A 57,671-nucleotide genomic window follows, 5' to 3' on the forward strand; every position below is an offset into this window, starting at 1 on the left:
TGGCCTACTGATGGGCGCGGTAATGAACCAAGCGCCTGAACTGTATTTAGGAGTTGGTTGCCATGTGCCATTTTTAGATGTACTAACGACTATGTTGGATGAATCGATTCCTTTAACAACTAATGAGTATGATGAGTGGGGCAATCCAAACAATTTAGCAGATTATGAGAGTATTTTGTCCTACTCGCCTTATGACAATCTAGCGGCTAAGCACTATCCTAATACACTAGTGACAACAGGTTTGCACGATTCACAAGTACAATATTGGGAGCCTATGAAGTGGGTTGCTAAGCTCAGAGCACTTAAAACGGATGATAACGTATTGGTGTTTAAAACAGACATGGACTCCGGACATGGTGGTGCGTCTGGCAGGTTTAAGAGCTTGCATGAAAAAGCGCTGGAAATGGCCTTTTTTATCTCTTTGTTACCGCAACAGGCTGACTAATTGACTCGGCGATTGATATCGCTCATTGGATTTTAGGAGGGCAGTATGTTTTCAGTACACGGACAGTGGCACATAGATATTGCGCCACCAACGGTTTTTGTAAACTTAGTGGGGGCATTTAACAGTGAGGGAGTCACGGCCTTGGTGCAAGAGGCACGCCTGCGATGGCAAGACTATCAGCCAGGCGAACTGCACTGTGCGGTGGTCAATCTCAGTGAGTTTGAAATGACCACTGCTGATAGCATTGCAGCACTCAAAGCATATTGTAAAGACATGGAGCTGCGTGGTTATCGCCAGATTGACTACATTGGCATTGATGCCCTAACCCGTAAATTTATATGCGAGCTATGGACTGACAGTGACATCAAGGTACAGTTGTACCTTGATGTGGCAGCGTATCTCAGCCAACATCCGAGCTATCGAGGTGCTGCTCCATGGTTGGTTTAACCTAAATAAGCCTTTAGCATCCAGACTAACTTTTCTTGCTCAGTGATATAATCACCCATTAAAGATGCGGTGCCCTCGTCTTCGGCATCGGCAGCTTGTGCCAATATGGCACGTTGTGACTTGATCAGCTGAGTGAAGCCTGCAAGCAGGGTTGCGACTGCTTCTGGACCATTTTGAATATCTTTTGCTTCGGCGATTTCACTGGCGTTTAGATAATCGCTAAATGCATGCAGTGGGATGCCTTCAATGGTTAAGATGCGCTCTGCTAGCTCGTCCACTTTGAGTAATAACTGGTTGTAAATCTCTTCAAACTTAACATGTAGTTCAAAAAACTCTCTCCCTTTGATATTCCAGTGAAAGCTGCGCGCATTCATATATTGGATCTGGTAGCTACTTAAAAGCACGTTTAATGCTGCAACCAGTTGTTCACTTTTTTGTTTGTCTAACCCTATGCTATTTGTCATTGTTTGCTACCTTATGATGTTTGCTCGCAGTGGATGCGGCGTATTTAAATGCTTGTCATTGTTTGACTTTGTATGCTTTACAGTTTGGCGGATAAGCACGGTAAAGGCCAACGACTAAAAGCGATTATAGTCATCGAAAAAGTCGTTAACACCTGCTTAAAGCTTGCCACTTTGACTACAAAATCAGCGCTTTGTTGATCCATCGCAAATGCAATCAGGTGTGCATCAAATGCGGTTTTTTAGCTTGATGCAGGTCAATTTTTATACTGAAGGTGAAGCCATAATGAAAAGGCAAAGCGCCCTGTTTTTATTTTAGGCCATTTCTCGGGCGCTAATTATTTAAGGAGAGCTCTATGAAAGGTAAAACAGAATCACAGCACAAAGGTGAAATTACCGTTGTTGTCATTGCGCTGGTGGCTTTTGTGGTTGGGTTAGTGGGACATTTAGCAGGTGCTAGCTATGCCAACTCAGACAGCTTTGGTTATTTGGCAGCGCCGGTGCCTTTGATCACTGGGATCATTGCTTTAGTTGCGTATAAAGTTGCGCAAAAGGCTGATAAATAAATTACGTATCGCGACTGATCACATCAATGATATAGTCCATCACGCTACGAGAATAAATTAAGGTGGTATGGCTGCGGTGAAACACTTTATGCTCCGCCATCCCCTTTAATTTTGTCTCATCGAGTAACACAGTGCCATCTGAGCGGCTGCCTTTTTGTAATAATGGCATTAACCCAATCGGTAAATCCCCTGCAATACTGTATAAACGCGCATTAAAAGGCCATGTATTGGTTTCGCTTAGTAAATATTCCACACTATTTTTTAATAAGCCATCAAACCCTTTGTCATGCATGTGCTTTGCAATGGCACTGCCTTTGTGTGGGGTACCAAGTGTGATGACTTTTTCAACATGCTGGCTCTGTACTGAGGCATGGGTGAGGTAGTCTCTGGCCACCAGTCCCCCCATGGAATGACACACGAAAGCGGTTGGCTTTTCGGCGATAAAGGTATCTATTTGATTGAAGATAGATTGCCTATCTGGGGCCAGGGTGTTGTAGCTTAAATTGAGGATTTCACACCCGGTTTTTTCTAATCGCGTACAAAGCGGCTGCATCACAAACCCTGACATATATAGTCCATGAAGGACGACAATCCGCTTTATATTCATACAATTCCTTATTTAAGCTGAGTTGGTACAATTTGCACGCTATGGCTTGAATCACTGAGCCATATTTCGCCATCTTGAATGGTTGCTGTCAAATCCATTGAACGTGCGAATAGTTCTACCATTTGTGAAGTCGCTGAATAAGGCAGGCTGTAAACGCGCAAATTATCATATTGATTGGCTGCTGATTGATTTTTTTTCCACCAAATTTCTTGGGTGTTTTCGCCATAAGTGTACAGCACCACTTGCTGTGAACGCACAGCGGCTTTTTTCAGACGCTTTTCATCCGGCAAGCCAACATCAATCCATAGCTCAATATCATCGGTGAGGTTTTTTTGCCATGCAGCAGGCTCATCATCTACACATAGCCCTTTAGTAAAGCTCAGCGTTTCGGTGTATTGCAAGATATAAGCAAGTAAACGCACCATCAAGCGCTGTTCGTTTTCTGAAGGGTGCTGTGCCAGAGTCAGAGATTTGTCAGTGTAAATGTGTCTATCCATATCACTGATATTTAAGTGTGCTTTTAATATTGTTGATTTTAAGGCCATGATATTACGCTGAGGGTTTTAAAGTTCCATTATATCAAGATTTACATACTTGGTGGTTTTTTATCTATATGCCATTGCTAAGGTGATGGTTATATCCACTTTGTTTGCGTTGCATATTACCTTCACTAACATGCGGTTCATCCATCATATTCATGGCCATCCGACTTACTCGTTTTCAGCATGTTGAGCCTGACTATAAACGTAAAGGTTTAGTTCGTATATGGTCGCTGGTAATTTGTTATAAAAATGTTATTTGGGTGTTTTTTTATTAACCGATAAGTCGTAGGGTAAAAATCAAGATTAACGGGCATAATACTGTATATCACTGTTTTTATAAGGTTTACATTTGTTCACTCTGGTTTTACAGCTTTTAAATGTATTTAAAGTGTTTTAAATGTTTTCAAATTGTAATATTTTGTTTGTTTGGGGTTTAATTAATGGTAATAATATATTAGGTTTGTGCGATGTGAACCTTTTATTAATTGTTGTTTTGTCTTGTTTACAATTGACTGTGGTTGAATAAGATACAGGCTCTTCATCGTATCTATTATTTAATGCAAGGAGCATTTGAAAAATGATTAACTTTGATAATAAAAACGTTGTGATTTACGCAGAAGGGCGTTTTGATTCTACAAATGCAAAGGTAGCGGCTTCATTCATTCGTTATCATGCCGATAAATGCGTTGCGGTTATCGATTCCACTAAGGCCGGTGCGACTTGTGAAGAAATACTAGGGTATGGTGGGAATATACCTGTGGTTTCGGATCTGCCGAGTACTTTCGATAAGCAAGTTGATGTTTTCATGATAGGTAATGGGTTATTTCACAGTGATCTACCTCAGGAATATAGAGAGAACATCAAACTTGCATTAGAACAAAAAATGCATGTTGTCAGTGGTATTCATTATCGTTTAGCACAAGACCCTGAATTAAAAGCACTTGCTGATAAAATGGGCGTGGTTATTTGGGATACGAAAGAGCCACCTGCAGGGCTCGGCACAAGCCAATACAAACTTCTTGATATTCCTCAGTTTATTGTACATACCGTTGGGTCTGATTGTCGTGTGGGGAAAAAAACCACAGCATTAGAAGTGACGAATTACTTGAACCAACAAGGCACTAATACCGTTTTTGCTGCAACGGGGCAAAGCGGTATTTACATTACAGGAAAAGGCATCGCAATTGATGCTGTTCCAAGCGATTTTGTTGCCGGTGCAACTGAAAAGTTAATTTTGGATAGCGTCGAAGGCAGTAATGCGGACGTTGTACTGGTGGAAGGGCAAGGGTCAATTACACACCCAGCTTATAGCGCTGTGACATTAGGGCTTTTACATGGCTCTATGCCGCATGCGTTGATTTTATGTCATGAAGCAAACCTAGAAGCCCATAAAAACTGGGAAAAAACGCCATTACTTTCACTCACTCAACTGATTGACACATACGAAACATTGGGGGGGTATTTACGCCCATGTAAAGTGGTTGGTGTCAGTGTGAATTGTAAATCACTTTCTGATGATGAGGCACGCAATGTCATCGCTCAAGTTGAGCGAGACACGGGATTGCCAGCAACGGATGTATATAAATTTGGTGCTCAGAAATTGGCTGATGCCGTTGAGTCATTCCGGAACAATACAAAGTAAGTAACTGAATACGGGTATCTAAATTGATATTCCATGTAACACGAGGATGTGAAATTGAATGATGTAAGTAAGCAAGTGTCTGACGGATTTCGTCAGTTGCAGCCATACAAAGCGGGTTTAACAACTGAGGCGATAAAATCACAGTACGGTCTAGATAATGTGTATAAATTCGCGAGCAATGAGTCGCCATTTCCCCCATCAGAATTTGCCGTTAAGGCAATGAGTGAGATGTTGACAGAGGTTAATCGCTATCCAGATTATACTGGCTTGCGTGCATCAATCGCACAAGAATACCAACTGGCATTGAATAATGTCATGTTGGGTAGTGGCTCAATCAACGTATTAGATGTGTTGTTTCAGGCTTTTAGTGTTACAGATAGCAATATCGTGTTTACTTCAAGCGCTTACTTTGGGTATCCACTGTTGGCACAAAAATCAGGTTTAACTGTGAAGCTGGCCCAGCCAAATGCTCAGCTTAATCATGTGGCTGAAAACTTGATCCAGCAGTGTGATGAAAATACGAGCCTCCTTGTAATTGACAACCCGGGCAACTTTTCTGGTGGCGCTTTAAGTGCTGATGAGATTGAGCTGATCTTGACACGCGTGAGTCAAGAAACCATTGTGATTCTGGACCAAGCCTATGAGGAGTTTAGCGACGAGTCGAGTTTTAAGATTGATGAGCAGACTTTCAGTCGGTTCCCTAATCTGGTTATTACAAGGACATTTTCAAAGGCCTATAGCTTAGCCGCGTTGCGCGTTGGCTATGCGCTCGCTGATGCGGCAATTATTGACTGGTTAAATCGTGGTCAACAGCCCTTTCCCGTATCAAGCATAGGTGCTGCGGCGGCAATGGCCTCTTTAAACGACCGGGCATATCGTCAGTTAGTGATTGAGAGCACTAAGCGTGGTAGACAAAAATTGTTTGATGGTTTGATTGCACTGGGCTTACAGTGTTACCCAAGCAATGCGAATTTTGTATTGGCTGAGTTTGGCGAAAAAGCATCAGAGATATTTCTCAGCCTGTTAGAAGCGGGATTTATAACGCGTCAAATGCAGGTTTATCAGCGTCCTGATTTGATCAGAATATCAGTAGGTAATGATGAAGAAAACACCCTGTTACTTCAGAAGTTGAAGGAACTGCTTCATGCCTAACGTCATCATTATTAATCCGTACAATAAGTTTCCAGACTCAGAGCGCTGGGATTTTGAATTAATTGAATATGAAAACTTCATTGATCACAGTGTCTATGACGTCACTTATGTTGTTGATAAGCGGGGGGAATCAGGTTTACCGAAAACGGTAGATAGGTATACACGGATTGTCGTCGATGACTTATCGGATAATCAAGCTTTGGCAGCGACATTAGAATCGTTGATCGATCAGTTAGGCTGTGTTTATCGACTCATCTCTTTTTCTGAAGGGCATATGGACTTGCTCGCACAGCTGCGCGAGCGTCATGGCATAGTGGGCCCCAACATGTCTGAAACACAAAAAGCCAGAGACAAGCTGGTCATGAAACAGGTGATTTCAGGTGCGGGCCTGCGCGCTCCTTATTTTATGGCTGTGAATAGTGACACGATAGGGGACGTTGACGCGTTTGTTCAGCAGCATGGTTTTCCGATTATTTTAAAGCCAACCGATGGTGCATCTAGTGTAGGTGTGCAGAAGCTGAATACCGACAAGGAGCTAAAACAGGCATTGTTGTCACTGGAGGCCGGTAATTGGGAATTGGAAGAATATGTTGCAGGCCAGGTTTTGCATGTGGATGGTTTAATTGATCTACAAGGTGAAGTTTGTCTATCCCTGCCCAGTGTCTACATCAACACCTTATTTGATTATTTGCGCGGTGTGCCTACCGGTTCTTATTTACTTCCTCCGCACACATCAAGATATGAAAAAATTCAAAATTTTACACATCAATGCTTAAAAGCGCTGAATTTTAAGGGGTGCCCATTTCACCTTGAAATCATCGAAAAGCCTGATGGCGAACTGGTCTTTTTAGAGAATGCAGCGCGTGTTGCGGGTGCTGATATCCCATACATGGTTGCCGATTGCACCGGAGTGAATTTATTTGAACAGTGGGTTGCCATGATCTTTGGTAAGCAACCCATACTGCCATCGTATCAGTTTAGCTACGGCGCTTGGTTACTTTTTGGATTGCCCGAGCAATTGCCATGCACTGTAAAGGAAGTAAGCAGCTTTAAAGGAAGAATGCCGACGTTATACAAAGAGCTGATCCCACAAGTTGGGAGTCAAGTGGAAAAAGGTCGGGGGTATTGTTCTTTACAAGCGGGGCGATTTATGTTCCGAGGCGCGCTGCTGGAAGATGTGCAGCGAGATGTGCAGTTTGTATTAGATAATTTTGACTTTCAAACGTGTTAAAGGAATTTCAATTGAAAAATCAAGTGTTTGTTTTGTTGATCCATCAGGCTCGTTCCCATGTTTATGCGGATCTGATGAAGCGTTATTTGTCTGAAGTTGGTATTAAACCGGTGGTGATTTCTTCTTCTCCTCTGACTGAAGCGCACGCCGAAAAAATTTCACTCATTAGTGATGATGTATTTATACAAGACGCTGAAGATTTAACGCAAGACGGTATATCAGCATATATTGAGCAGCTTAAACAGCAATATGAAATAAGAGGGTGTTTGGCCACTTATGAGGGTTATCGCTTATTAATGTCTTGGGTCAATGCTGAGTGTGGTGTGGTAGATGCTAAAGATGACGAAATTAAACGCTGTTTTGACAAACTTCAGCTGCGCCAAATATTGGTTGAACATAATCTAAGTACTGCGCAGGCCCACTTGGTCACTGCTGAGCTTTTAAGTGAGCTTGAGGGGCAAAACCACCAACTTTTTATTAAGCCTCGTCGCGGCATTGGTTCATTCTCCTGTTTTAAGTATGAGCCGGGTTTGCAGTACTCGCAAATTGAACAGCTACAAGCGGGTATGAAAAAAGACATACGATTCAAAAATATTTTTAGCGGTACTTACGATTTTATCTGTGAGTCATACATCGAAGGCGATGAATATAGCTTTGAGGTAATTGTACTTGACTCTACGGTGTATGTTGTGGGCACACATGCCAAGTTTTTAGAGACGATGTTTGGCACGACCTTGGAGACTGCCAACTCACTGCCAGCGGTTCAATTGTCAGATGAGCAGCAACACTCCGGTGAAGCGTATGTCACTGCGTGTTTACAGGCCTTACAGATAAAGCAAGGAGCCTATCATGTTGAGACACGGTTTGATGGCAGCACAGGGCAATGGAATATCATTGAAGTGAATCCACGAATGGGTGGCGCGTTAATAAATCAAAGTGTGGGTGTATTTGCTGAAAAGTTTGATTTTCTGCAGATGTGGGTGCTGTCGTTAGTTTTCTCTGATGGGGAAAAGCGAACGCAATTTAAACAGACACTTGCGCAATTGAGAGAGAGTAAAAGGAGAGCAGACAACTCCATCACAACGGCATCGGTATTTATTAGCAAATATGGTGAACCGGGCAAGACCTTAGCAAAACTCTCTGTCGATAAATTGAGGCGTGTACCGGATATTTGTGAAATCAGCGCGACGGTTGGCACCAAACTACCTGAATCAAATCGCGGCATTTTCCTATTGAATGCACTATGGAAAGTTGATGCCAAAGATTTGGCTAACGAATTGCCATTTCTTAACCAAGTTTTAGATGAAGATTTAATTATTGAGTACGAGAAATAAGTAAAGGAAATAATATGAGCAATGTAGTAGAACCAGCGCGCTTTATGTGGAATGTACCTGTAGGCGGAAACTTAAAACCAGATAATGCAGGGATAAAATCTATATTCACTTTTGATGTAGATGAATTGATTAAATATGCACAAACCGCTGAAGCAATGGGGATCGAGCAGCTGCTTTTAGGGGTGGGTTACCACTGTGCAGATGCATTTACATACATCGGATCTTTGATACGAGCGACTAAAAAAATCAAATTTATCATTGCTTATCGCGCAGGGATGGTGGCACCCACGACCTTTGTTCAAATGATTAACTCACTCTCTGGATTTGGCGAAAATCGCGTATCTATCAACATGGTTGCAGGTATTTCACCGGTCGAGCAAAAGTATTACGGGGACTTCTTACCGAAAGAGGAAAGACAGGCTCGTCTAGATGAGTTTATGACAATATGCAATTTGTTTTGGGATAACCGTGGTCCTGTCAACTTTTCTGGTAAATATTATCAAATTGAAAATGGTGAACTGCACATAGGATATAGCAATGAAGCTGACCGCCCAGAGATGTTTTTCAGTGGTAACTCGGATACTTCTCGTCTGCTAGCTGCCAAGCATAATGCGATTTGGTTGAGGTACAGTGATACCGCAGAAAACATTGCAAAAAGCGCCGAGCCTTGTATTGAGTCTGGTAATCAGATGGGGATCCGCATGTCCGTCATTGTCCGTCCGACTCGTGAAGAGGCTCTACAAAGGGTAGATGAAATGTTGGATGGAACAGACCCTAAATGGGCGAAGTTTTTAACTGATTTTATGAAAACGTGCGATTCGAAGGCTGTTAATGACATTTGCAAGTTGGCAGAAGAGGCTGGAAATAGTTGGTTAAATGACATCCTTTGGACCGGAGCGATTCAAATTAGAGGTGGATCTTCGTTGGCCATGGTTGGTGATCCTGATCAAGTGGCTGATTACATTATGCAATACAAAGCGGGTGGCGCCTCGACATTTATTATGCAAGGTTGGCCGCATTTAGAAGAAATGAAGTACTTCACAGAGCTGGTCATTCCTAGAGTGAGACAGCGAGAAGCAAAACTACGTGAACAACAAAAGCAAGCTGAAGCAGTAGCACAATAAAGTGAAGTGGCGTGTGAGGTATTGTTTGCCTCACGCGTAAAAGCAAGGAATGAGGGGCAAAAAGCGATGAAATTAGTCATCATAATGACACTATTCTTATTGCTATCAGATGCGAATGCTAATGATAGTAATATCTACTTGATAGGTAAGTTTAATTACCAAAGTAAACGGATTGTCACGTCAAACGTTGATGGCATTGTCAATAAAATCAATATTAAATCTGGTCAAAAGATTTCAGACGATTTGCCCATTGCGGAGGTCACGCCCTTTGATCCAAATATAAAAAAACAACTTATCTTCGCTGGCAGCGGCGACTACGTGGTGTCAGAAGTGATGTCTCGCGAAGGGGTTAAAGTTGATAAATATCAGCCTATATTGTCGTTAGCTAGACGCGCGGATCTGAATGTTAGAGCGATTAGCTACTATCCAAACAATCAATATGTCAACATCGGTAAGAAAGTCACGGTCATTCTTGACCCAGATGGATATGCCATTCCGCTCAATGGCGAAGTGGATGCCATACACAATCGTCACTCTGAACTAGGAGGGGTTTCTAAATCCGAAGTAGAAATTAAGCTGGATACGCAAACGTGTTTTGTGGATGAAACCTGCAATCGACTTTTTCGGTTTGGCAGTTTAGTCAAAGTGCAACTTAATAAAAGCAAAGCGTTGTAATCGTTATGGCACTGAACATGTCTGGCCTGTTAGCAAGGTACAAGTTTATATTTGCCGTGACGGTATTTCTGACGATTTGCGGAAGTTACGTTGCCAATAAGCTGCCGATCTCTATGTACCCAACGGTGAATAAGCCAAATGTAAGGGTGACGTTGAGGCCAATGCAGGACGCATATGGCTTTTATAATCAATGGGGTCATAAAATTGAACGCTCACTGAAAACCATCAGCAATGTGGTGGATGTTGAGGGGACCTATAAGCAAGGTTTAGTGCGCTATAGCGTGAATTTCGATTGGCAAGTAGACCCAGAAATTGCGAAGCGCGATGTTGCAGCCATCGCCTCTTTTTATCATGCACAGCTACCAGAGCATGAACCTGCGCCCATTGTTGACATCTTAGATCCTAGCTCTGAAAACTATTTCATTATTTATTCAGATAAATTTAATAATGCAGAATTAAGTAGATTACTGGATGAACAACTGGTTCCCATGATCAATGACATGGAAGGAGTTGCTTTTAGCCGTGTTTCCAAGGGAAATCTGCCGTTTGTGAATATTCGGCTAAGCCCATACAAGCTAATCGAGTATGGTATCTCTGCCAGTGATGTCATCGATACACTGAATCGACATCAATATGATTTAAAGCTTGGTGAGCTACATAGTAAGACGCAGGGGAAAATCAGTCTAAAGCTGAATAAGTCTTTATCAAACCTTGATGAAATAAAGCGTATTAAGGTTGCCACAATAGCCGGTTCGCCTGTATTGATTGAGCATGTCGCGAGCGTGTTTTTTGACAAAGAACCCAACCGTCGTCATTTTTTATTAGATAACAAGGATGTAGTGACACTGGCAATGTGGCCCAAGCCGAATGCCAATATTTACCAAGTGTCCAAAGAATTTAAACGGGTGGTCAATGAGTTTGTTGAGGGCTTTGGCGGTGTTGCTGCTTTAAACGATCCTCAACGTTTTATTGATAAAGCAATTGAAAGCATTCTATATGCTTTGTTGCTTGGTATGGCGATTTCGGTGTTCGTGGTACTGGTATTTTATAGAAAGTTATCAAGCACTTTGATTATTTGTATCAGTATGCCAATTTCTTTGGCTTTGGGCATTCTGATTATGCGCGCATCGGGTGTCAGTATTAATCTCCTTTCGTTGGGGGGCATGAGTATTAGTATCGGGTTAGTAGTCGACAATGTGATCATTGTTTTAGATCGTATTGAGCGAGCCCGCAAGCAAAGTGGTTTACTGAGCTTTTCAGTTATCGTTGAAGCAGTACGTGATGTCACTTCCCCAATTATGGTCTCGACCATTACATCGGTGTTAGTCTTCTTACCATTGGCCTTTTCTCACCCCGCTGTGTCTTCAATCCTAAGAGATATTGTTCTGGTCTCTTCCAGTATCATTATCTCCTCGCTTTTTATCAGTATTTTTCTCACTCCCTCTATTTATATGCTTTTTTGTAAAAATAGACCGGCGAGAAAAATGAATACGAAAGAAAAAGAATCAACGGCGCCAAAGTACATTGTTTTTCTACATAGACATGTTTGGTTGTCTGCGGTGGTGTGTTTGAGTGTTATTTCTGTATCTATATATTTAATAGCTGATGCAAAAGGAAAGCTTAAAACAGAGATTATTGCTGAGCCTAAAGCTGAGATTATTGATGTTGCGATCGACTTTAATGAAGTGGGTGTCAGTAAAATAAGGAAGCTTGAAATTATCAAGCCGATATATGACAAGATTAAATCTGAATTAGATTCTGAAGTTAATTATGTTTATATGGATATGAGAGATAATATAGTTTTTTTATCATTGTTTTTGAATTCATATAAGCAATTTGAGACCTCAATGGATAAGCTATCTAAGATAGATTTTTCTAATGAGTATTCAGATGTGAGTTATTCTCCTTTTGTAACGGCGGCATTAAATGTAAAGTCTAATCCGGATTTAATTGTAAAGGTCCTTGGTAAATATCCAGAACAAAATAGATTGATTTTAAAAGAGGTTTATAAAATAAGTAAATCTGACAAAGGGCTGATTAAAAAGGTTAAGAACATCCCTGGTGATAGGAAGTCTAAATCACTTGTTGTTAATTATAATGAGCTGGCTATTAATAACTTGCTTGAAAGTGGTTTGTCAGATGATAAATTTAAAGAAATAGAAAATTATATAGAATATTCTTCAGAGCCAAGAAAGCTTTATAACCTTAAATTACAAGACCAAGAGCTGCCTTTAAAGCTGAGCGTTGATAAAAATAAAGATCAAATATCACATATATATGAAGTACCTTTGGTTATAAATGATCATGCTGTATACCTCAATGATCTAATCACCCTCACGAACCAACAAGAGTGGCGTCAGTACTACTCTAGAAATGGAGAGTTAAGTTACCAAGTAAACATCTGGTTTAACCCGAGTGTTAATAAAAAACAGATAGAAGCGTTCAAAGATCGACTTAAAGCAGTGTTAAGAGAACACTATCCTGATGGTGTGTTACCAATTGCTTTTGAAAAGGGGAGTGAAGACTCTACATTAGCAGTGATTTCTCTGGTCGAGTCTCTCATACTTTCATTTGCACTTGTCTTCATGGTTATTATGGCTGTTTTTCATAGTTATAGTCGTACTTTAATTTGCTGCTTATCGATTTTATTTTCTATTAGCGGTGCAATGGTTGCGCTGGTATATTTTGATTGTTCTCTTTCAGTAAATGCTTTGCTTGGTGTTCTTATCTTGGTGGGTCTATCCGTTAATAACTCAATATTAATATTGGATCAGTATATTAAGTTTAAGTCTGTTTTAGATTTAAGCTCTGCAATTTATATGAGTGTTAAAGTTAGGTTAAAAAGCTTGGCGGTCACAAATTTGACCACTGTTGGTGGTATGGTTCCCTTAATAATTGGATTTGGACCAGGAGAGGATATTCTTAGGCCTTTAGGTGTTTCTGTTGCTTTTGGTCTAATCTCAACAACGATTTTTACGATATTTACTATGCCCTTTTTATTAACTTTTATAGATAGAAAAGAGCCTTTTGTCAGGGAAGAAGTCGCATTTTAACTTTGTATGTTTTTAAATTCTGATTGTGGGTTATTTATTCAAATATTCGTTACATTTTTATTTTTAAAGCTCAAATTAAAATTCAATAAGGAAAGAGATTGTGAAAACTAAAGTGATTAATAAACTAAAACTACCTCCATTTATGAGCGGTTCTGTTATTCAGCAATATCATGTCGCTGAAGAGGGGATGATGCACGCCTATAACCACGGTTACACACATTGGTATATTGATGGTGCTAATGAGCAAGATGCGCCACGTAATTGGTCTGACGAACGTATTGAAAAATTACGCGAGAAAATGGCTGAGTTGAATGTGAAGCCTGTTTACCATGGCAATTTTAAAGCGCCTTTAGCGAGTGATGTGGTCGAAATTCGTAGAGCTGCGCAAAAGTTTCTGCGTGATGAGATTGATCTTGCGGCAAAGTTAGGTGCACCGTTGATTTTGCATGGTGGCGGTATTGTTGAGCCTAGATATGTAAAACAAGCACTGAGTGAGGCGTTAGATGGGTATGTCGAAACCGTTAGCGAAGCGAAAGCTTATGCAGATGAAGTGGGCTGTGAGTTGTGGCTAGAAAACTTATCTAACTATCAGAGGTTTCACCCTTTTTATTATGTGTTCACTAATATCCACCACTATCGCTATGTGTTAGACCGTGTGCCTGGTGTGAAAATGTTATTTGACGTATGCCATGAGTCAGTAGGGGGTGGAGATCCGGTTGCTGTCTTCAACGAAATACACGATCGTGTTGCTGCCTTTTCATTCAGTGATACCGATGGTGAGCGTGACTCTCATTGGCCTCTCGGGATGGGAACCATTGACTTTCAAGGCTTAATTGATGCGGTGGTTAAAAATAACTGGGAAGGTCCAATTGCATTTGAAACACGCGATGTAGAGCCGACGGAAAATATCAATTATGTAAATGAGCTGTTTGAAAATTCTTCGTCATTATCTGTCGCTGTCTAGCGCATTGAAGATTACCGAGTGAGTAATTGAATGTTGTGTGCTCTAGCTGAGCACACAACCGGCTATCCAAATTGACTGCCTGGCTTCGATATTTTTTAAGTGGCCAGAAGCATACATGTATTAAGGTCTGAAAATGAAAGTACTTGTAATAGGTAACGTACGCCCTGGGCATAAAGCATTGGCGAACATGGCACATCAAATCACCGTGATAATGAAGAAGTCGCAAAGTCATGCGCCTGATCTTAAGTTCCCCTATGAGAACTTGATCTTATTGGATGACGACGCATCATTTGAGACGTATGTTGATGTTGCGATCGCACTGCACCAGCACACGAAGTTTGAGAGGATTGCGTGCTTTAATGATACCTATCAAGAAATTGCGTCTATGGTTGCGAGTCGCCTTGAACTCCCTTATCCGCATTCTAGACAATTAGTTAAAACGCTAAACAATAAGTATTTGACTAGAGCGCGTTTGGCTGAGCAAGGGGTTGATGATACACCTCATCAATTGATTTATAGCAAGGCAGAGCTGAAAGACTTCTACGAGACACACTTTGCGCAATCTAACTTAGCCATGATAGTAAAGCCACTGGAGGCAAATGCGAGTCTTGGCGTGTTTAAAGTCAGCAATATTCATGAGCTAGAAGCTGCTGTTAGTAAACTCAATGAGCTTGAATTGGACTTTCCTATTATTGCAGAGGCATTTTTAACGGGGAAAGAATTTAGTGTTGAAGCCCTGTCAGAAGATAACCAGCATGTCGTGCTTGGGATCACAGAAAAAATTAAAGACGAAAATACGTTTATCGAATTAGGCCATATTTTTCCAGCAGCGTTACCGCAAGACACGCAAGCTGAAATCGAAACTTATATCTGCACCATGCTAGACGCCCTTGGCGTGAATCAAGGCCCAAGCCATACAGAAATCATTCTCACAGAATCAGGGCCGAAAGTTGTGGAAACCCATGCCAGAGTAGGTGGCGATGGTATTTTTACATTGATTGAGTTGGCAACAGGCATCGACATATATGATTGCGAAGCTAAGCAATCCTGCGGTGTTTCTGTTATACCCGATGTGCGTAACCAATTAGCTATTAAACAGCCTGCGGCCATTTTGTTTACAGGCATTGGCTTTGAGCAAACAGTGCTTTTAGCAGAAGTGAAAGGGCTCGAAGATGCACAGGCATTAGCAGGTATTTTTGATGTAAGTGTGATGAAAAAACCGGGTGATGTGCTCTCGCCGATGACAAGCAGTCGTGAACGCACGGCGTGTGCGATCAGTACAGGCGTGGATCAGACACAAGCTTTAGATAGGTGTAAAGCTGCACTTAACACGCTTTCGTTTGAGTTGTCTCATCAACCTACTTGGTAATTGATTATGCCTTGGATTGTATTTAGTGAATTCTCAATCAATGTTGCAAGGGGGTTATTCACGCTTGCACTCGGCATGATGCTTTATCAGGCAACAGACAGTTTGTGGTCTTTTGCATTTGTATACGCCAGCGAATTTTTTATTGGGCTGTTTGTTCAAGGCTATGCAGGCACCTGCGTCGACAAGCATGGTGCTAAAAAAGTGTTACTTGGAGCGGCACTGGTCAATGTACTCATTTTATGTGTGCCGATCATATTAGGCGCACAAGGCAATGCCCAGTTAATTATGTTTGTTGCTTTCGCGCTAAACATGATCAGGCCGTTTTTGAGGGCGGCTATTTTTGCGCTTATTCCCATGCTAGGCAGTGACGACAAACTTGAAAAAATCAATGCATATACCTCCATGGCATTACAGTGTGGCCAAATTATAGGCATGGCTTTAGCCAGTATATTGCTCGAGTTTGCCTCGTCATTTTGGGTGTTGTTTACCGTTTTTTCGGGTTATACATGTGCATTTGTTTTTTATGTACTCACAGTATGGGTCATAAAATCTAATCAGGTGAAGATGGATAAGGAGAAGCCTAATCCAGGTTCTTGGAAAGAGGTTGGTACGTATCTTCAAGGTGATAAAAACAGAATATTCACGTTTGTTTTCCCAAGCATAGATTATGCGTCTTTAGCGCTATTCAATCTGTTGCTGGCGCCCGCAGTGAAACACAACTTTAATGATTTGGCACGGTGGTTGTCCTTTATTGACGGTGCTTTTGCGCTGGGTGCAATTATCGGGGGCGTTGTTGCGTCGAAAATTAAGCTAAATGATAAAAACCGCTTTGAAGTGAGTCTGTTGCTGATGTTGGTATGCGCGCTCATTTTTGTTGGCTATGCGTTTGACGCATCAGGGTGGATCATTTTGCCAGTTACTTTTGTGTATGGCGTTCTCATTACGGTGTCAACTGTGTCGTGGATAGCTGCTCAGCAAAGATGCACGAAGCCTGAGATTAAAGGTCGATTGGCATCGGTACGCTATATTAGCAACGCGAGTTTTTCTGCTGTCGCTGCGTTTCTTATTTCGTATTTTAATGACTTCAGTTTTTATACCGCGAGTGTTGCTGCTGCAGGTTTAATGGTGATGTGTTTTATTTTGGCCGTTTTACTCAAAACGGATAATTATCAAGGGATTTTTTTAAGGTCCAAAAGTAGTGCCTAAGGATGTGTAAATATGAGTTACGTTAATTGTCAGCTAGACACAGTTACAAAGCTAAATGATTCAGTGTATCGGATTGTGATGACGCCGCAAGAAAATGTTGAGTACAAGCCGGGACAGTATTTGAAACTGGGGGTTAAAGATAAAGAGATCCCTTTTTCAATCACGTCGTCACCCAATGTGAAAAATATAGAAATACACGTGGGTGGCTGTAAGGTGACAAAAGCAATTCCCGATGCGGTTGCCCATCTCATGAAACACAAGGATGTGAAAGCCAAAATAGGTTTAGGAAATGCTTATTTTAAGCAGAGTGGCCGTCCAGTCATTTTGTTTGCAGCGGGCACCGGGTTTGGATATATCAAATCAATCATTACGCACTTACAAGAACTTGATTATCAAAAAGACGTGTATTTGTATTGGGGCGTTCGCAGTGCTGAAGACTTCTATGAATATGATCAGCTTTGTGCATGGGCACAGGAAAATACGCAGGTTAATTTTATTCCGGTCGTAAAAGAAGACCATGAGTCGTGGGAAGGTCGTACCGGGAGCTTGGTCGATAATATCTTGTGTGATTTTGATGACTTCTCTGAGTTTGATATTTACCTTGCTGGGCGCTTTGATTTAATGCCCTCAACACGGGCTGCTTTTATTGACAAAGGAGCGTGCTTAGAACACATGTACTCTGACGCGTTCGACTATATATAATGTGGAGCGAATAATGAAAGTTGAAGTGATTGCAGAAAGCAGAGAGACCGACAGTGCGAAAACCATTCGCTTTCGCACGACAGGTACTCACCGGATGTCATATTTGCCGGGCCAATACTGTTCAATACAAGTTGAAATAGAAGGCAAGTTGTACAAGCGGTGCTATTCCTTTTCAAGTACACCGAGGGCGGATGAAACTTTTGATATTACTGTAAAGAAGGTCTCATCAGGCACGGTGTCTAAGTACTTAGTTGATACGCCATTAGTCGGCCAGACATTCGAGGTGTCAGAGGCTTTTGGTGAATTCAATGAATTGAAGTTGATGAATGCGTCATCGATTGTGTTCATTGCAGCAGGCAGCGGGATCACACCGGTATATTCAATGCTAAATAGCTTGAGTATCAATAGAGCACTCCCCATCACACTTCTTTACTACAACCGTAACCGACAAGAAGTGATATTTTATGAGCAACTCAAAGCGCTTGAGCGTGACTATGAGAATGTGACGATCCACTTATTCAGCTCAGAGCTGCCTGATTGTGATATGCATCATGAAAAACTCAGCCCGATGAGCCTCAAACGCTTATGTCCGGATATTAAATCTAGTCAGATTGCGATTTGTGGGCCCGCCGGGTTTATGGATAGTGCACAGCGTTTTGCTTCTAAACTTGGGGTGGACGAGTCGGTTATCTATCGGGAATCATTTACGAATCAACTGCTGACATCAAAGTCAGATGTCGATTATGCAAAAGATGGATTAATTGAGATCCAGTTTTCATGCGCTAAAAAGTCTGTCAAAGCGAGTAAAGGCGCGCTATTACTAGATGTTATTCGCGAGAGCAACATGTCCGTTAGCAGTGAATGTTGTGTTGGCTCATGCGGTATTTGCAAAATCAAGTTGAAAAAAGGCAGTGTCAAAATGAATCACATTGGTGGCCTTAATCCGATTGATGAAAATAATAACTATATTTTGGCATGTTGTTCGCAGCTCACCGGGGATCTTGTCGTCGATTTGGAGGGAACCACAAATTAACATGCAGCACCTGCTTAATGAACAGGATATAAAACTGATAACCGATACTTTCTAGGAGATAAATGCGAGTTAAAAGCGCAGTGTTTTATCTTTGCGGTAAGTTTTATAGTAAACTCTATAACTTGATCTTGTGGTACTGCTGCTATACATCTGGCTTTGGTACCCAATGCTTTATGAAAAAGAGCGTGAGTTTTTACAAAGTAAATTAAATACAGGTGGTTATAATGGGAATACAGTGGTTTCCTGGTCATATGAATAAGGCGCGCAATGAGATCAAAGAGATCATGCCGCAGATGGATGTCATTATTGAAGTACTGGATGCGCGTATTCCGTATAGCAGTGAAAACCCAATGGTTGGTCAATTGCGTGGTGATAAGCCGGTCATCAAAATATTAAACAAAGCGGACTTAGCAGATCCCGAGATGACCAAAGTTTGGATGGCGTATTTTGAGCAAGAAGAGGGGGTGAAAACCTTAGCGTTTGGTCATGATAAAGCGGCTGAAGTGCATCGTATAAATGCACTATGTAAAAAGTTAGCGCCGCATAAAGTCGGTCAAGATAAGCAGTTAAAAGCCATGATCATGGGTATTCCTAACGTTGGTAAATCAACACTTATCAATATATTGGCAGGCCGCATTGTCGCAAAGACGGGCAATGAGCCTGCGGTTACCAAGGCGCAGCAACGTATTCGCCTAGATGACGGTATTATGCTGTATGACACGCCGGGCATGTTATGGCCAAAAGTTGAAAATGAAAACTCGGGCTATCGCTTAGCCGCAACGGGGGCTATCCGTGATACCGCCATTAACTATGAAGAAGTGGCGAGCTACACAGCAGAATACTTGCTAAAGGCCTATCCTGAGTTGCTGAAAAGTCGTTATAAAATTGATGAGTTGCCGGACTGTGATTGGACATTCATTGAGATGGCTGGGCGCAAGCGAGGCTGTATCCGTGGTGGCAATCAAGTGGATACCCATAAGATGTCAGAGATCCTCATCAATGAGTTACGCGATGCTGTACTTGGCCATGTAACCATGGAAACGCCGCAAATGCGTGAAGAAGAAGAGCAAATGGTTGCTGAGATCCGCGCAGCAGCAGAGGCGAAAAAAGCGGCTCGCGAAGAAGAAAAGCGCCAACGTCGCGCTCGCGCAAGAAAGAATCGCCGCTAATCTATTAAGCGGCTTGTGCAAGCACTGAGCGATTGCGTCCAGTGCTTTTAGCGCGGTATAAAGCAGCGTCAGCACGCTTTAACAGCCCGTCCTCTGATTCATCGATATGATATTGTGCAAGACCAATACTGGCTGTGACTTTGACGTCACATACACTGGCATTGAGCGCTTGGTGGATCTGCTCTGCCAGTTCATGGCCTTGATTGAGCTCTGTTTTGGGGAGCAAAATCACAAACTCTTCGCCACCCCAACGACATACTGAACCGTGATTTTTGACGACTGATTTACAAATATGGGCAACGTGCTTTAGGACTTTGTCACCGATCAAGTGTCCGTGTTTGTCATTCACTTGCTTGAAGTGGTCAATGTCTAACATCATCATAACCAGCGGCTTGAATTGGTTGCGCGCTTTTTGCAGCTCAGATTGCAGCCTAGGCTCAAATGCTTGTCGATTGTAGGTATTTGTCAGCTTATCAAACGTCGCCATCTTTTCGAGTCGTTTCTGATAATGGTTAAAGGTGAGCTGAGCGCTAAACAAGATGACGCCAGTGATCACAACACCCATCAACAAATTAATATAGAGGCTTTCCGATAGAGAGTTATTTTGGTCAAGTGATTGCTCAACAATGAGATACCAGCCGAAGTGGGCCAAATAGCGAGAGTTAATAAATAAAGTTTTATCGTCTTGCTCTAAGCGTAATTTATAGGTTTGGTTGTCTAGTAATTTAGTGCCATGTTGACCAAACTTGTCGCTCAACGAATAGTCTGTGAAGGTTGCATCGTTATAAAACAATAAGCGGCCCTTATGATCAATAAAATAGACTTTACGGTTGTAAGTATGTTGGTACTTATCAATGAGACGCTTTAAGTGATCCAGTTTAATGCCTACGCCCGTGATCCCTTTCACCTGATTATTAACCATGATTTTATGATTTACAAAGATGGTTGCTTGGTGGTCATCTCTGGGGTCTAAATCGACATTGAGTGTATAAAGGGCGTCGTTGTCCATAGTGTCTTGATACCAAGTGTCCTGTTGGCTTAACGTGGTGGTATTACCATCATAGCGATAATAGGCTTTGTCATGACTGGTCGTGAGGAAACTGGTGACTGCGTCAAAATCACTGCGAGTCTGCCTTAGATATTCAAATAAGAAGGTGGTGTCTTTTTGTGGCGTTGTCAGCCAATGGTGTAAAAACGTATTATTGGCCATTTGTGATGAGATAATAATGGGGGCTTGCAGCTGTTTTTGTAAGTCTGTATGGATCAGGTGACTGGTCAGTGGCAGTGCGTCGTTTTCAATGCCGCGAAATAACGATTGCTTAGCAATGATTAAACTAAACCAGCTGGTAAAGATAAAGCCGGTTAAAAGGAGTACCGTTAAGATGAAGTTGTAGCGGTAGCGTGTCTTAGTCATTACAGCAGCGTTTAGATTAAATAGGTACAAAATTCTAACAGTGGGTATTGGTACAGACTATTACACTAGATTACAGCTGCTTTATTTCACGCAATAAAAAAGGCCCTGTCAGGGCCTTTTAGGTTCATATCTACCGTCACCGATATGAGCAATGTAGCAAGTAAAATAGTAAGTTGGTTGTTAGTGAATCGCGTTAAGGGGCGTTAATGTTCATCACTGACAACCAGAAGCTGTTTGCGTGCGCCACACGTGTTTCGGGGTCGAGAAACAAAATCTGAGTACGTCAACAAAGTGTGTATATCCGTCTTTGTTGAGATTGATTATCAATTAGATCTGGGTGAGTGTCAACACTTATTTGAAAATAATTCTCATTTAGTTTTGTTGGTGAGTTTTGCCGTGATTCACGTGCATTGATGTCGGTGATATAACGGGTGTATAGCATTAGTTTGTAAATATGTATTGTGCGGGAATGTGGCTAAAAAAGAGCGATGGTGAGTCGAGAGCAATAAAAAAGCCCGCAATAGCGGGCCTTTTTTGATCATATCTACCGTCACCGATATGAGCAATGTAGCAAGTAAAATAGTAAGTGGGTTGAGTGTACTTTACTTAAGGGGCGTTAAGATAAAGCACATGCAACCTTGCATTTTTACGTGTGCATCACGTGTTTCAGGGTCTTGAAACAATTTAGCGTACTTAACAAGTTGAGCCGTCTACTCGACTTGTTGAGATTGATTATCAATTGTATTTTGATCTATGTCAATACTTTTTTGAAAACAATTCTCATTTACGTTGTTGGTGAGCTGTAAGCGTTAATTTGTTTTGGTTTTTTTGAACACCCTCATCTTAATTGGTGAGGTAAGTGGGTCATTGGCAAGTAGTAAAAATAGAAAAGCCCGCGGGTCAAGCGGGCTTTTGTGTTCATATCTACCGTCACTGATATGAGCAATGTAGCAAGTAAAATAGTCGGTTTTTACAAGTTGTTTTAGGGGCGTAAAACAACGCGTTATTACCTAACGTTTAACGTTCGCTCAACGTGTTTCAGGGTCGAGAAACAAAATTAGAGTACTTCAACAAAATAAACCGTCACTTACTTTGTTGAGATTGATTATCAATAACATTTGGTTCAGTGTCAACATTTATTTGCAAATAATTCTCATTTGATTTATTCGTGTTTGTTGCTTAAGCAAACTACTTCATTATTTCGCCTACTTTTGAGTGCGCTAAGACACTTTATTTCCTGATCTTTTCGGCGTATAACAGTTACATAAAAATAACAAAAGAGGTGAGTTAATGGTCAGTACGTTGGGGTTGATTGGTGCATTGGCTGCATTGATTTGGCTGACTTTAAGAGGGATGAATTTGTTTATTGCCGCGCCGTTATGTGCACTGTTGGTCGCACTTAGCAGCAATATTACGATATTTAATGGCATCAATGACGGTGACTTTGTTTCAATTTATATGTCCGGATTCAGTGGTTTTATCCAAGCTTGGTTCTTTATGTTTTTGCTGGGTTCATTGTTTGGTAAATTTATGGAAGATACGGGCGCTGCCGATGCTATTGCGCGTTACATTACCGATAAAATAGGGATGAAGCATGCTGTATTTGCCATCGTGCTAGCTTGTGCCTTACTGACTTATGGTGGGGTGAGTGTTTTTATTGTGGCATTTTCTGTTTATCCGATGGCATTGAGCTTATTTAAGGATGCGGGCCTGCCTCGGCGTTTTATCCCCGCAGTACTGGCTTTTGGTTCTGTGACATTTACCATGACCTCGGCGGGGTCTCCTGAAATACAAAACTGGATCCCAATAAAATACTTGGGCACGTCTCCCTATGCGGCATGGCAAGAAAGCTTAATTGTCGCCGTATTTATGGCTGTTTTGGGCTATTTTTTACTGGTTAAAATGATTAAAAAGGCTGTCGATAATGGCGAGTCTTTTCAAGTGAGAGCGGGCGACCCTATCGAGGATAAGCGTCATTTACCCCACCCAATCACAGGGCTCTTACCCTTACTCGTCGTATTGAGCTTGTCATTTCTATTGCACGAACAGCTTCAGCAAAGCGCGTTAATTGTTGCCTTGCTCGGCGGCGTCATATCTATTTTTATCATTAATTTTAAGTACTTTAAAAGTCTATCTCAGGCCATTAATCTAGGAACAACAGGGGCATTGGTGGCTATTGGCAATACGGCTGCGGTCGTCGGTTTTGGCGCCGTTGCTAAAGGCACGCCTGCGTTTCAAGAGGCTGTGACCTTAATGACCTCCATTCCGGGCAATGAGTTGCTTGGCGCGGCAATCGCGGTGAGTGTTATCGCGGCATTAACGGGATCAGCCTCGGGTGGACAGGCAATTGCACTCCCTTTGGTTGCGCCTCATTATTTAGATTTGGGGGTCGATGAAAACCAGTTACATCGTGTTGTCGCGATTAGTTCGGGTGCACTGGACACCTTGCCACACAATGGCTATGTCGTGACAACGGTGCGGGCGATTTGTGGCGAGAAACACCAAGATGCGTATTGGCCACTGGCAGTATTGACGGTATGCGTACCTTTATTAGGGGTTGTTTTGATCTTGGGTCTATTTATCTGGTTTTAATCGAAAGGTGTCAATGGGTAAGCAGTTGTCATGCAAAATGCATTGCATTGTACTAACTTTGACAGACAAAAAGGCTGTGAAGACACAGTTATTTGGGCACATAAAAGGAGAATAAGATATGCATTGTCATGAAATTGATTATGAAATCATCGGCGAATCGATGCAGATGGTTGAAGTGGAGTTGGATCCCAATGAAACGGTTATTGCAGAAGCCGGCGCGATGAACTACATGCAAGATGGCATTAGCTTTGAAGCAAAAATGGGTGACGGCTCTGATGTAGATCAAGGCTTTATGGGTAAGTTATTCAGCGCAGGTAAGCGTTTAATTAGTGGTGAGTCGTTGTTTATGACGCACTTCACCAATGAAGGTGTGGGTAAAAAGCGCGTGGCATTTGCAGCGCCTTTTCCGGGTTCTATTTTGGCGTTGGATATGGCGACGTTAGGTCAATCTGTGTACTTACAAAAAGATTCATTTTTATGTGCTGCACTGGGCACCAAAGTGGATATTGCCTTTCAGCGTAAACTCGGCGCGGGCTTTTTTGGTGGAGAAGGGTTCATATTGGAGCATCTGCAGGGCGATGGAATGGCATTTGCCCATGCAGGCGGCACTGTGGTTGAAAAGCAACTGAATGGTGAAACGCTGCGCGTCGATACCGGCTGTGTGGTTGGTTTCAGCGAAGGCATCGAATTTGATATTGAGCGGGTGAAAGGCCTGAAAAGTATGTTTTTTGGCGGTGAAGGGCTCTTTTTAGCGACGTTAAAAGGCCATGGCACGGTGTGGATCCAAAGCTTACCATTCTCTAGATTAGCGGATCGTGTCCTTGAACATGCACCAAAACAAGGCGGTAGCAGGCAGGGCGAAGGCTCTGTATTAGGCAGTGTTGGCGATATCATTGATGGTGATTAAGGCTAAAAATGGCTTATTTAATGCAGTTCAACAATGCAATATCGCAGCGAATGCGTTTTAATTGCAAATTGGCTGCATTTTAATCGACTTCAAGGATGATGTTCGCCTAAAGAGGTGATATACTCCCGCCGAATAATTTTTCTACTTTAAATAGAGTAAAACAATGGCAGATTTATCGAAATACAGAAACATTGGTATTTTCGCGCACGTTGATGCGGGTAAAACTACGACCACTGAGCGTATTCTTAAGCTTACTGGTAAGATTCACAAAACTGGTGAAGTACACGATGGTGAGTCAACTACTGACTTCATGGAACAGGAAGCAGAGCGTGGTATTACTATCCAGTCAGCAGCTGTTACTTGTGAGTGGAAAGGCCACCGTTTAAACGTTATCGATACTCCTGGACACGTTGACTTCACAGTTGAAGTATACCGTTCACTTAAAGTTCTTGACGGTGGTATCGGTGTATTCTGTGGTTCTGGTGGTGTTGAGCCTCAGTCAGAAACTAACTGGCGTTATGCGAACGAATCAGAAGTTGCACGTTGTATCTTCGTAAACAAACTAGACCGTATGGGTGCTGACTTCTACCGCGTAGTAGGTCAAGTAGAGAAAGTACTTGGCGCAAACCCACTAGTTATGACTCTTCCTATCGGTATCGAAGATCAGTTCACAGGTGTTGTTGACGTACTAGAAAAGAAAGCATACATCTGGGACGAGACTGGCCTTCCAGAAAACTACGAAATCACTGACGTTCCAGCTGACATGGTTGAGAAAGTTGAAGAGTACCATGAGATGCTAGTTGAGTCTGCTGTTGAGCAAGACGACGACCTAATGGAAGCATACATGGAAGGTGAAACTCCTTCACTAGAGCAAATCAAAGCTTGTATCCGTAAAGGTACACGTGACCTTGCTTTCTTCCCAACTTTCTGTGGTTCTGCATTCAAAAACAAAGGTATGCAGCTAGTACTAGACGCAGTTGTTGATTACCTACCGTCTCCAACTGAAGTTGACCCTCAGCCTCTAACTGATCCTGAAACTGGTGAGCCTACTGGTGACGTTGCGACAGTTGATGCAGAAGAGCCACTTAAAGCGCTTGCGTTCAAAATCATGGACGACCGTTTCGGTGCACTTACGTTCATCCGTATCTACGCTGGTCGCATGAAGAAAGGTGACACGATCCTTAACTCTGCAACTGGTAAAACTGAGCGTATCGGCCGTATGGTTGAGATGCAAGCAGACGAGCGTAACGAACTTACTGAAGCACAAGCGGGTGACATCATCGCAGTTGTAGGTATGAAGAACGTTCAAACTGGTCACACGCTATGTGATCCTAAGCACGAATGTACTCTAGAAGCGATGATCTTCCCTGATCCGGTAATCTCTATCGCTGTTGCACCTAAAGATAAAGGTGGTAACGAGAAGATGGGTATCGCTATCGGTAAGATGGTTGCAGAAGATCCGTCATTCCAGGTTGAGACTGACGAAGATTCAGGTGAAACTATCCTTAAAGGTATGGGTGAGCTTCACCTAGACATCAAGGTAGACATCCTTAAGCGTACTTACGGCGTTGAGCTAGTTGTTGGTCAACCTCAGGTTGCTTACCGTGAAACTATCACGCAAGAAGTTGAAGACAGCTACACGCACAAGAAGCAGTCTGGTGGTTCTGGTCAGTTCGGTAAGATCGACTACCGCATCAAGCCAGGTGAAGTTGGTTCTGGTTTCACGTTCTCATCTTCAGTTGTTGGTGGTAACGTACCTAAAGAATTCTGGCCTGCAGTTGAGAAAGGCTTCGCGTCAATGATGGAAGAAGGTGTTCTAGCTGGCTTCCCTGTACTAGACGTTGAAGTTGAGCTATTCGACGGTGGTTTCCACGCAGTTGACTCATCAGCAATCGCATTCGAAATCGCTGCTAAAGGCGCTTTCCGTCAGTCTATCCCTAAAGCGGGTGCACAACTTCTTGAGCCAATCATGAAAGTTGACGTGTTCACGCCAGATGACAACGTAGGTGACGTAATCGGTGACCTTAACCGTCGTCGTGGTATGATCAAAGACCAAGAAGCTGGCGCAATGGGCGTTCGTATCAAGGGTGAAGTACCTCTATCTGAAATGTTCGGATACATTGGTCACCTACGTACTATCACGTCTGGTCGTGGTCAGTTCTCAATGGAATTCTCTCACTATGCACCATGTCCGCAAAACGTTGCTGACGCGGTAATCGCTGCTGAGAAAGAAAAGAAAGCTGCTAAGTAATTAGCCACTCCTTTCTTTTGAAAAAACCGCCTCAGGGCGGTTTTTTTATGCGTATGGATAACTCACCCGCTGTGGCTGAGCAGTGGTTAAGTTGATTTAAGCCTGGCTAAATCGCCATTTTATGAATTTTTTTATTTGTAAAATGTAAACAATTGTATAATGCAAATTCCCATTCTTTCGGACTGTTTTCTGAGCAATCCCCACATCTTTTTTACGTAATTTACTAAAAAATATACCTATCTAGAAAGTTAAATTATCTAATGTAATGCAAATATAGAGAATTAAGCATGCGCTAAAAAAGTGGATTGTTGAAAAAAGCAGAGGGCGAGCTTGATTTAGGAACAAAGCGAATTTATCATGCTTCCTTCTTAATCCTAAAGTAGGTGAATTGAGTAAAATTTGGAGGTACTCATGAAGACAATCAACTTACAAATTAACTGGTATATTTATCTGTTGCAGCTGATTGCATCGGTTTTGCTTTATGTTGTGTTATTGCACTCTGGTTTGGAGTTTGTCGCCAAAGTACTCGGCGTGTCAGGCGCTGCTTTGACAATGGTCACGCTGATTTCATCAATTATTGGGAAAAAATACGTTCACATTGATAAAGCTGGGTTTAGCTATCGCAGCTGGTCACAGGTCAATTATTTACACAGTGATGAAATTGCGACGTTAAAAGTTACTAAGCTGCTGGGCGCATATTTAGTATCAGTCGAGTTGAGCTCGAAAAAGCAGATTGCATTTCCATATTGGTTGGCAAATTTAGAAGACATACAAAGAGCGGCGAAGGAATTTAATTGCCCGTTAGCTGGTGTGATAGACACCGAAGTGAAAGCCTAACTAAAAAAGCGCCTAATAGGCGCTTTTTTGCTTTTTATTGCTCATTGAGCCAAATGGCTGCCTGCTTGGCAAAGTAGGTCAAGATCCCGTCTGCCCCAGCACGTTTAAACGCTAAGAGCGACTCCATAACGATAGGCTTTTCAGCAAGCCAGCCATTATCAATAGCAGCTTTGTGCATGGCATATTCACCACTGACTTGATAAGCAAAAGTTGGTACTCCAAACTCACTCTTTACGCGTTTGACGACATCGAGGTAAGGCATGCCAGGCTTCACCATGACCATGTCCGCGCCCTCTTGTAAGTCTAAGGCAACTTCTCGTATTGCTTCATCCGAATTAGCTGGATCCATCTGATAGGTCTTCTTATCAGCTCCTTTAAGGTTACCTGCGGAGCCAACAGCATCTCTGAATGGGCCATAGTAACTTGATGCATACTTTGCAGAGTAAGCCATGATACGCGTGTGGATGTGACCGGCTTCTTCTAATGCATCGCGAATGGCACCAATACGGCCATCCATCATGTCTGAGGGCGCAACCACATCAGCACCTGCGTCGGCGTGAGACAATGCCTGTTTGATAAGAATCTCAGTGGTGATGTCATTCATCACATAGCCTGTGTCGTCTATGATGCCGTCTTGTCCATGCACAGTAAACGGGTCTAATGCGACGTCAGTGATCACACCTAGCTCTGGACAGGCCGCTTTGAGTGCCTTGACTGTGCGCTGTGCAAGTCCATCAGGATTATAAGCTTCTTCAGCCATTAAGGATTTTTTATCTGAGGGGGTGACGGGGAAAATAGCAATGGCAGGAATGCCCAATGCGTGTAATTGTTTTGCTTCTTCTACGAGCAGATCAACCGACAGTCGTTCAATCCCAGGCATAGAAGGAATGGGTTCACGACAGTTTGTGCCCTCTAAAACGAAAACAGGATAAATTAGATCAGCGACAGTTAATGTATTTTCGCTCATAAGGCGACGTGAAAAGTTGTCGCGGCGCATGCGTCGCATACGAGTATATGGAAATAGATCTAGTCCTGATTGAGCCACATTAAGTCTCCTGCGTGTGTTGATAAATACATACCCGATTACGGCCACTTTGCTTCGCTTCATATAAAGCTTTGTCGGCGAAATCGGTGAATAAAGTTGGGTTTTTTGTATCTTGTGCGATTGCGCTGTAAACCCCAGCACTTGTGGTAAATTGGATACTTTGATCAGCAATATTGACGATGCAACTGGCAGTCGCTTCACGGATCTGTTCAGCAAGCTCTTGTGCACCTTGCACATTGGTATTGGGCAGCAAGATGACAAACTCTTCACCACCGTAACGAAACACTTCGTCATGGGGTCGCTTTAAATGCTTGCTAATGGTATTGGCAAAAGCACAAATGGTTTGATCGCCTGCTAGGTGCCCATATACGTCATTCACACGTTTAAAATGGTCAATATCAAGCATGACGACACTCAGTGTGGTTTGCTCTCTGCGGGAACGTCTGACCTCCATCATAAGGCGTTTATCGAAGTAGCGTCGATTTTTTACCTTAGTTAATGGATCTTCCATATTGAGTCGTTCTAATTCTCTATTTTTTTCTTCTAGTTCACGCAGCGTGACCTGTAATTCGAAAGTGCGCTCATCAATACTGCTTTCCAGGTCTTGTTGTGCTTGCTCTTGGATGATGAGCTTCTCTTTGAGTAAGGCATCTTCGGCACGTGTTTTTGCGAGTTTTTGTTCTTGTTGTTTGATATGGCTTTCTCGTTCAAAAATATACTGCTTAGCCAGTGCATAGCTGATATAGGCACAGACAAATAGCGCACAAACATAAGTAACTGGACGCTCAAGCAATGCCCCAGAGAGTAACCCTAGCTCAAAGCCAAACTGGTAACATAAAGATATCATTAAACACAGATAAACAGTGACCGCGGGTAACCTTTGGCTGAGCTTATTTAATGATGCTTTGATTGTGATCACAAAGAAGTACAAAACGGCCAGGATGGCAAAAACATACGCGACTTTTAACGCCAGTGTGATTGGCAGCAAGGTACATAAAAGTGTCAGTCCCAGACCACTAACGAGTAGGTATTTTAGCCCGACGTCGACATACGATGCTGTACTAATCGGTAAAATACCACTTCTTAAAATAGGCACTATTGCCAAAGTAGATAACAGTACGAGCAGGCTTTGCCCATATTGTTGCATCCATTGCCAATCTGCGTAGAGATAACGATATCCAAAGCCGTATAGATGCACCAGTAAGAGCCATACACTCAATAACAGCAAAGTACCATGCATAAAGTATTTGCGGCGTGTGAAGGTATACATCGTGAAGTTCGTCGCTATCATTGCAAGTAAAAACCCTGCCAAGATGCCATATATGAGGTTAAATTTACTTTTGTATTTTAAGTATTCAACTGGGTGCCAAAGACTGAGCGGGATATTGAGCGCGCCATGGTGTTTCACTTTCAAATAAAGGGTTGTTTGTCGTTTACCCGGTAGCTCTAGTGGAATGAGTTGTGCTTCATGTTTTATTGGCCGTTGCATTAAAGGACGACTGTCACCTAAATCTAGGGTCAAAATAGCATGATCAGGCTGCATGATATAGGCTGTGATACTATCCAAAAGGTTATTGTTGACGCTGAGCAATAACGGTAGCTCGATTAAGCTGTCGTTGCGTAAAACGATTTTAATCCAGACTTGCTGATCTACTTCACCTAAATTCAGCGCGCCAGAGCGATGATAATGCCAATTTGGATTATCATTGAGTAATGCTTGGATATTGTCTTGATCGGTTACTGTATAGCTAAATGGAAGTGAAGCCTGGTGTCTAAACTGGGCTTGCAGCTCAAAGACTGGGGAGTGAGGCTCAGGGTCAACAGCGAGATTCGCGAGCGCCGCATAAGTATTGAACATTAATGCCAACAATAACCATAATTTCATCAAATATTACTCTGTGGCTTGGCCATAAATAATGCATTGAAATTACTGCTGCTGCACATCGCAATGGATTCTCTATCGGTGTTTTTTAATAAGGCAATTTGCTCAGCAACGGCAGGTAAATAGGCGGGTTCATTACGCCGAGATTTGGGTTTGGGTGATAGGGTCCGTGGCAGTAAATAAGGTGCATCGGTTTCAATAAGGAGTCTATCGTTTGGAATATATTTAATTAAATCACGTAATTGTTGGCCGCGTCTTTCATCACATACCCAACCTGTAATGCCGATCATTAAACCGTAATCGAGATAAAATTTGAGAGCTTGTTGGTCCCCCGTAAAGCAATGTAAGACACCGGTGAGTTGATGCTCAGACAATAACCCTTTCATACGGTCATGTGCATCTCGTTCGTGGATATAAGCTGGCATATTGAGTTGTTGGGCGAGTGCAAATTGAGCACTGCAGATACGTTCTTGCGTATCTCGTGGCGAAAAATCGCGATTAAAATCTAATCCACATTCGCCAATTGCTACAACATGAGGTGAGCTGGCTAATCTTGTGATGTGTGCAATGAAATCGTCAGGGGCATCTTTGGCATCATGGGGATGAATCCCGGCGGTGCTCACTAATTGATAGGTTTGCGCCAAAGCAAGGCTGTCATCGCTCGATGCGAGGTCACACCCGATTAAAAGCATATTGCTAATATGCTGTGATTTGGCGCGTAAGACGACATCCGCCCTGTCTTTATCAAATTGGGAGCTGGTTAAATTGACACCGGCATCAATCATTGTTTGCATTTATTTTATTCTTTTTACACGAATGGTTCTGTTTGAGTCTGATTTACTCATCAAAAAAGAGTTAAATGAGCCACGTTTAATCGTCACAGTGTCCTCTTGTTTTGCAAAAAAAGCGCCGCTGCCTATTTGCTTCCATACTTGCGCGTTTGAAAGCTCAAAAGTACGCACGCCATGAGTTGATTTTGTGAGTTTTGTTATTGTAGCTTCAATATTGTCGACGCGTTGCTCGTTTTTTATGACTTTATTTTCTATGCCAAAACGCGCTTGTTGCTGCTCTGCGCTGAGTGTGACATTTGCCGTGGATACCTTAGCAGTCGGTGGTGTCTGAGCGACGGACTGTTTTGCTTGATATTGGCTTACTACTTGGTCATAACACTGCAGACGCTGTTGATCGACTGAAATATCTTGGCAGGCAGTCAGTTGATCGAGTGCGGTCTCTTGTGCATCGGTTGAGAGTGAGATACTCAGGGCAACTAAAGTGAGCCACTTATTCATTATTCATTTCCTGTTGTTGAGACTTTTTGCTGTAGAACGCCGCCAGAATAAGGCCAATCTCAAATAATAATAACATGGGTACGGCAAGCAGTGTTTGTGACAGCACATCAGGGGGAGTTAAAAACATTGCCACAACAAAGACACCAACAACAATGTAAGGCCTTTTTTCTTTTAGACTTTGTGTTGTTGTAACACCGCTCCAACATAGCAGCATAATCGCAACAGGTATCTCGAATGCGACACCAAATGCGAAAAACAGCTTGAGGATAAAGGCAAGGTAGCTACTAATATCCGGAGATAGGGTCATCATCTCTGGGCCAACCGCAGTAAAAAAGCCCAAAATAATTGGCATAACGACAAAGTAGCAAAAAGCGATACCTGCGTAAAATAGAATGATGCTCGAGAGCAGTATTGGCATCAGCATGCGTTTTTCATGCTGATATAAGCCGGGTGCTAAAAAACCCCAAACTTGATGCAAAATAAACGGGATTGCCAAAAATAATGCGACGAATAGAGTCAGTTTAAACGGTGCGAAAAACGGTGCTGTGACATCTGTGGCTATCATGGTGGCATTTTCAGGTAAACTTAGCACCAATGGGTTTGCGACAAATGCATAAATATCATTCGCAAAATATACTAAGGATAAAAAAATAACCAATACGCTAAGGAGGGCTTTTATCAGCCTATCTCTGAGTTCAATCAGGTGGCCTATAAATCCACTTTGCTCCGGCTCTGACATGAATATTCCTGTTACTTCTAGGGATTAGTCTTTTTTCGACTGCTGTTCTGTCGCGTCAGTTTGATAGCTATGACGAACGGACTCGGCCGCTTTTTTCAGCTCATCTACGGACTCTTGCAGCTCAGGTGCTAAGTTATGCATATTCTGCTGCTCAGCTTTTTTCAAATTGGCATGTAGCTCATGTACCCGCAGCTCTTCATTGACCTCAGCTTTGACGGAATTGGCAACTGATTTGACGGTTCTGATCCAGCGGCTAACGGTCCGGATCGCCACCGGTAAGCGTTCAGGCCCTAATACAATTAAGCCGACAATCAATATGACGACGAGCTCCCACATGCCCATGTAAACTATACCTTTTCTTTGTCAGTTTCGGTGCTGTTTGACTTGCTCTGAGTTTGATTTTGAAGCGCGTCTTTTGGCTTGCTAGCGTCGTTGTTATCTTCATCTGACATGGCTTTTTTAAACCCTTTGACAGCGTTACCAAGATCACCACCCATACCGCGTAGCTTTTTCGTGCCAAAAAGCAAAACAATGATTGCAAGCACAATCAATAATTGCCAAATACTAATTCCACCTAATCCCATAACGACTCCGTTTACGTGTTATTTGTAAATACTGATTTGATTATACGCCCCGCGTATAAAATATCATCCTGTTTTACGCCATGCGCAAATAAATAGCAAGCATGCAAAAAGAGCGCTTCCTAGACTTGCCCCACTTAACTCTGCGATAAAACACAAGCCTGCGATGATGGCGAAGGTTGACGCTGCCATACCGAGCAGAATACTTTGTATCGTTTGCTTGCTGACCGAGCTGCTTGGTGCCGCAGGGCGATGATGCTGTCGTTTCAGGTTCTGATAAATTAAATCAGGCAGTTCAGGCATTTTTTCTGCCCAAAAAGGCAGATTCTGATAAAGTTTTTTAGCTACGGCCAGTGGGCCAACTTGCTCTTGTACCCAGTGTTCTAAAAATGGTTTGGCAGTTTGCCAAAGATCTAGCTGAGGATATAGCTGACGGCCAAGCCCTTCAACATATAGCAGTGTTTTTTGCAACAAAACGAGCTGTGGTTGAACTTCCATATTAAAACGCCTTGCCGTATTGAATAAATTGACCAGTACATGGCCAAATGAAATCTCTGCAAGGGGTTTATTGAAAATGGGTTCACACACAGTGCGGATAGCAAATTCAAACTCTTCAACACAAGTGTCTGCGGGCACCCAGCCAGAGTCTACATGTAGCTGAGCGACTTGGCGGTAGTCACGGTTGAAAAATGCAATGAAATTTTCTGCTAAATATCGCTTATCCTCTCGGTTTAAGGTGCCGACGATGCCACAGTCAATCCCGATATATTGCGGGTTTTCAGGATGCTCGTAGGAGACAAAAATATTACCCGGATGCATGTCAGCATGGAAAAAACTGTCTCTAAAAACTTGAGTGAAAAAGACTTCTACACCCCGTTCAGCGAGTAGCTTCATATCCGTACCCTGTGCTTCTAGCGTCTGAGTATCAGAGACCGGAATGCCATAAATACGCTCCATGACTAATACATTTTGTCTGGAGTGGTCGCTATACACTTCGGGAATGTACAGTGCTTCAGAGCCTTCAAAGTTGCGCCTAAGTTGAATGGCATTGGCGCCTTCGCGCATTAAATCAAGTTCGTCGAGTAAGGTTTTACGATACTCGCGGACAACTTCAACGGGCCTTAATCGGCGACTTTCACTGACTAGACCCGCTAAGATCTTGGCAAATTGCTCCATCAAAGATAAATCAGCGAGAATTTGCTTTTCTATGTCCGGGCGGATCACTTTGACAACCACATCTTTCAAACCTTGTTCAGTTTGTAACTGAGCGGTGTGTACTTGGGCAATCGATGCAGAGGCTAACGGTTGTTGCTCGAAGTGTTCAAATAGTGCGCTGATATGTTCTAAATCTAGCGCTTGTTCTATTAACTTTTGCGCTTGTTCACCGTCAAATGGTGCAACATTATCTTGCAGTTGTGCTAACTCTTGTGCCATATCGTGAGGCAATAAGTCACGGCGAGTAGACAGCATTTGTCCAAACTTTATCCACACTGGCCCCAGCGTTTGTAATGCGAGGCGTAAACGCGCACCTTCGGATTTTTCTTGGTGTTTATTCGGCAGCCAAAATAAGCTTTTGCGCAGGTATTTAGCGTACCAGGGCTGTAAGTGCTGAGGCAGCAGTTCATCTAGGCCATAATTAAGAAATGTTTTACCAATTTGATATAGGCGAGCGATGGACAATTCCTGCTCCTTAAAGTCAGTCAGTTAGTGCATTAATGCGTTGTTCAAGCGCAGCTAATTGCGATGAAAGGGCTCTAGTTTGGGCTTTAAATTGCTGCATTTCCAGAGGATGGATGGTGACATTCAGCTCATCTTGACACAATTGGGTCAGCACTTGCTGATATGATTTTTTATGTTGCTGTGTTCGCGCGTTACACTGTTTGGCTTGTTGCACCAGATGTTGCGCGCCCGCATCCCCTAAATACCGAGATAAATGTTCTGCCCAATCGATATTTAGATTTGCAAACGCCTTACTGTAGAGCTGTGCTAGATGCAGATCTCCATCTAAATCTAATTTGCCACTGCGGATCAGTCGTGTCAGTTGACTGGGGTCTTTCAATTCGCTGAGGCAATCAAGGGAAGTGGTGATGTGGCAGTCAGCATCGTCATGATAATGACCATACACAAAACAGTACTCCCCGTTGTAATGTAGTGCGCAGGATAAGTTTAAGTCTGTTAACGTCAATGCTAGCACCTTGTGTGCAGCGCCTTGCAAGTCATTTGCGAGGCTGGGTTCAAGGGTTAAGAGACGATTCACAGCTTGCTCGGCCATGGCCGTTAAGACAGAGATCAACATAAACTTATCCTTACAGACGTTAGTACTTAAACCCTCTATGGAGCGCGACGATGCCACCGGTGAAGTTTTGATAGCTTGTTTGCTCAAAACCGGCTTCTTCCATCATCCCTTTCAAGGTTTCTTGATCTGGATGCATGCGAATTGACTCTGCAAGGTATCGATAAGATTCACTGTCATTGGCCACTATTTTGCCAACATTTGGTAAAATATTAAAGGAGTAGAAGTCATACAACTTTGACAGCGCTTCGTTATCTGTTTTAGAAAATTCCAAGACCAATAGGCGTCCACCTGGCTTAAGTACTCGGTACATAGAGCGCAACGCTTCGTCTTTGTCTGTGACGTTACGCAGCCCAAATGCAATGGTGATAACATCTAAGCTGTTGTCTGGAAAGGGTAATGCTTGGGCATTCATTTGCACATATTCAATGTTGTTTACCAAACCTAAGTCACGCAGTTTATCGCGGCCTACTTTTAACATTGAATCGTTGATGTCGCCGAGGATCACTTGACCTGTATCACCAACAAGCTGGCTAAATTTAGCCGTTAAATCACCTGTACCACCTGCCAAGTCTAATACTCGATGGCCTTTTCGTACGCCAGCGCATGCCACGGTTTGACGCTTCCAAAGGCGGTGAATACCAAACGACAAAAAGTCATTCATGATGTCGTATTTAGCTGCGACAGAGTGAAAAACATCTGCAACCAAAGACTCTTTTTGAGTGGACTCTACGGTTTTATAACCAAAGTGGGTGGTATCGCGATTTTCTTCTTTCATGTTGACCTTGGTGACACAGTTTAGATGGGTATAGTGTACTTGATTGCGACACTCAGGTGCAATTTATAGTGGCTGTAAATCGTAAATATTTGTCTTAAAACAAAGGTTACAGTGCGCCCGAAATGTAGCAGTCTCGTCCTAGTGTATGGGCTTTTTGTGCCGCAAAAGCGGCTTGGGTAGCTAATTCATTAAAGTCTCGTTCGTTTTGCCTTTTTGCAATGCCAATGGCGAGCTGAACTTCAGGAAATTGTACATTGCCTTTATTGCTAATGAATTTGAGCTTTTCGACGCCTTTACGAATTTTTGCGGCGATGACTTTGGCCGTTTCCGGCTCGATGTCTGCAAGTAAAATAGTGAACTCTTGTTTGCCTGTGCGACCGGGTACACCACTTTCTAAAACATAATGTTTGATTTTATTGGCAACACGTTGCAAGACAGTTTCACCAATCATATCGCCAAATCTTGCACTAAAATCACTGAGGTTATCAACTTGAATAGAGATAGCACACAGGGTTTTATCTTGGTCTAGCCAGAGTTGTGTTTTTTGGTTGAGGTAGTGACGTTTGTATAAGCCTGTGTGTGGATCAATCAAACGCTGTTTGCGGATTTTGTTTAATACCATGTACTGCTGGCTTTGTGTTGCCCTGGCTTTTTGCAAACTGTGTTTAAAACGTTGCTGTTGTTCCATATAACGTTCAGTTTGCTGCACAAATTCGTTCAGCGCCTTTTTACTTTTCGCGATATCTTGAGCATCTAATTCACTGTGACATTTTCGAATGCTTTGCGTATATATTGCGATATTTTGGTGTGTTCGAGACGAAGAAGATGAGAGCTCATCTATGACGTTGTCGACTTCTTTTAATACGGCCAACTCTTCTTGATGCTCCGTATAAATAAACTCAAAGTAAAGTTGTTCGATATAGACGTTATCAATGGCCACATTATTTCGTAAATCACGCTCCAAGCGCGTCGTCAGAGGTTCGTTGCTGCGGCTGATGAACGTATAGGCTACTTGGTAGTTGAGCGGTGTGGGTGGCAGCGCATGCAGTTCCAAAAAATGACAGACTTTGGTCATTTTTTCTTGGGCTATGGCCATTGGGTCATGGAACGTCATCTACTTATTTACCACATATTCAGGTTAATTTCGAAGCCTTAACGTCCTTTGGCACAAGTCATGATTTCATCCTATTTGAAGTCCCGCTACATTAATCGCAATTGTGACTTTTTGAAAGTAAAATTTGCCCTTTTAATGGTAAAAAGTTACCCATTTAATTCTATTAGGCGAATTTATCGACAACTTTTTCTCTTATACATGTGACGGCGCATCGATGAGCGCATTTGAACGATGTTTGGTCGATTATACTTGCATAAAGATAAGTGCCTTCGTTAAGGTGCATACCCCAGCGAAAGTTAAGGAACCTCAGTGTTGAACGCCATTTTTAAACCGCTAAGTGCAATTGCATTAGCACTCAGTTTGTCTGCTTGTCAGATGACCCAGAACAATCCAGATCAGGCCTTTGTGGCGTTGTCTGAGCAAGTGATGGCCTTTCGTGCTGACATTAGCACCAGTCACATCAAGTCACTAGATGCCCCTTATTTACTGCCAGATATGTCACCAGAGCGCTTGGCAAGCGAGAATCAGCGTCGTTTAGCGCTGCTGAATAAGCTTGATGCGATAGACACAACACAGTTAACTGCTGAGAATCAAATTAACTTCGCCATTTTGCGCGCACAGGTGCAGGATAAAGTCGATAAATATCACTTCAAACATCATTATGTGCCACTGTTATCTGAGTCTGGCTTTCATACGCGCATGTCTTTTAAGATCAGAGAGCATGACTTTTCTACCGAGCTTGGTTATCAATTATTAATAGCTCAGATTAAGCAGTTACCACGATATTTTTCGCAGCAGATGGACTGGATGAGAAAGGGCATGGCAATTGGGTTGACCCAACCGCAAGTGGTACTGCAGGGATTCGAATCATCGATAGAGGCTTATATCGCCATTGATGATGTTGAACGCTCGCCATTTTATGCACCATTTAAAACGAATCAGGCGGGTATATCAGATGAAGCGTTTAAGCAGCTTCAGCAGCAAGCTAAACAAGCGATACTCAATTACGCTAACCCAGCTTATCAAAGTTACTTAGATTTTTTCGTCAATGAATACCGACCGAACGCTAAACAAGACATTGCTTGGTCGAGTACACCCAATGGTGAAGCATTTTATATCAACCGTGCTAAGCATTTCACGACAACCGATATGACGCCTAAGCAAATCCATGAGTTAGGTTTGCAGGAAGTGGCGCGTATTCGCAGTGAGATGGAAACCATCATTGAAAAGGTGGGCTTTGAAGGGTCGTTTGCTGAGTTCGTCGAGTTTTTACGTACCGATCCGCAGTTTTATGCAAAGACACCTGAAGAGTTGCTTAAAGAAGCATCATTTATCGCTAAGAAGATGGACGCTAAGTTACCACAATTCTTTTATGTATCTACATTGCCTAGAGTCCCTTATGGCGTAGATCCAGTGCCTGATAGTCTCGCACCTAAATACACTACGGGGAGATACTTACCGCCATCGAAAGAGACAGATCCTGGCTATTATTGGGTCAATACGTACGCGCTTGATAAAAGGCCGCTTTATGTTTTGGAGGCATTGACCTTACACGAAGGGGTACCAGGTCATCACCTACAGATCTCAATGAATGATGAGTTGATACATCTACCTGAGTATCGAAATGAATATATCTCTGCATTTGGTGAGGGTTGGGGGCTATACGCTGAATATCTGGGTTTAGAGGCGGGATTTTATCAAGACCCATACAGTGATTTTGGTCGGCTCACCTATGAAATGTGGCGTGCCGCACGTTTAGTGGTGGACACGGGCATGCACATGTTCGGCTGGAGTCGTGAACAGGCGATGCAGTTTATGCAAGATAATACGGCGTTATCATTACACAATGTGAGAACAGAAACGGATCGGTATATTTCTTGGCCAGGCCAAGCATTGTCATACAAAATTGGTGAGCTGACGATTAGGCGCTTGCGTGCAGACGCTGAGGAAGCATTGGGCGACAAGTTTGAGATCCGAGATTTTCACCGTGAAGTACTGAAAAATGGTTCTGTTCCCTTGTTTGTGCTCGAGGCGCAGATTAAGCATTACATAGCACAAACATTGGCGCAGCAGTAAGATAGAGTGATAAGGCCGCCAAGCACGGCCTTATCATATTAGTGTGCAAAGCTGATAATGAGTTGATAAAAGTCATCGGTTGAACGGCAGCTTTTTGAATTTAAAATCAGCTGTTCACCAAGCAAGAGTGTCTGCTTTTGAACGGCTAAGCGTTTTGCTTCATCTTCAATGCCGTCAATATCGGCAACGTGCGCCAATCCGATGGTGCGACGGATCAATTCAGTACCACAATACCCCATCGCATCTTGCAAGACTTCCTGCAAAAATTGCTCTACATAACCCGGTGCCTGCAATGCTAAATCGCGGGTATCCGTTTTGGCTAAGGTTAACCAGTGTTGTTCAAATGTTTGTAAGCAAGTAGAGATGGTGCTTAACAAGTAAGAGTGCACATCTCTTCTTTTGGGCGTTTCGATGATACGACCATTTTGAGCGCAGTAGTTAAGTAATAGGTTGCCAATAAATGAGCCTAAATCAAAGCCTATGGGGCCGAAAAAGCCGAATTCTGGGTCGATAAACTTGGTTTCTTGCGCGGAAACAAACAGGCTACCTGTGTGGACGTCACCATGTAACAGGGTCTGCGGTGACGAATAGAATTTACTTTTTAGCTTAGCAACGTTGATTAATAAAGTTTTGTTTTCACGCAGCAGAGACACTTGTTCTTCGAGTGCTACTGGGTAATTATTGCGCTCATGATCTCGATAGGGATCATCAAAAAATAAATCTTCTGTGATGGCGCATAGCTCAGGATTTGTAAACTCTTGCACCAAAGATTTTTTATCTGCTGCAGGTAAATAAAAATCCGAGTGAAAAAAGCTGGTGTTGGCGAGGTAAGTGCCCACATGTGTGCCAAGGTGTTTGAACGTATTGCCTTGGTTCAGTTCTCCCCGCAAAATGGCCATATGACCCAAATCTTCTAAAATCGTCACTGCAAGTTCACTGTTGTGATGCAGTACTTTTGCAGTCAGCTCTGGACATACTGCGCCATGTTTTTGTAATACGCTTGCTTCAATTCTGGCTCTGTCTAACGTCAGTGGCCAACTTTCCCCTACACAGCGAGCATAAGGCAGAGCTTGTTTCAAAATGATGCTACGCTGTTCATTCGCATCTTGAATACGAAAGACCAAATTGAGGTTTCCATCCCCAAACTCATAGCAAGATAATACGGCATCTGCTGGAAAGAATTGCCCCAGTTCTTGGACGTAACTTAAGGCTGTGTCGTTATTAAAGGCAACGTATTTGCTCACGGTTATTCACCAAAAATTAAAGTAACTTTTAGCATTCTATATTTTTAAATGTTTAGATGTCTATACATCTTTAGATCTTTATGTAGAATGAGCAGTAATTACAACTGTACACTCCTTAATCAAAATGAAAGATTTAATCGCGCAAAGTTTGAAATATCAAGATGGTAAGGTGCAGGTGCTTGATCAGTATCTGTTGCCTCATCAAGAGGTTTGGCATGTATGCCAAACGGTCAGTGAGATGCAGAGCCTAATAAATAATCTTCAGGTGCGGGGCGCACCTTTAATTGGCCTAGCGGCGACTTTGTTGGTGGCGTATCTCGCCGAGCAAGGTGCTTCACAGCAAGTGTTATGTAAGGCCATTGATGAGTTAGAAGCTACGCGACCCACAGCGGTAAATCTTAAGCATTGTATGGACCGATTGAGAGGGGTTGTTCATGATGTGCAATATGTGGCGCATATTGTGGGTGTTGCTGAACATCTCTTTGAAGAAGATATCGCTTTGTGCGCGCGGATTGCTCAGCATGGTGTTGCACTGGTAGATGCTGGTGATAACATTTTGACTCATTGTAATACTGGTGCGCTGGCCACAGCAGGCATTGGTACGGCACTTGGGGTGATTTACCAAGCGATGCAGCGCCATGGTGATATTCATGTTTGGGTTGATGAAACACGCCCTTTATTGCAAGGTGGGCGTTTAACCGCGTATGAGCTGGCGCGCTGGCAGATCCCGTATACTTTGTTGTGTGACAGCATGGCCGCATCTTTAATGGCTGCGGGTAAGGTCGACAAGATATTTGTTGGTGCCGATAGAGTCGCGGCAAATGGCGATTTTGCGAATAAGGTGGGTACTTATAATTTAGCGGTTTTAGCGCACTTTCATCAGGTACCATTTTATGTGGTGGCACCAAAAACGACTTTTGACCCTAATTGTGCCAGCGGGCAAGATATTGAAATTGAGCAGCGCAGTGCACGTGAGGTGACAGGCGTGAGCGGCAGTTTTGGTGAATGCCAATGGGCACCCTCGCAGGCAAAGGTGTACAATCCCGCTTTTGATGTGACACCCGCCAAGCTCGTGACTGGGTGGGTTTTTGACAGCGGCGTATATCATACCCCACACTTCCATATTCTCTAATTAATTCAATCTACTCCATATCAAACGCTTAAATTGATATCATATTTAGGCGTTTATATTTATGGAGTTTTAAATGTTGTCGAAAATACTCTGCGCAGTATTCTTATTGAGTTTAAGCTTTGGCTTACTGGCAGGATCTCATCAAACTAAGCCTGCTTCTGCACCTATTCCTATTTCACATTTTAGCAAAGGGGAAGAGTACGCCAACGTTCAGCTCTCCCCAAGTGGAAAATATATCAGCTTTATTTCCAAAGTTGATGGCAAGAATATGTTGGGTGTGCTCTTGGCAGAGAATTTTAGCATGCTGTCCGCTATTCGTTTTGAAAGTAATGCGCAAGTGGGAGATTACCACTGGGTGAATGCTGAGCGCATTGTGGTTGAAAAAGAATACCTCAAAGGGTGGACTGATCAACCGCATTACTACGGTGAACTTTATAGTGTCAACGCCGATGGCTCTTCAGGTAAATATCTGGTTGGCTATCAAGGCGGCGGGCAGACAGGCTCTCGTATTTCAAAAGCGACGGCACTATATGGTACATCGTATGTTTTAGATCCGCTGGTGCATGATGAACGCCACATGTTGATTTATACGGTGCCATGGACCGCATCCAAAGAACCTTTGGCAAGAGTTTATCGAGTTAATGTTAAGTCGGGTAAACGAAAACGTGTGACGCGTGCACCTGGCAGAAACGCACAATTTCTAACAGATCATCTTGGTAATCTTCGTTTTGCAGCGACTTGGAATGGCAAAATGATGGGGGAAATTTACCAAAAAAATCAAAAGGGCAGTGGTTGGCAACCCCTTGAAATACCGGGCGCTTTACAAAATATCACACTGTATGCACTCGATCAGAAAGGCGAGTCTGTGTATCTGACTGGTTCAAAACAAGGTGAACCAGATGCGCTGTATAAGTTTTCGCTTAAGCAAAAAGAACTGACCTTGGTTTACCAAGATAAAGATGTTTCACCAACAAGAATTTGGGTTGACCCTGTCAACAAGGCATTATTTGCTATCGAGCTTGACCCTGGCTATCCAACTTATGCGTTCACGGATGAAAAAGTACCGCTGAGCAATAGCATTAAATCGCTACTTAAAAGTATTCCTGGCCATCAACTGCATATTGTGAGCTCAACATTAGAGGGTACAAAACATGTTGTATTTGCAAACAATGATCGCAATCCTGGAGATTACTATTTATTTGATCAAAAAAATAAAAAGATGTCTTATCTATTTTCTGCACGTGCTTGGATAGATCCAGAGTTGATGGCTGAGACCAAGCCAGTTTCATTTCAGAGTCGCGATGGCCATAAAGTACATGGGTATTTGACTTTGCCGACAAATAGAGAGGCAAAAAACCTGCCGCTTGTTGTTATGCCACATGGTGGGCCACATGGTGTACGTGATTATTGGCAGTATGAAACGCAAAGCCAACTTTTTGCGAGTCGTGGTATGGCGGTATTGCGTGTGAATTTCAGAGGTTCTGGTGGTTACGGGCGCAAATTTACAGAGCTGGGTTACTTGGAGTGGGGACGCAATATTCAATATGATATTTTGGATGGTGTCGATCATGTCGTTGCAGCCGGTTATGTCGATCCTGACAACATGTGTATTTTTGGCGAAAGTTTTGGTGGTTACTCGGCGCTGCAAAGCACCGTGGTTGCACCGAATAAGTTTAAATGTGCGATTGGTGTGGTTGGCGTTTATGATTTAACACAGCTATTTAAAAAAGGCGATGTGGCAAGTTCTGATACAGGCCAAAGTTATCTGAAAATGGTGCTGGGCGACAATGAGAAGCAGCTGCGCGAATATTCTCCGGCGCTCAATGCGGAGAAAGTCACTGCACCGGTGTTAATTATCCATGGTGGCGATGATGTCCGTGCGCCAGTCGCACAGGCTGAGGCGATGGTGAATGCACTCAAAAAAGCAAATAAACCAGTCAGTTATTATGTATTTGAAACCGAAGGTCATGGCTTTTACAAAGAAAAACATCGCTTAGATTACTTTAATCAGCTGATCACTTTCTTAGAAAAGCACTTGCACCTTGAGCATGATTGAGTTGCGATTTAACTGATAGTGCGCGGCATCTACATGAAGTTGATGCCGCCGCTTTACTGTTTGTTACTAGTCTAGAATCGGGAATTGTTTAGCAATACTTGACCCTGTTTCTTTGGCAACCCAGCCTTCTGTATTATTGAATAAGCGAATAGCTGTAAACTCAGGATCGCTCCCCATATCAAACCAATGTGGCGTGTGATCTGGTACAGATATTAAATCGCCTTGCTGACAGAATACTTGATAGATCTTATCTGCGATATGCAGACAGAAGAGGCCATATCCGGCTACAAAAAAGCGCACTTCATCCTCACTGTGGGTATGTTCAAAAAGAAACTTTTCCCGCATTGCTGGCGCGTTAGGGTTACCTTTTTGCAGTGCAACAACATCAACGGTTTGGTAGCCACCTTGCGCTTTCAAGCGTTCGATATCTTGACGGTAAGCGGCAATGATATCTGCTTCTGTTGCTTCTTTTGCCAATACTTGTGTTGCTTGCCATTGCTCAAAGCGTACGCCAACTTCAGCAAGTTGCTCAGCAATTTTGCCTGCCTCATCGCTTTGAAAAATAGCTTCATTGGGCTGATTTTCTTGGTAGATATGTAAGTAACTCATGACGGTGTCTCGTTTTAAAGGTGCTCAAAACTGGTGATAAAAGCATGATTGGGGCTTTTGGGTTGATCATCGCGCCACAACTGCAAAGTCTGTAAACCGGCGGCTTTTGCGGCATCGAGTTCAGCGACGACATCACTTAAAAATAGAACTTCATGTGCCTCAAAAGGCAGGTTTTGTACTATGTTGTGATACGACTCAGGTTGCTGTTTTGCCCCAACTCGCGTATCAAAATAATCGCTAAATAACCCGCGTATATCACCAAAATCAGAATGTGCAAATAGCAGTTGCTGTGCCTTGACCGAGCCAGAAGAATACACATACAGTGCAGTACCAGCTTGGTGTTGCGCAGTTAAGTAGGCGTGGGCATCGGGGTAGATATGACCTGTGAAGTCTTTTTGTTGATAGCCATCTTGCCAGACCAACCCTTGTAGCTGTTTAAGAGGGGTAATTTTTTTATCTGCTTCAATCCAGCCAAGTAAGGTGTCTATCACCGTGTCTAAACTGGCATCTGGCTGCGCGATTTCTGCCCTGACCGCATCAAGCTGAGCACGCACTTGCGGCTCATCCTGTGAATTCTTGACAAAACCAGCCAAGTGCTTAGCGGCATAGGGAAAAAGGATTTCTTTAACGAATGAAATTCGGGTAATTGTGCCTTCAATATCAGTCAGAATGGCTTTTATCATTTTACTGCTCCTTCAAGCTTGATACGTTCTAATTCACAGGCGAACAAAAACTCTAGCCCTTCAATATGACGGCGAGTTTCAAAGATACTGTTACCCAGAGCATAAAGGCCATGGCCTCGGATCAAAACACCGTGTGTTATAGGGTGTGTTTCATGATGCTTGGCAACACGTGCAGCCAGTGCAGGAATATCCTGATCGTTATCAAATATGGCAATGGATAAGGGCTCTAAATGACTTTGAATACCTGCAAGTGATTTTTGCATTTCATAGCCAGTCACGGTAAAACTGTCACTGCGTATGAAGCGTGATAGCACTGTGGCGGCGACTGAATGGGTATGTAAGATACACCCAGCTTGAGGCTGTAACTCATATAACTTTAGGTGCAGAGCAGTTTCTGCTGAGGGTCTACCATCGCCAGACACGATTTGGCCATCTTGGTCCAATTCTAAAAATTGCTCTGGGGTTAAGTGGCCTTTATCAAAGCCGCTGGCGGTGACGACAAAGCCATCATCGGTCTTCATAGAAAAGTTGCCGCCAGTTGCGGGCACCCAGCCTTGCTGGCTAACCCAGCGGCCTGCGTCGATGAGTGCTTGTTTTGCTGCCTTTGTTTGCATATTCGATCATCCTATGAGGTTTGGACGGCTATACTTCTATCTTTGGCAATGATAGCATCGCTTTATCGCCTACGCCATAACCAAAAGAGTTACAAAATGGAAAGTAAATTACCAGACGTCGGTACCAGTATCTTCACTACCATGACAGGCCTTGCTAACGCGCATGGTGCACTTAATCTCTCTCAAGGTTTTCCTGAGTTTGATACCCCTAATAAGCTCAAAAATGCGTTGGCTGAACATGCTTTAGCGGGATATAACCAATATGCGCCATCTCCCGGTGTACCTGCCTTACAGCAAGAGATTGCCGCACTTGTTGCGCGTCGCTATCAACAAGAGATTGACGCTGCGGCTCAAGTCACAGTCACTGCGGGTGCGACAGAAGCGTTGTTTGTGGCGATTCAGTCACTGGTGCGCCAAGGTGATGAAGTGATTGTGTTTGACCCGGCTTATGACTCCTATCGCCCAGCGGTCGAATTAGCGGGGGGGAGCACTGTGCATATACCATTACGTGCACCGGAGTATGCCATTGATTGGGCACAAGTGCGTGCAGCAGTGACGGATAAAACACGGGCGATCATCATTAATACACCTCATAACCCCAGTGCGAAAACACTCAAACAAGCTGATCTAGATGCATTAAAAGCACTGCTTATTGAGCATGATATATACCTTATCAGTGACGAAGTGTATGAGCATATTACCTTTGATGACGCGCCACATTTGAGTGCTCTACGAGACTCTGAGCTTGCAGCACGGGCGTTTGTGATATCAAGTTTTGGAAAAACCTTCCACTGTACTGGTTGGAAAATGGGTTATTGTGTCGCACCAGCGCATTTGTCTGTTGAATTTAGAAAAATCCACCAGTTTGTGAATTTTTCGAGTTTTACGCCGGCGCAATTCGCATTGGCAGACATGTTGCGTGATGTCCCTGAGCATGTCGATGAATTGAGTGCGTTTTATCAACAAAAGCGTGATGTACTGGTTGAGGCGTTAGCGACCAGCCGCTTTAAGATCCTGCCAAGTGAAGGGACTTACTTCTTGTTACTTGATTACAGTGATATTTCGGATCTAGACGATGTGACTTTTTGTCAGCAATTGGTTGAGCAAAGTGGCGTGGCGGCGATCCCGTTAAGTGTGTTTTATGATAAACCGAATGGCGATAAAATTATTCGTTTGTGTTTTGCTAAAGAAACCGAGACTTTAATCGCAGCGGCGGAGAAACTATGTCAACTTTAACTGTTAACCTAGTGCAATATGACATTGCGTGGTTAGCGCCAGAGCAGAATTTCGCAACGATTGAAACGCTGGTTGCTGATGCGCCTCCTTGTGATTTGCTATTGCTACCGGAGACTTTTGCCACGGGGTTTGCGTTGCAACAGGCAACTGATGAACAGGCTGCGAAGGCGAGGGCATTTATACAACAGGTGGCTAAACGCTTACAGTGCGTGGTCGCGGGCTCTGTATTGGTGCCTCATCAAGGTAAAAAAGCCAATCGCTTTTATTGGGTTTGGCCTGATGGAACTGAGCAAACGTATGATAAACGCCATTTATTTTGCCTGGGTAATGAAGGGGATTATGTAAGCCAAGGGAAGGAAAGAAAAATATTTGAAATCAATGGTTTTAGACTGTTACCTCAGGTGTGTTATGACTTGCGTTTCCCCGTTTTTCAACGCAGCAAAAACGATTATGATGTGATGGTGAACGTCGCTAACTGGCCATCAGCAAGACGCTATGCCTGGGATACGCTGCTACGTGCTCGTGCGATTGAAAATCAGTGTTTTGTGCTTGCGACCAATCGTATTGGCCAAGATGGTCAAGGGATCGCTCACAATGGCGGTACCGTGGCTTTAGATTATTTAGGGCAAGCGATCACCCAGGTTGGTGACGACGAGAATGGGGTGATCAGCGTCATACTTGAAAAAGCAAAACTAGCTGAGTTTAAGCGCCAATTTCCAGCTTATTTAGATGCGGATGGCTTTGAACTGAGTGTATAAATGGGAGCAGCAAATGCTGCTCCGTATAGTGTTAGACGTTGTATTGATGTACTAAGAGTGCCTGTTGCGGCGCGGCGATCTCTGTCGACTGGCTGTTGTCAGTATTGGGCAATGTAAAATAGCCCAGTAAGTTTTTCATTTCCATCGCCTGAGTCGCCATACGTTTTGCCGCGGCCATGGTCTCTTCGGTGATGGCAGAGTTTTCTTGAATTAAATCAGTGAGTCTCTGCACCACCACATCGACTTCTTCAATGGCTTGTTTTTGTGTCAATGTAGAGCGGTTAATGCTGATGATATTTTCATTCACGTCTGCCACCGCTTGTACAATGTGTCCGAGTTTTTCTCCAGAGCTATTGGCGAGGGTGGTGCCTTGTTGTACTTTATCGTTGCTGTTGGCGATGATGTCTTTAATTTGTTTGGCAGAAGCGGCACTGCGCCCCGCCAGCTCTCGTACTTCATTAGCGACCACCGCGAAACCTCGGCCGTTTTCGCCTGCGCGGGCAGCCTCTACCGCGGCATTTAAGGCCAGTAGATTAGTTTGAAATGCCAGTTCATCAATCACCGATACAATTTCATTAATGTCTTTACTGGCTGCATTGACCTCACCGATTGCATACACGGTGTCTTGCGACAATGTGCCGCCTTCTTTCGCAATGTTTTGTGCATTATGTGACTTCTCAACCGCGGTGTCCGATTGCATCGCTACTTGTGTTAGCTCTTCAAGAATATGGCCAGTGCTTGCATTGGCTTCTTCTAGATTAGCTGCTTGCTCTTCGGTTCGGCGGCTGATCTCAGCATTGCTGGCGGCGATTTCTTCGGTACTATGTGCAACCAAGCTGGCTGCACTTTGAATGCTTTCAATGACGTGTGTGAGTTTGGTGGTGGTGGTATTGACGTCTTGTTGCAAGGTGGCAAAAACACCGTCGTATTCACCTTCCACTAAGGTACATAGGTCGCCCCTAGCAATGGCGCCGAGACTATGTGTGACAGCATGGATCGCGCCTGAGATGGTATCGATAGAGCCATTGACGTCTTCTTTCAGTTGCTGCAACTGACCTTGTAATGTGGACTCGATCTTATGAGAAAACTCACCTTCGCTCATGGCCGCCATGACGCTGGCAAGCTCTTCGATAACCTGATTTAAGTTATTGACAGTATGATTGATGTCGTGTTGTAAAGTGGCCAATTGACCTTTTAGCGGTGTATTAATGGTGCGATCAAAGCGCCCATGGCTTATGGCCATCATCACCGATGAAATCTCACTGATGGCTTGGTCTAAGCTGGCGATAGACAGGTTTACATTGGTTTTCAGCTGTCCAAGTTGACCGTGGGCTGGGGTTGCAATTGGATGTTTAAAGTCGCCTTCACTGACCGCGGCCATGGTGTTGCCAATGTCTTGCAAGATGGCTTCGAGGTTATCCATACTCAAATTGGTGTCTCTCTTAAGTTGCGCTAATTGGCCTGACAAGGGATGTGTAATACGTTTAGAAAAATCGCCACCGCTGATGGCACTCATCGTAGAGCTCAATTCATCAATGGCACCACTTAACGCGAGTATGGAATTGTTCACACTGTCTTTCAAGCGCGCCAGATTGCCATTGGCTTCGACTGTGACCTGTTGTTTAAATTCCCCTTGTTCTACACAACTCATCACATTGATAATGTCGTTCATGGTCTCGTCAATGGAAGTGACGGAATGATTGATATTGTTTTTTAAAACGTCTAAATCTCCACTCAACGGGGCAGTGATCTGTTGAGTAAATTGCCCTTTGGCCATGGTTTGCATCACGAGATTGATTTCTGTTAAAGCCGTTTGCAAACTAGTAGAGCATTCATTTGTGGCGTTTTTTAGCTCTTTGAGCTCGCCATTACACGGCGCACTTATTCGATCGCTAAACTTACCTTTGGCCATTTGATTAAGTACTCGATTGGCTTCAGAAATAGACAGTTGCAGTGCATCGAGCAAGGAATTGAAGGCCTGTGCACTTTGTCCGATTTCATCACGAGAACTGATGTCGGCACGTAGCGAAAAGTCCCCGCGAGTTTGTACTGCTCGCATGGTGTTGACGAGATTATGTACGGGCCGAGATAAACTTCTGGCAAACCATAGTGCGGTAAATAAAATCACAACGATGCTGATGAGCATGACGATTGCCATGGTTTGGCGCAGAGACGCAACGGGCGCGAATGCTTCTGCTTCATCGATTTCAGCCAGCAGTGCCCATCTGACATCAAACACCTGTAAATCACTATAGGCAGATAACACGGGGTTACCGTTGTAGTCGGTGACGACTTTTTGCCCTTGCAGGCCTTGCATAGCCAGCTTGTAAGATTCTGTGGCAATGGTGCCCTTAGCAGGGTTTTCAAAAGAGGCCTGTACTGAATGATTAATAGGGTCGAGGTATGAATCTGAGCGCATTAATCCATCCGGGCCAACGAGGTAGGTTTCACCACTTTGCCCCAGTCCATGGCGTTCACTCATGATGTCATTCAGTGCGTCAATAGAGAGCTGAAAAATTAAGGTTGCTTGAGAAATACCATCAAAATCCAATGGCATAGCCACAAAGCTTGCAGGCGCATTATATGAGGGTAAGTATGGCTCATAGTCTGCGAACAGCATTTGGTCTTGTTCGATTAAGGCACGATTAAATACGTCGGCGATACTGCTATTGGCATATGGACCGGTATTTAAAGAAGTGGCGAAGTCGACTTCTTTAAATACTGAGTACACAATATTACCGCTGTAATTATCGACGATAAAAATATCATAAAGTTGGTAAACGTCGGTGAGCTCGCGGAAAAATTCATGGTGGCGTTGGTGTGCAAGGTCATAGGCATCGAGGTGCCCAGTGGCATTCAATGCATCTTTCTCACCGATGGGATGTGGATTATCTGCTAAATAGCGTGCCTGTAAAGTCATGCCCTGACCAGAGAGCGAATCGACCAATGAATTGAGCGCGACCGTGCTATTTGTTTGCTGTTCAAAGCGAGGTAAAAAGGCGTCTTGATAAAACTGTTGTAGATTATTTGGAATGGATTGGGCCGCTTGCGTTTCGTCAAAGCCATCGAGTAAGTCTTGTGTTGCTGTTATTAAATAGGGGTTGATTGCTAAAGCATGCAGTTTATCTTCGACGGTTTTAAAGTGACGTTCAATGGCGCGCTTTTTGACATTGCCTACGGCACCGAGCTGCGCATAAACCTGCTCACTGATGGTATTGGAAGCTTGAATAAGTGAAAAAGTAATAATGACTGTGGCGGGGATGAGGGCGACAAGTAAAAAGGCGGCCATGAGCTTTTTAGCCAGGTCGAGCGATTTTAGGAATTGGTGTATTCGAGACATGATGTGGCCCTCCGATCCTTGTATTTTTGGCATCAGTTTGATGCTGTTTGCTACCTTATTCTGTTGTCAGATTATCGAGCCAAACCGGGTAAAACCCTACATAATGTGTGGCTAATAATCGTACAGATTTAAGCTTAGTGTAGATCACATCTCGATAAGATCTAGGCGTGAATGTTTCTCTAATCTGCACAAATAGTGATTAAATGGTGGTGGGCTTCGCTGGCACCGATGTATTGCGATAACATGAGGGGGAGGTGTAAAAATAAGTTTGATGAATTTTTGATGATCATTCTTTCAGACAAAAAAGAAGCAGCTATTGCTGCCTCTTGTTAAGAAAATACGTCACTGTGGTTAGTGCTTCCAGTGATACTTATGTGCCTTTTCTTCCATATACGCTTCCGTATCTGGGTGCATTGGTGTCTTGTTACCGTTTTCAAAGAAGAATGGCTGACGATCACGTTTTTGAATACCGATTTCATTCATAGTCGCTGCGTCATAAACACGGCCATTCAGGATTGTGTAGGTCACCTTTTCAGACTCGCGGATGTCATTCAGTACATCTCCGTCAATGATAACGAGGTCGGCAAGTTTACCTTTTTCAATCGTGCCAATATCGTGGTCCATTGCAAGGTATCTTGCGCCGTCAATCGTACCACTGCGCAGGGCTTCCCACGGTGTAAATCCGCCTTGTGCCATTGACCATAGTTCCCAATGTGCGCCCAAACCTTCACGTTGACCGTGTGCACCAATATGTACTGTGACACCTTTATCACGTAGCTGTTTAGCTGATTTTGCAGCATTGATATGGTTATAGTGATGCTCTGGTGCTTTTTCACGACGGATAGACATTGGTTTAACAACATATTCCGGAACGAAGCTCATTAAGCGCTCATTTTCCCATACATTGGTGGTGTTGTAGAAGTAGTCTTCGCCTTTAATACCACCATATGCCACATTGAAAGTCGGCGTAAAGCCCGCGTCAGTTTGGCTCCACATTTGCGTAACATCTGAGTAGATATTTGGAATTGGCAAGGCATGTTCAAGGCCTGTGTGACCATCAATGATCATGTTCATGTTTTGCTGGAACTTTGAGCCACCTTCAGGCACCACCATGATTTCCATTTGCTTCGCGGCTTCTAGTACTTGCTGGCGAGTATCACGACGAGGGTGGTTATAACTTTTCACCGAGATTGCACCGGCGTCTTTCAAACGCTTAACGTGGAATTGTGCATCTTCCAAATTATTGATTGGTGTCTTGTAACCAGGTGCTTCACCAGCATATAAGATACGACCTACAGAGTATATACGCGGCGCCACAGTCAAACCTGCACGTTGAAGCTCTGCCATCGAGAATACTTCGTTAGAGTTATTTGATGGATCATGAATGGTCGTGACACCAAAGCTGACGTTGGAGAACTGGTTCCAGTTTTGCTCAGGTTGCAAGTTATGGCTACCGTAGCTGCCGTGTGCATGGGCATCGACTAAGCCAGGGATCACAGTTTTCCCTTTAATATCCATTACTTTTGCTGCACTAGGGATGGTGACATCACTGCGCGTGCCCACGGCGACAATGCGGTTATCTTCAATCAGTACCACACCATCTTCGATGATTTCTTGTTGGTTCTCTGCATCACGCATAGTCACCACTTTACCACCAACCAGTGCCAGCAAGCCTTTTGGTTTATCTGCCGGTTGCTCGAAGCTCAGGTCAATGCCTTCAGCGGTTAATTCATCTAGGTTGTCAGATGCATTGTCAACAAATGAGAAAGTGTCTGTGAGTTTTCGTTGATACAGGTTTGGACCAAATGCCCAAGTTAATGCACTACTGTCTGCTTTCCAATTTAAGAAATCGCCTGAATACTTAGATACCTGTTTTACCGGGAAGGCTTTACCGCCTTTATTGATAGACAGTGTTTTACCTGTGCTGGTGAATGGAGCAACAAAGGTGTTGAAGTGCTCGATAAATGCAACATAGTTGCCATCGGGTGAGACTTTATAATCAAAGATGAATTCGCCTTTGAAGTGACTGCGTTCTTCATGGCCATTCAAATCGACACTTTTTAGCTCTCTACTGGTTTCACTGCTAGCAACGGAGAAATAGATTCGCTCAGGGTTGGCGCCAAAGTGCGGATTATCACCACTTTTAACGATGCGTTTGGCTTCGCCACCTTTGGCATCAACGAGGTAGATACCTGGGTGCATTGACCAGTCACCGCTCAGAAGGTAACCACCAGTCACTTTTTTGAATAGTACTTTTTTGCCATTTGGCGAGAAGCTAGGTGATATATAATGACCTGGGTTTTGTGTAATGATGCGACCTTTACCGCCTTTTGCAGAGACGATACGCACACTCCCTAATTCTTGATCGTCATACGTGGTGTATACAATGTATTTACCATCGCGAGAGTAGCTAGGGTAAAATTCAAAGTGGTCGTTTTGCGTAGTAACACGGCGTACTTTTCCAGACTCAATGTCTTTGATGTATAAATGGCCCAGCGCTTGGAATAGTGCCGTCTCACCATCCGGTGAAATTTGTGACCAGCGTGCCAGTTTTACTTTGAAGTTATCAGGGGCAACGTCTACTGCAAATTTAAGTGCCGGTGTGATCTCTTTTTCAGCCACTATGCGTGTTGGAATGACCTGCGACTGCTTTGTTGCAATGTCTACTTTGTGGAATACACCACCTGACCAAAATACTAAGGCTTTGCCATCTGGCGTGTAAGCAAATGCAGGTGTATTACCCTGCGCGCCATTGGCTTCTTGTAAGTCGCGATCAAGACCTGTGAAGATTTGCGTTTCAATACCTGATTTCAGGTCTTTAACGTATAGTGCGCTGATCATTTTCTCGCCGTTGTCTTCGCGTTTTACGAATGCAATTGACTGACCATCAGGACTTGGTGTTGGGCGGATAGCACCACCTGCACCACGGATCACCGTTTCCTCTTCACCGGTTGCCAAATCCCAAGAGCGGATCTCAAAGACCGATGTTAATGCGTTTTTATTGTATTGCCAGCGTACACCGGCTGTGGCATCGACTGAATAATAGATCTTTTTACCGTCGGTAGAGAATGCAGGCTCTGCGATGTTCTTTTGTGACTTTGCGCCGTGCAATCTTTCACGTACTAATACCCCTTTACCACCCGAAATGTGGTACATGCGTATAGAACCACCAGGAATCGTACGACCTGTGACTTGGCCTTGCTTTACAGCGATATACTGCCCATCAGGTGACCATGATGGATTATGAATGAGGTTGTGTGATTCATCAGATACTTGACGCATGTTATCGCCGTTGACATCCATAACCCACAGGTTTTCTGCCCCCGCGCGATCGGAAATAAATGCGATGTGTTTACCGTCAGGTGAGAACTTCGGCTGGAAGTTCCAAGCGCGGTCAGCGGTAATTGCAGTCGCTTTACCACCAGAGATTGGCATCACATAGATATCACCCAGCATATCAAAAATAACGTGCTGACCATCTGGGCTGACATCGACATTACTCCACGTTGTTTCATTGGTATCTATGGTGATTGTTTGCTTGTCGCCAGGCGGGGCGAGTACATCCCATTTTGCAGTGGTTTCCTGCGCACCAGAGGAGGCGAGTGCTGGTGTACTTAATCCGATCAAAGCGGCCCCGATTGCAATTGCAATCGGCGATTTAAATAGTGCCATGGTGTATTCCTATATGCTTTAAGCCAAGTCTCAGTCTATCGCTGAGTATTGGTTTCTTGTCTTGTTGTGAGCTAATTTGTAATTTACCCGTGTAGGATGGCGAATTTTTTTACTAAAGTCGACAAGGTGGCGATAAAAGTGCGCTCAAATGCGGCAGTTTTGCAGTATTTTTATACAAACTTTGTCTATTTTTATTTAAATGTATTCGTTACCTTGATGTCATAGGCATGCAAAAAGCGCCGCACTGATTAGGCAATGCGGCGAGAGTTGAGGCTAATTGAGCGTCTGTTGACGAACAAACTGCAAATAGGCTTCTAAGCTTTTTTGCCACAATGCCATGGCTTGGGTTAAATCATCATCACAAGACTTACCATCGAGTAAACGACGCTCTATTTTTTTCAAGGCAAGGCCATAGCGGTTAAAGCCCAGCTGCAAAGCGGTGCTGGCTTGGCGATGCAGAGACTTAATACATTGTTCTTCATCCTCAGTCAGCAACTGTTGGATATGGATTAATTTGTTACGAGCAGACAATACAAACTCATTGTAAATAGAGGAGACTTCATCTTCGCTGAAACCACTTTTAAGTGAGTTGACGGCGGTATCATCATACAAAGTATCGCTCAACTCGACCCGCATATCCGGCTTTTGCGCTTTTTGTGAGTCACTGATGGCTTGACGCAACTTCTCCTGTTTTATGGGCTTACCAACCACATCTTTGATACCAAGAGATAAATATTCTTTGATTTCTTCTGGGCTCAAGCTCGCGGTAAATGCCAAAAAGGGTGTGCGCTTATTTTTGTGCTCAATCGTTTGTAAGTGCCTCAGGACTTCTTGGCCGGTGAAATCAGGCAAATTCATATCCAAAAGCACAACGTCGAAGACATATTCTTTCAGGTGCTCTATGGCACTGGTGCCATCGTATGCGAGCTTAATCTTATGCTCGTCCGCAGCCATAAATTCGATGGCAATTTTACGGTTGAGGTCTAAGTCTTCAACCAATAAAACAGAGAGCCCTGTTGGGTATTCTGGGTTGTGATGGCGCTGCTCTACCAAACTTAACTCGCCGACAGGCAAACTGACGTCAAAACTAAACGAGCTGCCTTTGCCAAGCTCACTGATGATCTCAAGTTGACTGCCAAGCTTGCTCAGCAAGCGTGCCGTGATAGCCAGACCAAGGCCTGTTCCACCTTTGGTTTTACCCGCGTTACTCTGTACATAAGGTTCGGTCAGCTTGTCGATGTCCTCTTCTTCGATGCCAGGACCTGAGTCGACGACGCTGAAGCGCACAATATGAGACATGTTGGCTTCTTCTAGCAGTTCGACGCGAAGTTTGACTTCCCCTTTGTCCGTAAACTTAATGGCATTACCTACTAAATTAAGCAAAATTTGCCGCAGTTTTTGTTGGTCGCAGTAATAACATACTTGGTCTGGCAAATCATAGAGCAGCGTAAAAGTGAGTTTCTTTTGCTCGGCTAGTGGGCTCATCAACAAGCATAGGTTATCGAGCCAACTCTTTAATTCGACATCTTCGGAGGAGAGCACTTCGTCACTTTGATCTAAACTGGCGTAATCGAGTACCTTGTCTATCAATAAATTGAGAGATTCTGCGGAGTTGATAATGGCCTCACAATAGGCTTTGCTATGCTGATCATGACTGCGGTTAAGGACCAGTTGTGCACTGCCTAAAATACCATTTAAAGGGGTGCGGATCTCGTGGCTGATAGTGGATAAAAATAAACCGCGAATTTCGAGATCTTTTTGGGCTTTTTCGGTCAGTTTATTGAGGTTAAGTTCGCGCCGCTCATTACATAATAGTGCCATGCCAGTGGCATAGAAAATGGGGGCTAAAACGCCATTAAAAAAGATGGCGATCGAAAACCATGGGTCGACAAATAAGGATACTTGGTCGACGTCTCCCATGAATAACGAGCGTCCTATAAAAGCCGTGAAAATAAAGCTGAGGACGATTAAATAAACGATGCTGCCATTGGGGTATTGCTTACGAGCATAACGTATAAAGTAATAGCTCAGTAAGATCGCTTCGACAATATGTTGTAGATCAGAGATTAAAATCCGTTTTCGCAAATTATCATCGACCATTGCATAGTAAATGAGTGCAGAGAGCAGGGCCAAAGTGGCAAATAAATAGGTCCTGAATTCGATGCCTCGCTGCCCTAAAAACTGACTTATTGCCCAACAATGTATGATGGATGCCAAAAATAGTAAGGTGTTTGCAATACCAATGGTTTGCCACTGAGATAAAAAGCTATGCAGTGCAAACATAGATATGGCAGCAAATAGGATAAGGGGGTAAAAAATGTATAACAGTACGCCTGGTGTGTTTTTATTCGCACGCCAAGTTAAGTAATTGATGAGCGTCATCATCGCTGTCATTGCTGCACTGGCTACATACAGGGTTTTATGGTCCAACATAAAGACTTTGTTAACAATTAATAGACGTACCTAGGATAGAGCGAAGACCTAATGCAGTAAAGCAAAGCGCCAAGAAAATAATGAGATAGCAAGTATAGAGATTAAGTGATAGGAAAAAATACAAAAAGCATGCGAGGTGCATGCTTTTTACAGACTTTAGAAGTGTACTCGATGATGAGTATTAGCGGATCTCGTCAGGGATATTTTGTTGTGCCCATGACAGTAGCTCGATACGGTTACGGCACTTAGTTTTACGAAATGCGCTGTATAGATGGGTTTTAACCGTATGTGGGCTGATATTTAAATCTTCCGCGATTTCTTTATTTTTCGCGCCTTTACTCATTAACGAGATAATTGCTTTTTCACGCTTAGTC

The 57,671-nt window shown here is 43.4% G+C and carries 48 protein-coding genes (2 of these 48 cut by a window edge); 25 read left to right on the top strand and 23 right to left on the bottom strand.

The genetic code is table 11. The annotated features are described in order from the left end of the window. Window positions 1-445, top strand: partial view of a S9 family peptidase gene (locus JF50_RS20970; protein ID WP_039611326.1) — the end only. Its footprint begins 1,622 nt before the window's first position; only the last 445 of its 2,067 coding nucleotides appear in the window; the start codon falls outside the window, past its left edge; its stop codon occupies window positions 443-445. A 45-nt stretch (window positions 446-490) separates the two neighbouring features. Then, window positions 491-892, top strand: coding sequence for a hypothetical protein (locus JF50_RS26455; RefSeq protein ID WP_052262630.1), 402 nt, complete (start codon window positions 491-493; stop codon window positions 890-892). On the opposite strand, the gene JF50_RS20980 is transcribed toward JF50_RS26455, so the two are convergent. Next, window positions 889-1,356: a Dps family protein gene (locus JF50_RS20980; RefSeq protein ID WP_039611327.1), complete on the bottom strand. Its 468-nt coding sequence runs from the start codon at window positions 1,354-1,356 to the stop codon at window positions 889-891. The genes JF50_RS26455 and JF50_RS20980 overlap by 4 nt on opposite strands. A 353-nt stretch (window positions 1,357-1,709) precedes the next feature. Here JF50_RS20980 and JF50_RS20985 point away from each other — a divergent pair, with 353 nt between their 5' ends. Beyond that, the gene (locus JF50_RS20985; protein WP_039611328.1) at window positions 1,710-1,919 is read left to right on the top strand and encodes a hypothetical protein; all 210 of its coding nucleotides are present in this window, start codon (window positions 1,710-1,712) and stop codon (window positions 1,917-1,919) included. A gap of 1 nt (window position 1,920) precedes the next feature. Here the strand turns inward: JF50_RS20985 and JF50_RS20990 are convergent, their stop codons facing one another. Both JF50_RS20990 and JF50_RS20995 read right to left on the bottom strand, forming a co-directional pair. Further along, window positions 1,921-2,526 (bottom strand): lipase family alpha/beta hydrolase, encoded by a 606-nt coding sequence (locus JF50_RS20990; RefSeq protein ID WP_039611329.1) that lies wholly within the window; start codon window positions 2,524-2,526, stop codon window positions 1,921-1,923. 8 nt (window positions 2,527-2,534) lie between these two features. Next, on the bottom strand, window positions 2,535-3,071 hold the full coding sequence (locus tag JF50_RS20995) for a YaeQ family protein (protein ID WP_039611330.1): 537 nt from the start codon (window positions 3,069-3,071) through the stop codon (window positions 2,535-2,537). A gap of 574 nt (window positions 3,072-3,645) precedes the next feature. Here JF50_RS20995 and JF50_RS21000 point away from each other — a divergent pair. The 13 genes from JF50_RS21000 to ylqF all read left to right on the top strand — a co-directional run bounded on the left by JF50_RS21000 (window position 3,646) and on the right by ylqF (window position 19,722). Continuing rightward, entirely contained in the window at window positions 3,646-4,710 is a 1,065-nt protein-coding gene (locus JF50_RS21000) for a DUF1611 domain-containing protein (protein ID WP_039611331.1), read from the top strand. Window positions 4,711-4,764: 54 nt separating this feature from the next. Next, on the top strand, window positions 4,765-5,862 hold the full coding sequence (gene hisC, locus JF50_RS21005; RefSeq protein ID WP_052262632.1) for a histidinol-phosphate transaminase: 1,098 nt from the start codon (window positions 4,765-4,767) through the stop codon (window positions 5,860-5,862). After that, a complete protein-coding gene (locus JF50_RS21010) occupies window positions 5,855-7,093 on the top strand; it encodes an ATP-grasp domain-containing protein (RefSeq protein WP_039611332.1) in 1,239 nt (412 codons plus the stop codon). The genes hisC and JF50_RS21010 overlap by 8 nt, the downstream gene beginning before the upstream one ends. Before the next feature lie 11 nt (window positions 7,094-7,104). After that, complete coding sequence (locus JF50_RS21015; RefSeq protein WP_039611333.1) at window positions 7,105-8,427, top strand: ATP-grasp domain-containing protein; 1,323 nt, start codon at window positions 7,105-7,107, stop codon at window positions 8,425-8,427. A 14-nt stretch (window positions 8,428-8,441) separates the two neighbouring features. After that, on the top strand, window positions 8,442-9,551 hold the full coding sequence (locus JF50_RS21020; RefSeq protein WP_052262634.1) for an LLM class flavin-dependent oxidoreductase: 1,110 nt from the start codon (window positions 8,442-8,444) through the stop codon (window positions 9,549-9,551). 66 nt (window positions 9,552-9,617) lie between these two features. Continuing rightward, window positions 9,618-10,226: an HlyD family efflux transporter periplasmic adaptor subunit gene (locus JF50_RS21025; protein ID WP_039611334.1), complete on the top strand. Its 609-nt coding sequence runs from the start codon at window positions 9,618-9,620 to the stop codon at window positions 10,224-10,226. 5 nt (window positions 10,227-10,231) lie between these two features. Continuing rightward, window positions 10,232-13,279 (top strand): efflux RND transporter permease subunit, encoded by a 3,048-nt coding sequence (locus JF50_RS21030; protein WP_080760320.1) that lies wholly within the window; start codon window positions 10,232-10,234, stop codon window positions 13,277-13,279. A gap of 100 nt (window positions 13,280-13,379) precedes the next feature. After that, window positions 13,380-14,243: a sugar phosphate isomerase/epimerase family protein gene (locus tag JF50_RS21035; protein WP_039611336.1), complete on the top strand. Its 864-nt coding sequence runs from the start codon at window positions 13,380-13,382 to the stop codon at window positions 14,241-14,243. Between the two features lie 133 nt (window positions 14,244-14,376). Next, window positions 14,377-15,612: an ATP-grasp domain-containing protein gene (locus tag JF50_RS26460; RefSeq protein ID WP_052262636.1), complete on the top strand. Its 1,236-nt coding sequence runs from the start codon at window positions 14,377-14,379 to the stop codon at window positions 15,610-15,612. A gap of 6 nt (window positions 15,613-15,618) precedes the next feature. After that, window positions 15,619-16,818, top strand: coding sequence for an MFS transporter (locus JF50_RS21045; protein WP_039611337.1), 1,200 nt, complete (start codon window positions 15,619-15,621; stop codon window positions 16,816-16,818). Window positions 16,819-16,830: 12 nt separating this feature from the next. After that, the gene (locus JF50_RS21050; protein ID WP_039611338.1) at window positions 16,831-17,520 is read left to right on the top strand and encodes a hypothetical protein; all 690 of its coding nucleotides are present in this window, start codon (window positions 16,831-16,833) and stop codon (window positions 17,518-17,520) included. A gap of 13 nt (window positions 17,521-17,533) precedes the next feature. After that, entirely contained in the window at window positions 17,534-18,553 is a 1,020-nt protein-coding gene (locus JF50_RS21055; protein WP_039611339.1) for a flavin reductase family protein, read from the top strand. A 224-nt stretch (window positions 18,554-18,777) separates the two neighbouring features. Next, window positions 18,778-19,722 (top strand): ribosome biogenesis GTPase YlqF, encoded by a 945-nt coding sequence (gene ylqF, locus JF50_RS21060; protein ID WP_039611340.1) that lies wholly within the window; start codon window positions 18,778-18,780, stop codon window positions 19,720-19,722. Window positions 19,723-19,726: 4 nt separating this feature from the next. Here ylqF and JF50_RS21065 read toward each other — a convergent pair whose 3' ends face one another. Further along, a complete protein-coding gene (locus tag JF50_RS21065) occupies window positions 19,727-21,136 on the bottom strand; it encodes a sensor domain-containing diguanylate cyclase (protein WP_039611341.1) in 1,410 nt (469 codons plus the stop codon). A 1,290-nt stretch (window positions 21,137-22,426) separates the two neighbouring features. On the opposite strand from JF50_RS21065, the gene JF50_RS21075 reads away from it, so the two are divergent. The 4 genes from JF50_RS21075 to JF50_RS21090 all read left to right on the top strand — a co-directional run bounded on the left by JF50_RS21075 (window position 22,427) and on the right by JF50_RS21090 (window position 27,723). Then, a complete protein-coding gene (locus JF50_RS21075; RefSeq protein ID WP_039611343.1) occupies window positions 22,427-23,728 on the top strand; it encodes a GntP family permease in 1,302 nt (433 codons plus the stop codon). A gap of 118 nt (window positions 23,729-23,846) precedes the next feature. Then, window positions 23,847-24,635 carry a TIGR00266 family protein gene (locus JF50_RS21080; protein ID WP_039611344.1) on the top strand — a complete coding sequence of 263 codons (789 nt, stop codon included), beginning with the start codon at window positions 23,847-23,849 and terminating at the stop codon, window positions 24,633-24,635. A gap of 163 nt (window positions 24,636-24,798) precedes the next feature. Next, the gene (gene fusA / locus JF50_RS21085; protein WP_039611345.1) at window positions 24,799-26,886 is read left to right on the top strand and encodes an elongation factor G; all 2,088 of its coding nucleotides are present in this window, start codon (window positions 24,799-24,801) and stop codon (window positions 26,884-26,886) included. A gap of 411 nt (window positions 26,887-27,297) precedes the next feature. Further along, window positions 27,298-27,723: a hypothetical protein gene (locus tag JF50_RS21090; protein ID WP_039611346.1), complete on the top strand. Its 426-nt coding sequence runs from the start codon at window positions 27,298-27,300 to the stop codon at window positions 27,721-27,723. A gap of 34 nt (window positions 27,724-27,757) precedes the next feature. On the opposite strand, the gene hemB is transcribed toward JF50_RS21090, so the two are convergent. From hemB to JF50_RS21145, 11 genes are all read right to left on the bottom strand, one after another. After that, complete coding sequence (gene hemB, locus JF50_RS21095; RefSeq protein WP_039611347.1) at window positions 27,758-28,768, bottom strand: porphobilinogen synthase; 1,011 nt, start codon at window positions 28,766-28,768, stop codon at window positions 27,758-27,760. 1 nt (window position 28,769) lies between these two features. After that, a complete protein-coding gene (locus JF50_RS21100) occupies window positions 28,770-30,653 on the bottom strand; it encodes a diguanylate cyclase (protein WP_235423491.1) in 1,884 nt (627 codons plus the stop codon). Further along, the gene (locus JF50_RS21105; RefSeq protein WP_039611348.1) at window positions 30,653-31,444 is read right to left on the bottom strand and encodes a TatD family hydrolase; all 792 of its coding nucleotides are present in this window, start codon (window positions 31,442-31,444) and stop codon (window positions 30,653-30,655) included. The genes JF50_RS21100 and JF50_RS21105 overlap by 1 nt, the downstream gene beginning before the upstream one ends. Continuing rightward, entirely contained in the window at window positions 31,445-31,939 is a 495-nt protein-coding gene (locus tag JF50_RS26465) for a hypothetical protein (RefSeq protein ID WP_052262638.1), read from the bottom strand. Beyond that, window positions 31,932-32,678, bottom strand: coding sequence for a twin-arginine translocase subunit TatC (tatC, locus tag JF50_RS21115; protein WP_039611349.1), 747 nt, complete (start codon window positions 32,676-32,678; stop codon window positions 31,932-31,934). Before tatC ends, JF50_RS26465 begins: the two co-directional genes overlap by 8 nt. Before the next feature lie 24 nt (window positions 32,679-32,702). Next, window positions 32,703-33,020, bottom strand: a complete 318-nt coding sequence (gene tatB, locus JF50_RS21120; protein ID WP_039611350.1) for a Sec-independent protein translocase protein TatB — start codon at window positions 33,018-33,020, stop codon at window positions 32,703-32,705. A gap of 5 nt (window positions 33,021-33,025) precedes the next feature. Further along, window positions 33,026-33,262, bottom strand: coding sequence for a Sec-independent protein translocase subunit TatA (gene tatA, locus JF50_RS21125; protein ID WP_039611351.1), 237 nt, complete (start codon window positions 33,260-33,262; stop codon window positions 33,026-33,028). A 63-nt stretch (window positions 33,263-33,325) separates the two neighbouring features. Continuing rightward, a complete protein-coding gene (gene ubiB / locus JF50_RS21130; protein WP_039611352.1) occupies window positions 33,326-34,939 on the bottom strand; it encodes a ubiquinone biosynthesis regulatory protein kinase UbiB in 1,614 nt (537 codons plus the stop codon). A 16-nt stretch (window positions 34,940-34,955) separates the two neighbouring features. Next, the gene (locus JF50_RS21135; RefSeq protein WP_039611353.1) at window positions 34,956-35,555 is read right to left on the bottom strand and encodes a ubiquinone biosynthesis accessory factor UbiJ; all 600 of its coding nucleotides are present in this window, start codon (window positions 35,553-35,555) and stop codon (window positions 34,956-34,958) included. A 19-nt stretch (window positions 35,556-35,574) separates the two neighbouring features. Continuing rightward, complete coding sequence (gene ubiE / locus JF50_RS21140; protein WP_039611354.1) at window positions 35,575-36,330, bottom strand: bifunctional demethylmenaquinone methyltransferase/2-methoxy-6-polyprenyl-1,4-benzoquinol methylase UbiE; 756 nt, start codon at window positions 36,328-36,330, stop codon at window positions 35,575-35,577. A gap of 106 nt (window positions 36,331-36,436) precedes the next feature. After that, window positions 36,437-37,444 carry a GGDEF domain-containing protein gene (locus JF50_RS21145; protein ID WP_039611355.1) on the bottom strand — a complete coding sequence of 336 codons (1,008 nt, stop codon included), beginning with the start codon at window positions 37,442-37,444 and terminating at the stop codon, window positions 36,437-36,439. Window positions 37,445-37,753: 309 nt separating this feature from the next. Here JF50_RS21145 and JF50_RS21150 point away from each other — a divergent pair, with 309 nt between their 5' ends. Next, on the top strand, window positions 37,754-39,520 hold the full coding sequence (locus JF50_RS21150) for a DUF885 domain-containing protein (RefSeq protein ID WP_039611356.1): 1,767 nt from the start codon (window positions 37,754-37,756) through the stop codon (window positions 39,518-39,520). 38 nt (window positions 39,521-39,558) lie between these two features. Here the strand turns inward: JF50_RS21150 and mtnK are convergent, their stop codons facing one another. Then, on the bottom strand, window positions 39,559-40,764 hold the full coding sequence (gene mtnK / locus JF50_RS21155; protein WP_039611357.1) for an S-methyl-5-thioribose kinase: 1,206 nt from the start codon (window positions 40,762-40,764) through the stop codon (window positions 39,559-39,561). Between the two features lie 124 nt (window positions 40,765-40,888). On the opposite strand from mtnK, the gene mtnA reads away from it, so the two are divergent. Both mtnA and JF50_RS21165 read left to right on the top strand, forming a co-directional pair. Then, window positions 40,889-41,896 (top strand): S-methyl-5-thioribose-1-phosphate isomerase, encoded by a 1,008-nt coding sequence (gene mtnA, locus JF50_RS21160; protein WP_039611358.1) that lies wholly within the window; start codon window positions 40,889-40,891, stop codon window positions 41,894-41,896. A gap of 73 nt (window positions 41,897-41,969) precedes the next feature. Continuing rightward, complete coding sequence (locus tag JF50_RS21165) at window positions 41,970-43,952, top strand: alpha/beta hydrolase family protein (protein ID WP_152614624.1); 1,983 nt, start codon at window positions 41,970-41,972, stop codon at window positions 43,950-43,952. Window positions 43,953-44,018: 66 nt separating this feature from the next. Here JF50_RS21165 and JF50_RS21170 read toward each other — a convergent pair whose 3' ends face one another. Genes JF50_RS21170 through JF50_RS21180 form a run of 3 tightly spaced genes read right to left on the bottom strand, consistent with a single transcriptional unit; the run spans window position 44,019 to window position 45,858 of the window. Further along, window positions 44,019-44,561, bottom strand: coding sequence for a 1,2-dihydroxy-3-keto-5-methylthiopentene dioxygenase (locus JF50_RS21170; protein WP_039611359.1), 543 nt, complete (start codon window positions 44,559-44,561; stop codon window positions 44,019-44,021). A gap of 14 nt (window positions 44,562-44,575) precedes the next feature. Continuing rightward, window positions 44,576-45,244, bottom strand: a complete 669-nt coding sequence (gene mtnC, locus JF50_RS21175) for an acireductone synthase (RefSeq protein WP_039611360.1) — start codon at window positions 45,242-45,244, stop codon at window positions 44,576-44,578. Beyond that, window positions 45,241-45,858, bottom strand: coding sequence for a methylthioribulose 1-phosphate dehydratase (locus JF50_RS21180; protein WP_039611361.1), 618 nt, complete (start codon window positions 45,856-45,858; stop codon window positions 45,241-45,243). Before JF50_RS21180 ends, mtnC begins: the two co-directional genes overlap by 4 nt. A 96-nt stretch (window positions 45,859-45,954) precedes the next feature. Between JF50_RS21180 and JF50_RS21185 the strand changes: the two genes are divergently transcribed. Both JF50_RS21185 and JF50_RS21190 read left to right on the top strand, forming a co-directional pair. Beyond that, window positions 45,955-47,094, top strand: coding sequence for a methionine aminotransferase (locus JF50_RS21185; protein WP_039611362.1), 1,140 nt, complete (start codon window positions 45,955-45,957; stop codon window positions 47,092-47,094). After that, window positions 47,082-47,852, top strand: a complete 771-nt coding sequence (locus tag JF50_RS21190; protein ID WP_039611363.1) for a nitrilase-related carbon-nitrogen hydrolase — start codon at window positions 47,082-47,084, stop codon at window positions 47,850-47,852. Before JF50_RS21185 ends, JF50_RS21190 begins: the two co-directional genes overlap by 13 nt. 31 nt (window positions 47,853-47,883) lie before the next feature. Here the strand turns inward: JF50_RS21190 and JF50_RS21195 are convergent, their stop codons facing one another. The 4 genes from JF50_RS21195 to JF50_RS21210 all read right to left on the bottom strand — a co-directional run. Beyond that, entirely contained in the window at window positions 47,884-51,192 is a 3,309-nt protein-coding gene (locus tag JF50_RS21195; protein WP_039611364.1) for a methyl-accepting chemotaxis protein, read from the bottom strand. Between the two features lie 351 nt (window positions 51,193-51,543). Further along, window positions 51,544-54,864, bottom strand: a complete 3,321-nt coding sequence (locus tag JF50_RS21200; protein WP_039611365.1) for an amidohydrolase family protein — start codon at window positions 54,862-54,864, stop codon at window positions 51,544-51,546. Window positions 54,865-55,137: 273 nt separating this feature from the next. Continuing rightward, entirely contained in the window at window positions 55,138-57,297 is a 2,160-nt protein-coding gene (locus JF50_RS21205) for an ATP-binding protein (protein ID WP_039611366.1), read from the bottom strand. A gap of 181 nt (window positions 57,298-57,478) precedes the next feature. Further along, window positions 57,479-57,671, bottom strand: partial view of a helix-turn-helix transcriptional regulator gene (locus tag JF50_RS21210; RefSeq protein ID WP_039611367.1) — the 3' end only. Its footprint extends 464 nt past the window's final position; 193 of the gene's 657 nt are visible here — the last part of the coding sequence; its start codon lies beyond the right edge, outside the window; it ends in the stop codon at window positions 57,479-57,481.

Origin of the sequence: Pseudoalteromonas luteoviolacea (assembly GCF_000814765.1) — a bacterium.
Lineage (GTDB): Bacteria > Pseudomonadota > Gammaproteobacteria > Enterobacterales > Alteromonadaceae > Pseudoalteromonas > Pseudoalteromonas luteoviolacea_H.

Excerpts from the sequence above, each read along its gene's own strand:
- JF50_RS26455 (WP_052262630.1), top strand. The coding sequence starts at position 491 with ATGTTTTCAGTACACGGACAGTGGCACATAGATATTGCGCCACCAACG.
- JF50_RS20980 (WP_039611327.1), bottom strand. The coding sequence starts at position 1,356 with ATGACAAATAGCATAGGGTTAGACAAACAAAAAAGTGAACAACTGGTT.
- JF50_RS20985 (WP_039611328.1), top strand. The coding sequence starts at position 1,710 with ATGAAAGGTAAAACAGAATCACAGCACAAAGGTGAAATTACCGTTGTT.
- JF50_RS20990 (WP_039611329.1), bottom strand. The coding sequence starts at position 2,526 with ATGAATATAAAGCGGATTGTCGTCCTTCATGGACTATATATGTCAGGG.
- JF50_RS20995 (WP_039611330.1), bottom strand. The coding sequence starts at position 3,071 with ATGGCCTTAAAATCAACAATATTAAAAGCACACTTAAATATCAGTGAT.
- JF50_RS21000 (WP_039611331.1), top strand. The coding sequence starts at position 3,646 with ATGATTAACTTTGATAATAAAAACGTTGTGATTTACGCAGAAGGGCGT.
- JF50_RS21010 (WP_039611332.1), top strand. The coding sequence starts at position 5,855 with ATGCCTAACGTCATCATTATTAATCCGTACAATAAGTTTCCAGACTCA.
- JF50_RS21020 (WP_052262634.1), top strand. The coding sequence starts at position 8,442 with ATGAGCAATGTAGTAGAACCAGCGCGCTTTATGTGGAATGTACCTGTA.
- JF50_RS21025 (WP_039611334.1), top strand. The coding sequence starts at position 9,618 with ATGAAATTAGTCATCATAATGACACTATTCTTATTGCTATCAGATGCG.
- JF50_RS21030 (WP_080760320.1), top strand. The coding sequence starts at position 10,232 with ATGGCACTGAACATGTCTGGCCTGTTAGCAAGGTACAAGTTTATATTT.
- JF50_RS26460 (WP_052262636.1), top strand. The coding sequence starts at position 14,377 with ATGAAAGTACTTGTAATAGGTAACGTACGCCCTGGGCATAAAGCATTG.
- JF50_RS21045 (WP_039611337.1), top strand. The coding sequence starts at position 15,619 with ATGCCTTGGATTGTATTTAGTGAATTCTCAATCAATGTTGCAAGGGGG.
- JF50_RS21050 (WP_039611338.1), top strand. The coding sequence starts at position 16,831 with ATGAGTTACGTTAATTGTCAGCTAGACACAGTTACAAAGCTAAATGAT.
- JF50_RS21055 (WP_039611339.1), top strand. The coding sequence starts at position 17,534 with ATGAAAGTTGAAGTGATTGCAGAAAGCAGAGAGACCGACAGTGCGAAA.
- ylqF (WP_039611340.1), top strand. The coding sequence starts at position 18,778 with ATGGGAATACAGTGGTTTCCTGGTCATATGAATAAGGCGCGCAATGAG.
- JF50_RS21065 (WP_039611341.1), bottom strand. The coding sequence starts at position 21,136 with ATGACTAAGACACGCTACCGCTACAACTTCATCTTAACGGTACTCCTT.
- JF50_RS21075 (WP_039611343.1), top strand. The coding sequence starts at position 22,427 with ATGGTCAGTACGTTGGGGTTGATTGGTGCATTGGCTGCATTGATTTGG.
- JF50_RS21080 (WP_039611344.1), top strand. The coding sequence starts at position 23,847 with ATGCATTGTCATGAAATTGATTATGAAATCATCGGCGAATCGATGCAG.
- fusA (WP_039611345.1), top strand. The coding sequence starts at position 24,799 with ATGGCAGATTTATCGAAATACAGAAACATTGGTATTTTCGCGCACGTT.
- JF50_RS21090 (WP_039611346.1), top strand. The coding sequence starts at position 27,298 with ATGAAGACAATCAACTTACAAATTAACTGGTATATTTATCTGTTGCAG.
- JF50_RS21100 (WP_235423491.1), bottom strand. The coding sequence starts at position 30,653 with ATGAAATTATGGTTATTGTTGGCATTAATGTTCAATACTTATGCGGCG.
- JF50_RS21105 (WP_039611348.1), bottom strand. The coding sequence starts at position 31,444 with ATGCAAACAATGATTGATGCCGGTGTCAATTTAACCAGCTCCCAATTT.
- JF50_RS26465 (WP_052262638.1), bottom strand. The coding sequence starts at position 31,939 with ATGAATAAGTGGCTCACTTTAGTTGCCCTGAGTATCTCACTCTCAACC.
- tatC (WP_039611349.1), bottom strand. The coding sequence starts at position 32,678 with ATGTCAGAGCCGGAGCAAAGTGGATTTATAGGCCACCTGATTGAACTC.
- tatB (WP_039611350.1), bottom strand. The coding sequence starts at position 33,020 with ATGGGCATGTGGGAGCTCGTCGTCATATTGATTGTCGGCTTAATTGTA.
- tatA (WP_039611351.1), bottom strand. The coding sequence starts at position 33,262 with ATGGGATTAGGTGGAATTAGTATTTGGCAATTATTGATTGTGCTTGCA.
- JF50_RS21135 (WP_039611353.1), bottom strand. The coding sequence starts at position 35,555 with ATGTTGATCTCTGTCTTAACGGCCATGGCCGAGCAAGCTGTGAATCGT.
- ubiE (WP_039611354.1), bottom strand. The coding sequence starts at position 36,330 with ATGAAAGAAGAAAATCGCGATACCACCCACTTTGGTTATAAAACCGTA.
- JF50_RS21145 (WP_039611355.1), bottom strand. The coding sequence starts at position 37,444 with ATGACGTTCCATGACCCAATGGCCATAGCCCAAGAAAAAATGACCAAA.
- mtnA (WP_039611358.1), top strand. The coding sequence starts at position 40,889 with ATGAAAGATTTAATCGCGCAAAGTTTGAAATATCAAGATGGTAAGGTG.
- JF50_RS21165 (WP_152614624.1), top strand. The coding sequence starts at position 41,970 with ATGTTGTCGAAAATACTCTGCGCAGTATTCTTATTGAGTTTAAGCTTT.
- JF50_RS21170 (WP_039611359.1), bottom strand. The coding sequence starts at position 44,561 with ATGAGTTACTTACATATCTACCAAGAAAATCAGCCCAATGAAGCTATT.
- mtnC (WP_039611360.1), bottom strand. The coding sequence starts at position 45,244 with ATGATAAAAGCCATTCTGACTGATATTGAAGGCACAATTACCCGAATT.
- JF50_RS21180 (WP_039611361.1), bottom strand. The coding sequence starts at position 45,858 with ATGCAAACAAAGGCAGCAAAACAAGCACTCATCGACGCAGGCCGCTGG.
- JF50_RS21185 (WP_039611362.1), top strand. The coding sequence starts at position 45,955 with ATGGAAAGTAAATTACCAGACGTCGGTACCAGTATCTTCACTACCATG.
- JF50_RS21190 (WP_039611363.1), top strand. The coding sequence starts at position 47,082 with ATGTCAACTTTAACTGTTAACCTAGTGCAATATGACATTGCGTGGTTA.
- JF50_RS21195 (WP_039611364.1), bottom strand. The coding sequence starts at position 51,192 with ATGTCTCGAATACACCAATTCCTAAAATCGCTCGACCTGGCTAAAAAG.
- JF50_RS21200 (WP_039611365.1), bottom strand. The coding sequence starts at position 54,864 with ATGGCACTATTTAAATCGCCGATTGCAATTGCAATCGGGGCCGCTTTG.
- JF50_RS21205 (WP_039611366.1), bottom strand. The coding sequence starts at position 57,297 with ATGTTGGACCATAAAACCCTGTATGTAGCCAGTGCAGCAATGACAGCG.